This window comes from Mesorhizobium sp. M0663, assembly GCF_040320585.1.
GTDB lineage: Bacteria > Pseudomonadota > Alphaproteobacteria > Rhizobiales > Rhizobiaceae > Mesorhizobium.
In genome coordinates this window covers 1-53,853 of the sequence record NZ_JAMYPX010000009.1, presented here as the reverse complement: position 1 = coordinate 53,853, position 53,853 = coordinate 1, and the positions used below count along the sequence as shown (strand labels likewise).

The 53,853-nt window shown below is 63.1% G+C and carries 57 protein-coding genes and 2 pseudogenes; 33 read left to right on the top strand and 26 right to left on the bottom strand.

Annotated elements, in window-relative coordinates:
- Positions 1-120 precede the first annotated feature (120 nt).
- The 4 genes from NKI54_RS17845 to NKI54_RS17830 all read right to left on the bottom strand — a co-directional run bounded on the left by NKI54_RS17845 (position 121) and on the right by NKI54_RS17830 (position 4,339).
- The gene (locus tag NKI54_RS17845) at positions 121-1,089 is read right to left on the bottom strand and encodes a CPBP family intramembrane glutamic endopeptidase (protein ID WP_352636458.1); all 969 of its coding nucleotides are present in this window, start codon (positions 1,087-1,089) and stop codon (positions 121-123) included.
- Positions 1,090-1,240: 151 nt separating this feature from the next.
- Positions 1,241-1,843 (bottom strand): DUF1236 domain-containing protein, encoded by a 603-nt coding sequence (locus tag NKI54_RS17840; protein ID WP_352636457.1) that lies wholly within the window; start codon positions 1,841-1,843, stop codon positions 1,241-1,243.
- A 63-nt stretch (positions 1,844-1,906) separates the two neighbouring features.
- Positions 1,907-3,001, bottom strand: coding sequence for a zinc-binding metallopeptidase family protein (locus NKI54_RS17835; RefSeq protein WP_352624827.1), 1,095 nt, complete (start codon positions 2,999-3,001; stop codon positions 1,907-1,909).
- A gap of 90 nt (positions 3,002-3,091) precedes the next feature.
- Positions 3,092-4,339, bottom strand: coding sequence for a flavin monoamine oxidase family protein (locus NKI54_RS17830; protein WP_023680727.1), 1,248 nt, complete (start codon positions 4,337-4,339; stop codon positions 3,092-3,094).
- Between the two features lie 185 nt (positions 4,340-4,524).
- On the opposite strand from NKI54_RS17830, the gene NKI54_RS17825 reads away from it, so the two are divergent.
- The 3 genes and pseudogenes from NKI54_RS17825 to NKI54_RS17815 all read left to right on the top strand — a co-directional run.
- Complete coding sequence (locus NKI54_RS17825) at positions 4,525-5,325, top strand: lytic murein transglycosylase (RefSeq protein WP_352470839.1); 801 nt, start codon at positions 4,525-4,527, stop codon at positions 5,323-5,325.
- 113 nt (positions 5,326-5,438) lie between these two features.
- A complete protein-coding gene (locus NKI54_RS17820; protein ID WP_352636456.1) occupies positions 5,439-5,861 on the top strand; it encodes a DUF4279 domain-containing protein in 423 nt (140 codons plus the stop codon).
- A gap of 76 nt (positions 5,862-5,937) precedes the next feature.
- Positions 5,938-6,201, top strand: a pseudogene (locus NKI54_RS17815) (IS5 family transposase); the annotation flags it as partial.
- A gap of 85 nt (positions 6,202-6,286) precedes the next feature.
- Here the strand turns inward: NKI54_RS17815 and NKI54_RS17810 are convergent.
- On the bottom strand, positions 6,287-7,510 hold the full coding sequence (locus tag NKI54_RS17810) for an argininosuccinate synthase (protein WP_023679834.1): 1,224 nt from the start codon (positions 7,508-7,510) through the stop codon (positions 6,287-6,289).
- A 168-nt stretch (positions 7,511-7,678) separates the two neighbouring features.
- Between NKI54_RS17810 and NKI54_RS17805 the strand changes: the two genes are divergently transcribed.
- Complete coding sequence (locus NKI54_RS17805) at positions 7,679-8,320, top strand: LysE family translocator (RefSeq protein WP_023679833.1); 642 nt, start codon at positions 7,679-7,681, stop codon at positions 8,318-8,320.
- Here the strand turns inward: NKI54_RS17805 and NKI54_RS17800 are convergent.
- From NKI54_RS17800 to NKI54_RS17785, 4 genes are all read right to left on the bottom strand, one after another.
- Entirely contained in the window at positions 8,292-8,771 is a 480-nt protein-coding gene (locus NKI54_RS17800; protein ID WP_352624829.1) for a hypothetical protein, read from the bottom strand. The genes NKI54_RS17805 and NKI54_RS17800 overlap by 29 nt on opposite strands.
- On the bottom strand, positions 8,768-10,000 hold the full coding sequence (gene rlmN, locus NKI54_RS17795) for a dual-specificity RNA methyltransferase RlmN (RefSeq protein ID WP_352636455.1): 1,233 nt from the start codon (positions 9,998-10,000) through the stop codon (positions 8,768-8,770). The genes NKI54_RS17800 and rlmN overlap by 4 nt, the downstream gene beginning before the upstream one ends.
- Positions 10,001-10,312: 312 nt before the next feature.
- A complete protein-coding gene (locus NKI54_RS17790) occupies positions 10,313-10,819 on the bottom strand; it encodes an invasion associated locus B family protein (protein WP_352577264.1) in 507 nt (168 codons plus the stop codon).
- A gap of 115 nt (positions 10,820-10,934) precedes the next feature.
- On the bottom strand, positions 10,935-11,180 hold the full coding sequence (locus NKI54_RS17785) for a hypothetical protein (protein ID WP_352692089.1): 246 nt from the start codon (positions 11,178-11,180) through the stop codon (positions 10,935-10,937).
- Here NKI54_RS17785 and NKI54_RS17780 point away from each other — a divergent pair.
- Positions 11,179-11,787 carry a methyltransferase family protein gene (locus NKI54_RS17780; RefSeq protein WP_352636454.1) on the top strand — a complete coding sequence of 203 codons (609 nt, stop codon included), beginning with the start codon at positions 11,179-11,181 and terminating at the stop codon, positions 11,785-11,787. The two genes, NKI54_RS17785 and NKI54_RS17780, sit on opposite strands and share 2 nt — an antisense overlap.
- 45 nt (positions 11,788-11,832) lie before the next feature.
- Here NKI54_RS17780 and NKI54_RS17775 read toward each other — a convergent pair whose 3' ends face one another.
- From NKI54_RS17775 to NKI54_RS17760, 4 genes are all read right to left on the bottom strand, one after another.
- Complete coding sequence (locus NKI54_RS17775; protein WP_031212728.1) at positions 11,833-12,195, bottom strand: YkvA family protein; 363 nt, start codon at positions 12,193-12,195, stop codon at positions 11,833-11,835.
- Between the two features lie 92 nt (positions 12,196-12,287).
- Positions 12,288-12,584 (bottom strand): 4a-hydroxytetrahydrobiopterin dehydratase, encoded by a 297-nt coding sequence (locus NKI54_RS17770; protein WP_023679826.1) that lies wholly within the window; start codon positions 12,582-12,584, stop codon positions 12,288-12,290.
- A gap of 6 nt (positions 12,585-12,590) precedes the next feature.
- On the bottom strand, positions 12,591-13,187 hold the full coding sequence (gene thpR, locus NKI54_RS17765; RefSeq protein WP_352456356.1) for an RNA 2',3'-cyclic phosphodiesterase: 597 nt from the start codon (positions 13,185-13,187) through the stop codon (positions 12,591-12,593).
- A gap of 137 nt (positions 13,188-13,324) precedes the next feature.
- The gene (locus NKI54_RS17760) at positions 13,325-13,969 is read right to left on the bottom strand and encodes an arylesterase (RefSeq protein ID WP_352577260.1); all 645 of its coding nucleotides are present in this window, start codon (positions 13,967-13,969) and stop codon (positions 13,325-13,327) included.
- A 107-nt stretch (positions 13,970-14,076) separates the two neighbouring features.
- On the opposite strand from NKI54_RS17760, the gene NKI54_RS17755 reads away from it, so the two are divergent.
- The 4 genes from NKI54_RS17755 to NKI54_RS17740 all read left to right on the top strand — a co-directional run bounded on the left by NKI54_RS17755 (position 14,077) and on the right by NKI54_RS17740 (position 19,014).
- On the top strand, positions 14,077-14,787 hold the full coding sequence (locus tag NKI54_RS17755) for an ABC transporter ATP-binding protein (RefSeq protein ID WP_031212726.1): 711 nt from the start codon (positions 14,077-14,079) through the stop codon (positions 14,785-14,787).
- The gene (locus NKI54_RS17750; RefSeq protein WP_352636453.1) at positions 14,787-17,336 is read left to right on the top strand and encodes an ABC transporter permease; all 2,550 of its coding nucleotides are present in this window, start codon (positions 14,787-14,789) and stop codon (positions 17,334-17,336) included. The genes NKI54_RS17755 and NKI54_RS17750 overlap by 1 nt, the downstream gene beginning before the upstream one ends.
- Positions 17,337-17,554: 218 nt before the next feature.
- Entirely contained in the window at positions 17,555-18,334 is a 780-nt protein-coding gene (locus NKI54_RS17745) for a Bax inhibitor-1/YccA family protein (protein WP_254817871.1), read from the top strand.
- 110 nt (positions 18,335-18,444) lie between these two features.
- The gene (locus NKI54_RS17740) at positions 18,445-19,014 is read left to right on the top strand and encodes a GNAT family N-acetyltransferase (protein ID WP_352577256.1); all 570 of its coding nucleotides are present in this window, start codon (positions 18,445-18,447) and stop codon (positions 19,012-19,014) included.
- A 4-nt stretch (positions 19,015-19,018) separates the two neighbouring features.
- Here NKI54_RS17740 and NKI54_RS17735 read toward each other — a convergent pair whose 3' ends face one another.
- Both NKI54_RS17735 and NKI54_RS17730 read right to left on the bottom strand, forming a co-directional pair.
- Positions 19,019-19,405, bottom strand: coding sequence for a DUF2794 domain-containing protein (locus NKI54_RS17735; RefSeq protein WP_031212724.1), 387 nt, complete (start codon positions 19,403-19,405; stop codon positions 19,019-19,021).
- Positions 19,406-20,018: 613 nt separating this feature from the next.
- Positions 20,019-20,768: a DUF1223 domain-containing protein gene (locus tag NKI54_RS17730; RefSeq protein ID WP_352470828.1), complete on the bottom strand. Its 750-nt coding sequence runs from the start codon at positions 20,766-20,768 to the stop codon at positions 20,019-20,021.
- Positions 20,769-20,943: 175 nt separating this feature from the next.
- Between NKI54_RS17730 and NKI54_RS17725 the strand changes: the two genes are divergently transcribed.
- On the top strand, positions 20,944-21,624 hold the full coding sequence (locus tag NKI54_RS17725; RefSeq protein WP_023679817.1) for a ceramidase domain-containing protein: 681 nt from the start codon (positions 20,944-20,946) through the stop codon (positions 21,622-21,624).
- 77 nt (positions 21,625-21,701) lie between these two features.
- Here the strand turns inward: NKI54_RS17725 and acnA are convergent, their stop codons facing one another.
- Positions 21,702-24,392, bottom strand: a complete 2,691-nt coding sequence (gene acnA, locus NKI54_RS17720) for an aconitate hydratase AcnA (protein WP_023679816.1) — start codon at positions 24,390-24,392, stop codon at positions 21,702-21,704.
- Between the two features lie 282 nt (positions 24,393-24,674).
- Here acnA and ccmA point away from each other — a divergent pair, with 282 nt between their 5' ends.
- The 5 genes from ccmA (at position 24,675) to NKI54_RS17695 (ending at position 27,355) form a co-directional block, all read left to right on the top strand.
- A complete protein-coding gene (gene ccmA / locus NKI54_RS17715; protein WP_352623542.1) occupies positions 24,675-25,274 on the top strand; it encodes a heme ABC exporter ATP-binding protein CcmA in 600 nt (199 codons plus the stop codon).
- A 196-nt stretch (positions 25,275-25,470) separates the two neighbouring features.
- On the top strand, positions 25,471-26,136 hold the full coding sequence (gene ccmB, locus NKI54_RS17710; protein WP_352623547.1) for a heme exporter protein CcmB: 666 nt from the start codon (positions 25,471-25,473) through the stop codon (positions 26,134-26,136).
- Positions 26,136-26,513: an Imm50 family immunity protein gene (locus NKI54_RS17705; protein ID WP_352593773.1), complete on the top strand. Its 378-nt coding sequence runs from the start codon at positions 26,136-26,138 to the stop codon at positions 26,511-26,513. Before ccmB ends, NKI54_RS17705 begins: the two co-directional genes overlap by 1 nt.
- Positions 26,514-26,615: 102 nt before the next feature.
- On the top strand, positions 26,616-26,783 hold the full coding sequence (gene ccmD, locus NKI54_RS17700; RefSeq protein WP_352450189.1) for a heme exporter protein CcmD: 168 nt from the start codon (positions 26,616-26,618) through the stop codon (positions 26,781-26,783).
- Complete coding sequence (locus tag NKI54_RS17695; protein ID WP_352450188.1) at positions 26,780-27,355, top strand: DsbE family thiol:disulfide interchange protein; 576 nt, start codon at positions 26,780-26,782, stop codon at positions 27,353-27,355. Before ccmD ends, NKI54_RS17695 begins: the two co-directional genes overlap by 4 nt.
- An 88-nt stretch (positions 27,356-27,443) precedes the next feature.
- On the opposite strand, the gene NKI54_RS17690 is transcribed toward NKI54_RS17695, so the two are convergent.
- Positions 27,444-27,611: a hypothetical protein gene (locus NKI54_RS17690; RefSeq protein ID WP_023721879.1), complete on the bottom strand. Its 168-nt coding sequence runs from the start codon at positions 27,609-27,611 to the stop codon at positions 27,444-27,446.
- 263 nt (positions 27,612-27,874) lie between these two features.
- Between NKI54_RS17690 and NKI54_RS17685 the strand changes: the two genes are divergently transcribed.
- Positions 27,875-28,792, top strand: coding sequence for an SMP-30/gluconolactonase/LRE family protein (locus NKI54_RS17685; protein WP_352623541.1), 918 nt, complete (start codon positions 27,875-27,877; stop codon positions 28,790-28,792).
- Between the two features lie 64 nt (positions 28,793-28,856).
- On the top strand, positions 28,857-29,033 hold the full coding sequence (locus NKI54_RS17680) for a tautomerase family protein (RefSeq protein WP_352692088.1): 177 nt from the start codon (positions 28,857-28,859) through the stop codon (positions 29,031-29,033).
- A 106-nt stretch (positions 29,034-29,139) separates the two neighbouring features.
- On the opposite strand, the gene NKI54_RS17675 is transcribed toward NKI54_RS17680, so the two are convergent.
- The 7 genes from NKI54_RS17675 to NKI54_RS17645 form a co-directional block, all read right to left on the bottom strand.
- Positions 29,140-29,673 carry an NADPH-dependent FMN reductase gene (locus tag NKI54_RS17675; protein ID WP_352692123.1) on the bottom strand — a complete coding sequence of 178 codons (534 nt, stop codon included), beginning with the start codon at positions 29,671-29,673 and terminating at the stop codon, positions 29,140-29,142.
- 40 nt (positions 29,674-29,713) lie between these two features.
- Entirely contained in the window at positions 29,714-30,334 is a 621-nt protein-coding gene (locus NKI54_RS17670) for a pyridoxamine 5'-phosphate oxidase family protein (protein WP_352456344.1), read from the bottom strand.
- A 90-nt stretch (positions 30,335-30,424) separates the two neighbouring features.
- Positions 30,425-31,090 carry a septation protein A gene (locus tag NKI54_RS17665; RefSeq protein ID WP_023679806.1) on the bottom strand — a complete coding sequence of 222 codons (666 nt, stop codon included), beginning with the start codon at positions 31,088-31,090 and terminating at the stop codon, positions 30,425-30,427.
- Positions 31,091-31,150: 60 nt separating this feature from the next.
- A complete protein-coding gene (gene ftsY / locus NKI54_RS17660; protein ID WP_352692087.1) occupies positions 31,151-32,740 on the bottom strand; it encodes a signal recognition particle-docking protein FtsY in 1,590 nt (529 codons plus the stop codon).
- An 11-nt stretch (positions 32,741-32,751) separates the two neighbouring features.
- Entirely contained in the window at positions 32,752-34,053 is a 1,302-nt protein-coding gene (gene mtaB, locus NKI54_RS17655; protein WP_352692086.1) for a tRNA (N(6)-L-threonylcarbamoyladenosine(37)-C(2))-methylthiotransferase MtaB, read from the bottom strand.
- Positions 34,053-34,937, bottom strand: a complete 885-nt coding sequence (gene dapF / locus NKI54_RS17650; protein WP_352692085.1) for a diaminopimelate epimerase — start codon at positions 34,935-34,937, stop codon at positions 34,053-34,055. The genes mtaB and dapF overlap by 1 nt, the downstream gene beginning before the upstream one ends.
- 74 nt (positions 34,938-35,011) lie before the next feature.
- Complete coding sequence (locus NKI54_RS17645) at positions 35,012-35,173, bottom strand: DUF1328 family protein (RefSeq protein WP_031195454.1); 162 nt, start codon at positions 35,171-35,173, stop codon at positions 35,012-35,014.
- A gap of 238 nt (positions 35,174-35,411) precedes the next feature.
- Between NKI54_RS17645 and NKI54_RS17640 the strand changes: the two genes are divergently transcribed.
- Positions 35,412-36,671: a flavin-containing monooxygenase gene (locus tag NKI54_RS17640; protein WP_352692083.1), complete on the top strand. Its 1,260-nt coding sequence runs from the start codon at positions 35,412-35,414 to the stop codon at positions 36,669-36,671.
- Here the strand turns inward: NKI54_RS17640 and NKI54_RS17635 are convergent.
- On the bottom strand, positions 36,668-37,678 hold the full coding sequence (locus NKI54_RS17635; RefSeq protein WP_352593777.1) for an MBL fold metallo-hydrolase: 1,011 nt from the start codon (positions 37,676-37,678) through the stop codon (positions 36,668-36,670). The genes NKI54_RS17640 and NKI54_RS17635 overlap by 4 nt on opposite strands.
- Before the next feature lie 302 nt (positions 37,679-37,980).
- Here NKI54_RS17635 and NKI54_RS17630 point away from each other — a divergent pair, with 302 nt between their 5' ends.
- The 4 genes and pseudogenes from NKI54_RS17630 to NKI54_RS17610 all read left to right on the top strand — a co-directional run bounded on the left by NKI54_RS17630 (position 37,981) and on the right by NKI54_RS17610 (position 40,815).
- Positions 37,981-38,520 (top strand): protease inhibitor Inh/omp19 family protein, encoded by a 540-nt coding sequence (locus tag NKI54_RS17630; RefSeq protein ID WP_023679800.1) that lies wholly within the window; start codon positions 37,981-37,983, stop codon positions 38,518-38,520.
- A gap of 84 nt (positions 38,521-38,604) precedes the next feature.
- A complete protein-coding gene (gene zapE, locus NKI54_RS17625) occupies positions 38,605-39,819 on the top strand; it encodes a cell division protein ZapE (RefSeq protein WP_352636447.1) in 1,215 nt (404 codons plus the stop codon).
- Positions 39,819-40,669 (top strand): annotated as a pseudogene (locus tag NKI54_RS17615) (ADP-ribosylglycohydrolase family protein). Before zapE ends, NKI54_RS17615 begins: the two are co-directional and overlap by 1 nt.
- On the top strand, positions 40,642-40,815 hold the full coding sequence (locus tag NKI54_RS17610; RefSeq protein ID WP_352692124.1) for a hypothetical protein: 174 nt from the start codon (positions 40,642-40,644) through the stop codon (positions 40,813-40,815). The pseudogene NKI54_RS17615 and the gene NKI54_RS17610 overlap by 28 nt, the downstream one beginning before the upstream one ends.
- 224 nt (positions 40,816-41,039) lie before the next feature.
- On the opposite strand, the gene NKI54_RS17605 is transcribed toward NKI54_RS17610, so the two are convergent.
- Complete coding sequence (locus NKI54_RS17605) at positions 41,040-41,468, bottom strand: GNAT family N-acetyltransferase (RefSeq protein ID WP_352636444.1); 429 nt, start codon at positions 41,466-41,468, stop codon at positions 41,040-41,042.
- Positions 41,469-41,700: 232 nt separating this feature from the next.
- Here NKI54_RS17605 and mdh point away from each other — a divergent pair, with 232 nt between their 5' ends.
- From mdh to NKI54_RS17550, 11 genes are all read left to right on the top strand, one after another.
- Entirely contained in the window at positions 41,701-42,669 is a 969-nt protein-coding gene (gene mdh, locus NKI54_RS17600; protein WP_352636443.1) for a malate dehydrogenase, read from the top strand.
- A gap of 41 nt (positions 42,670-42,710) precedes the next feature.
- Positions 42,711-43,907, top strand: a complete 1,197-nt coding sequence (sucC, locus tag NKI54_RS17595; protein ID WP_352578097.1) for an ADP-forming succinate--CoA ligase subunit beta — start codon at positions 42,711-42,713, stop codon at positions 43,905-43,907.
- On the top strand, positions 43,907-44,398 hold the full coding sequence (locus tag NKI54_RS17590) for a hypothetical protein (RefSeq protein ID WP_352578098.1): 492 nt from the start codon (positions 43,907-43,909) through the stop codon (positions 44,396-44,398). Before sucC ends, NKI54_RS17590 begins: the two co-directional genes overlap by 1 nt.
- Positions 44,399-44,430: 32 nt before the next feature.
- Positions 44,431-44,802, top strand: coding sequence for a cupin domain-containing protein (locus NKI54_RS17585; protein ID WP_023679793.1), 372 nt, complete (start codon positions 44,431-44,433; stop codon positions 44,800-44,802).
- A 49-nt stretch (positions 44,803-44,851) separates the two neighbouring features.
- Positions 44,852-45,754, top strand: coding sequence for a succinate--CoA ligase subunit alpha (sucD, locus tag NKI54_RS17580; protein ID WP_352450172.1), 903 nt, complete (start codon positions 44,852-44,854; stop codon positions 45,752-45,754).
- A 126-nt stretch (positions 45,755-45,880) separates the two neighbouring features.
- Positions 45,881-48,868 carry a 2-oxoglutarate dehydrogenase E1 component gene (locus tag NKI54_RS17575; RefSeq protein ID WP_352692077.1) on the top strand — a complete coding sequence of 996 codons (2,988 nt, stop codon included), beginning with the start codon at positions 45,881-45,883 and terminating at the stop codon, positions 48,866-48,868.
- Positions 48,869-48,897: 29 nt separating this feature from the next.
- Positions 48,898-50,196 carry a 2-oxoglutarate dehydrogenase complex dihydrolipoyllysine-residue succinyltransferase gene (gene odhB, locus NKI54_RS17570; protein WP_352636441.1) on the top strand — a complete coding sequence of 433 codons (1,299 nt, stop codon included), beginning with the start codon at positions 48,898-48,900 and terminating at the stop codon, positions 50,194-50,196.
- An 11-nt stretch (positions 50,197-50,207) separates the two neighbouring features.
- Positions 50,208-50,747, top strand: a complete 540-nt coding sequence (locus tag NKI54_RS17565) for a hypothetical protein (RefSeq protein ID WP_502898228.1) — start codon at positions 50,208-50,210, stop codon at positions 50,745-50,747.
- The gene (locus tag NKI54_RS17560) at positions 50,744-51,499 is read left to right on the top strand and encodes an SDR family oxidoreductase (protein ID WP_352570008.1); all 756 of its coding nucleotides are present in this window, start codon (positions 50,744-50,746) and stop codon (positions 51,497-51,499) included. The genes NKI54_RS17565 and NKI54_RS17560 overlap by 4 nt, the downstream gene beginning before the upstream one ends.
- Before the next feature lie 18 nt (positions 51,500-51,517).
- Complete coding sequence (gene lpdA, locus NKI54_RS17555) at positions 51,518-52,924, top strand: dihydrolipoyl dehydrogenase (protein ID WP_352570007.1); 1,407 nt, start codon at positions 51,518-51,520, stop codon at positions 52,922-52,924.
- Positions 52,925-53,152: 228 nt separating this feature from the next.
- A partial coding sequence (locus NKI54_RS17550) for an IS256 family transposase (protein WP_352692074.1) occupies positions 53,153-53,853 on the top strand: 701 nt, incomplete at its 3' end.

Sequence of the window (53,853 nt, the reverse complement as noted above, 5' to 3'; positions counted from 1 at the left end):
TCGGTTTGCTCGGAGGAATACTCGTCGCGGAATTCGCGGCGTGTAGACAGGAAATCGGCCGCAGAGTCAAGCTTTGGTCAAGCTTTGCGCCAAATAGCAGGGACGACCAGGCAATGCACATCAGCGCACGCCGCCGGCGCGCGCCATATCCGGCTCAACCTTCAGCGGTGAGCGCGGATGTAAAAGCAGCAGAACGGTCAACAGGCTGCTGACGATGCCGATCGAAGCGATGAGGACGGCGTCTGAAGTCGTCCAGCCGGCGGCTTCGAGCGGCTTGGCGTTGAACAGGGCGAAGGAATTATAGCTTTGCTGGTGCGAAATCAGCAGGAAGCCCGTCAGATTGTTGCCGAGGTGGGCACCAAAGCCGGCACCGAGATTGCCGGTTGCATAGACCAGAAGCGTCAGCAGCAGCGCAAAGGCGGCGATCGAGGCCAGCACGCAGGCATTGATGGCAGCGCTCGAACCTGGGCTCCAGTGCAGGGAGGTGAACAGCAATCCCGGCAGCAGCGCCCAGATGAAAGGGTTCTGGAACCGGCTCGCCAGGCCCCTGAGCAGATAACCGCGAAACAGCATCTCCTCCGACGAGGTCTGCAGAAAGGTCAGGGCGGCGATCGGGATCAGGAACGAAAGCCACGCGGACAGGCCGATCGCGCCGCGCGCGATGTCGGGCTGCAAACCATAAAGCAGGATCTCCGAAAGCAGCGAGGTGATCAGCACCGCGGTCAGTCCTTTCAGGAACCCCGACCAAGAAATGCGCCGGCTGACGCCAATCAGGGCTGTCAGCTTCTCGCGATGGATCCAGCGCATGGCAGCCCAAAGGCCGAGCCAGATTCCGGCAAATGAAGCCAGCGCCGCGAGGATGCCCGCAGGAGAGGCCATGAAATCCTGCACCGCTCCTCCACCTGGCGGGGCGGTGCCAGACGATGCCTGCCAAACGGCAAAGGCATAGGTGCCGCCGAACAGCACGGCGGCAGTGGTTCCGAGCCAGAACAGTATGACGACCACCGCTCCAAGCAGAAGCCGCGGCAAAGTGGTCTTGTTGTTGGCGGTGTGCCGGTACTGTTGGAAGGCGGTGGGGTCGATCGTCACGCGGGCTCGCTGGCTGGTGCTTCGGCTCGCAAGATCTAGAACATCGGCCCCAATGTGGAAACCGGTATTGCATCGGCAATGCCGGCCTGTGGCGATATCGAGGTTTGTGAGCGGCCGCCGCTACTGCAGGGCGACCGCCCTGTTTGTATCGTCAGCGCACGACGTACATGATGCGCCTTGTGTCCGGATCGATCAGCGCCGGCTGACCGTTCACGTAGACGTAGCGGTAGTCATAGTCCGGAATCTCGCGCAGCTCGACGGTGTCAGGCAACGTCCCGCCCGTCACCACCTCGCCCTCGAGATAGACCGGATCGAGCCGATGCGTACGGACATAGGTACGGATCTCGGCCGGCGGTCTCCGGATAGGCTCGATCGCCTCGCCCGCAACGATCGCTCCGGTGTAGCTGTCGGAATATTCGGCGCTAGCGGCGGGCGGCGTCACGACGGCAATGTCGGCGCTGGCCGGACGCTGTGTCAGGACCACACGGCTGCCGCCGAAATCGGCCGTCACATAGTCGGAATAGACCCAGCCCTGGCCGTTAGCCTCGGCGATAGTGCACCATTTGCTGTTGGCGATGCAGCCGTCGAGCGTCGCCGACTGGCCGGCCGCGAGCACGCCGATCACCGGATATTGCGGGCCGGGGCCGGCGCGTACATTGAGATCAGTGATGGCCGAGACGGCGGTGTCGGCCAATGCAGAGCCCGACATCGCTATGAGCGCTCCGGCCACCGCCGGAAACAATATGCGTTTCATGGTCTTCTCTCCGTTTCACAGTCCCTTGGCACGGAAAACGAAGCAAAGCCGCATGCGTTCCGGCTAAAAGGCTTCGGCCGGCTCACGATTTGTTCCAGTCGTTTTCAGCAGGTCGGTCAAAAGCTCGTGAACAAAAGCAAGTTTTTGCGCCGCCACGTCCGAGATGACGAAGGGATAGAGATCGGGCAGGCCCATGCAGCGGTTGATCGAGTTGGACGCCTCCGACAGCACCAGCCAGCGGTCGAGAATCCTTTCGAAAGGCTCTGGCCTGGAGGCGGGTTCCGATGGTGCCGGCTGCAGCTTGCCGCCGGTATCGGCGCGCGGCAGCTCGTTGGCTTCAACGGTTTCCAGCCGGCCGAGCGGGAAATTCAGGGCATGCACCATCTCCAGCGTGTCGGTGATGTGCATGTGATGCGCCCATGTCTCGGCCCAGTCCTCCCATGGGTGCGACGTCGCATAGGCCGAGATATGGCGCTGCTGCCAGTCGGGCGGCGCGCCATCGGCATAATAGGTCTTCAGCGCCTGTTCGTAGCCGGCGCGCTCGTCGCCGAACAAAGCGCGAAAACCGGCAAGCTTTTGCGAATCGTCGCGGATCAGGCGGTCCCAGTAATAATGGCCGAGCTCATGGCGGAAATGGCCGAGCAGCGTGCGGTAGTTCTCGCCCATCTCGACGCGCCGCCGTTCGCGCTCTGCCGAATCCGCCTCGGCGACGTTGAGCGTGATCCGGCCGTTGTCATGACCGGTCAGGATACGTTCGCCGCCCGGACCGCCGCCGATCGGATCGGCAAGAAAATCGAAAGCGAGACCGATCTCGTCGCCAACTTCCTGCTTGGGTGCGACCGGCAGGCCGAAGGCGAGCAGCGAATAGACGGCACGCTTCTTTGCCGCCTCGACACGGATCCAGCGGCGGCGGTTGCCGTCGACCGACAGATCCGGGATCAGCTGGTTCAGCGCACAGGCGCGGCAGAAGGCGTGGCCGGGCTCCGCCATCCAGTTGCAGGCGCATTCGTCGGCATTGGTGCAATGGAAGACGTCGGCGCCGGACAGCGCGAAGCGCGCATGCTCGGGATCGTAGAGCACGAGGCTGGCGCAGTTCAGGCATTGCGCGTTCTCGAAATAGAGACGGTGGCCGCAATGCGGGCAGTCGAAAAGCTTCATTGGCGTCTCAAATCATTCGAAATGCGGAGGACGATACGAGCAGGAGAACGCCAAACGCCTGTCAGCTGCCCACGTTCCTGCCGGCCGATGCTATTTTGCCGCAAGCTGGGCGACGACCTCCTTGGCCACTGCCTCGCCTGACAATCTGGCGCCGCCGCAGGTCTGCATCAGCGGACCTGCCAAATGCTCGCCGGCGAAGAAGATCTTTTCCGCCACGGGCTGCATCAGCGTGGCGCGCGCTTGCGAGCGGCCGGGCCGCGCCGCCGCATAGGCGCCGCGCACGAACCGCTCAGCGCCCCAATTGGTCATCATTGCGCGTCCGACATGCTTTCGTATGTCGCCGCCAAAGATGCCGCAGAGCCGGTCGACGACGAAGTCGATGCCCGCCGCCTCGCCCGCCGCCGACATCTCCCAAGCGAAATCGCCGCCGACGAAACCGACCATCAAATCGAGGTCGAAGGGAAAGCAGAGGAAGTAGATGTCGTGCCGGGCCAACCGCTCGATCAGCAAATCGTCGAACGGCTCCAGGCCGAGTCTTGTACCGGATATTTCGACCGGCAGCTTGGTCAGCATGCCCATCGGCAGGTCGAAGAAGGCGGCGAAATGGGCATCGGGGAGTGCAGGCGAGAACGCAATCTCCTCGAAGGCGAGCACTGCCGGGGAGGCAGTGACGATGACCGCCTTGGCGCAGATGGTACCGCGATCGGTGACGCAGGCTACGCCCGGCCCATCCCAGACGATCTTGCGCACCGGCGTCGACAGTTCCACCGGCACATCGGCACCGAAGCGGGCAACCAGCGTACCGAAGCCTTCCCTGGTGAAATAATTCGGATCGAGATCGGCGGCGGCCTGAAAGTCGCGGATCGATATCTCGTCCTCGTCGGCGCCGAAATCCATCGGCCCGGCGAAGGTTGCGGCGGCGCGCGGCGCGTGTCCCTTGGCGAGCAATGCCGAAAGGCGGTCGTCGTCGCCTTCCCTCACCTGATGTGCCGCCACCAGTTCGAACAGCCTTGCGTCGGCCACCTTCATCGCCGCCTCCTCGGCTTCGCTTGCCTTTCGCTCACGGTAATAGAGATGATCGACATTCATGTCGTGGTGATGAAGCGTCCAGGCAGCGGCCTTCGCCTCGGGAAAGTAGGGATTGCGGTCCGCGGCATGCAGCCAGGCGCAGCCGATGTCGAACGGCACGCCGAAATGCTGGTCGCTGGTCCAGGCGCGGCCGCCAATGCGGTTCACCGCTTCCAACAATTTGAAGGAAAAACCGGCAGCGCGCAGGGTCTTGGAAGCCGAAAGCCCGGCTGAACCGGCGCCGATGATCACGACATCAACGTCTTCCATGCTTATTCTGTCCCCGCCACAATAATTACTTGATCGTAGGCAAATTCCCGGGCGTCCGCCAGTGTGGTGGATTTGAGGTTCCTGCTGTATTGAGTGCATCGGCGTGGCGCCGGGGCAGTGACAAGCAGGTGTTTCGCAGGCAAGTTCGCAATTGGGAACGTGATTCAGGCAACCAGGAGAGCAGCATGGCATTTCTTGCCAAGGGGAAGATGTTTGTAGTGGCCACGGTGGTGGCGGTGCTTGCGCTGGCGACGGGCGCGCAGGCGGCGGCCAGCTGTGGCAAGAGCGGCGCCGGCTTCGAGGCATGGAAACCGGAGTTCGCCGCGGAGGCGAAGGCCGACGGTGTCGGCTCGAAGGGTCTGGCCGCTCTGGCTCGCGCAACCTACGCGACAAAGACGATCTCCGTCGACCGCGCCATCCATAAGGCTTTCAGCGGCTCGGTGGAAGCTTTCATGAAGCGCCGTGGCGCGTCCGCGATCATTGCCAGGGGCCGTGCGCTGAAGAAGGCCAATGCTGCGCTGTTCGACAAGATCGAACGGAATTACGGCGTGTCGCCGGGCGTGTTGCTCGCCATCTGGGGCATGGAGACCGGCTTCGGTTCCGCCATGGGCAACCAGAATACGGTCTCCGCCATTTTAACGCTGGCCTATGACTGTCGCCGTCCGGAGTTCTTCTACCCGCATGCCATTGCGGCCCTGAAGCTGGTTGATCGCGGAGCGTTGAGCGCCTCGTCGGTCGGTGCCGCGCATGGCGAGATCGGCCACACGCAGTTCCTGCCCGGAAATGTTTTGACGTATGGTGTCGGAAACAAAAATCTGCGCGACAAGAGCACTGCGTTGGCTTCCACCGCCAACTTCCTCAAGAGTCATGGTTGGCGGGCCGGCGCGAGCGCGCAGGCGAATATGGGCGCAATCGCTGGCTGGAATTCCGCGAGCGTCTATCAACAGGCCATCGCCCGCATGGCCACGGCGATCGATGCCGACTGATAGGATATAAACGCAAAAATGACTGGGCTCGGTTGGAAGCGCGAGGCGAGCATGAAGAGTTTCGCAACAGCGCAGGGCTTGCCTTGCCCTTTGGAACCTAGCTAGGACAGGCGATGATCTCGCTCTCGATCGTTGATTTCGATGCGGACCCCGAGGGGGTGACTGCGATCCTAAGCCTCGAACCGACACGCATAGTCCGCAAGGGCGACCCGATGCGTAACGGTTCCCCGCGCAAGAAGAATGGATGGAGCCTCGATGGTCCGCGGCAAAGGCTCCGGAGTGGGGCCGAGCACGAGAATGCGGTCAACTACCTGATCGAGCAGATGCGAGGTCGGGAGGAGGCCTTCGCACGGCTGCGGCAGGAAGTGCGGCCAAAGCAGATAACTATCTACGGCGGGTTCTATCAGCCCTACGACGGACAGTGCGGCATTTGGCTTGAGCCGTCTGCGATGAGGGTGCTCGCGGATTGCGGTGTTGGCTGGAGCCTCGACCTTTTTGTTGAGGACGAAGCTCACCAACATGGAAATGAGGTGTGAGCAGGCGTCCTGTCCGCATTGGGTCGTTTGCCGACTGGCTGGTTCCAAATTTGAGCGGAGTCTGATTCATAAGGGCATGAGCCGATACGATCTGACCGACTTCGAATGGCGCGTCATCGAGCCGCTTTTGCCCAACAAGCCGCGAGGCGTGCCGCGTGTCGATGACCGTCGCGTGCTGAACGGCATCTTCTGGGTGCTGCGATCGGGTGCGCCATGGCGCGATCTGCCCGAGCGCTACGGCCCTCGCACCACTTGCTACAACCGCTTCGTTCGATGGCGGAAAGCAGGTGTCTGGGATCGGCTGATGGACGCCATTACCGAGGCCCATGACGGCACGGTGCAGGTAATGAGTCTACGTCCTAGTTTTCTCGGATCGTTTTCAGCTTTCACGAGATCGGTAGAGCGCCCAGCCCGCTGTTCGGATGTCAGCGCTGGCGGTTACGCGCCGCCAGTGTCCTCAGCCTGAGCGCGTTGAGGCGGATGAAGCCTTCGGCATCCTTCTGATCGTAGGCGCCGCGGTCGTCCTCGAAGGTGACCAGCGCATCGGAATAGAGCGTCTTCCTCGACTTGCGGCCGGTGACAATCACGTTGCCCTTGTAGAGCTTCAGCCGCACGGTGCCTTCGACGTCTTCCTGGCTCTTGTCGATCATTGCCTGCAGCATCAGCCGCTCGGGCGCGAACCAGAAGCCGTTGTAGATGAGCTCGGCGTAGCGCGGCATGAACTCGTCCTTGAGATGGGCGGCTCCGCGGTCGAGCGTGATCGATTCGATCGCCCGATGGGCGGCGATCAGGATGGTGCCGCCGGGGGTCTCGTAGACGCCGCGCGATTTCATGCCGACGAAACGGTTCTCGACCAGATCTAGCCTGCCGATGCCGTTGTCGCGACCGAGATCGTTGAGCGCTGCCAGCATCGTTGCCGGCGAGAGTTTCTTGCCGTCGAGCGCGATCGGATCGCCCTTGAGGAATTCGATCTCGATCTCGGTGACCTCATCGGGCGCGTCCATCGGCGAGATGGTGCGCTGGTGGACGAATTCCGGCGGTTCCGTCCACGGGTCCTCCAGCACCTTGCCCTCGGAGGAGGAGTGCAGAAGGTTGGCGTCGACGGAAAACGGCGCATCGCCCTTCTTGTCCTTCGGCACCGGGATCTGGTGCTGCTCGGCGAAGTTGATGAGATCGGTGCGCGACTTGAACGACCAATCGCGCCACGGCGCGATGACCTTGATGTCGGGGTTGAGCGCATAGGCCGACAGCTCGAAACGCACCTGGTCGTTGCCTTTGCCGGTGGCGCCATGGGCGATGGCATCGGCGCCGGTCTCTTTTGCGATCTCGACGAGATGTTTCGAAATCAGCGGCCGGGCGATCGAGGTGCCGAGCAGATAGGTGCCTTCATAGACGGCGTTGGCGCGGAACATCGGGAAGACGAAATCGGATACGAACTCCTCGCGGACATCGACGATGCGGATGTCCTTGATGCCCATCATCTCGGCCTTGCGCCTGGCCGGCTCCAGTTCGCCACCCTGGCCGAGATCGGCGGTGAAGGTGACGACCTCGGCGCCGAGCTCGGTCTGCAGCCATTTCAGGATGATCGAGGTATCAAGGCCGCCGGAATAGGCGAGCACGACTTTCTTGACGGCTTTTGCTTTCGACATGGTGGGCAGTTCCGCGACAGGGGTTCTTCGCGGGCGAGGTATCACGGCGTTTTAGGCCAGCGCAAGGGACGAACGATGCCTGGACCAGATGCTTCATCTCCAAGAGGCTGGCGAGGACACGGCTCTTGCGCTATGGCTGCGCCGTCTTTTGCCCCTACGAGACGAGCCATGTCCTTCATCCCCGACAGTACGACGCTTATCCAGTTCTCCATCGCCACCTTCATCCTGGCGATCACGCCCGGGCCTGACATGACGCTGTTCGTCTCGCGCACGCTGAGTCAGGGCCGTGCCACCGGCTTTGCCTCGATGGCCGGCGCCTTGTGCGGCACGCTGATTCACACCACGCTGGTGGTGGTCGGCGTCTCGGCGCTGATCGTCGCCTCGCCGATGGCGTTCTTCGTGCTGAAGATTTTTGGCGCCGGCTACCTGGTCTTCCTGGCATGGCAGGCGATCACAAAAGGGTCGGCGTTTTCACCGGAGAAGAAGAGCGGGCCGCAGATCTCGCTGTTCCGTAGCTGGGCGGCGGGGCTCGGGGTCAATCTGCTCAACCCGAAGATCATCCTGTTCTTCATGACCTTCCTGCCGCAATTCGTCTCCGCGCATGATCCCGACGCGCCGGGAAAGCTGTTCTTCCTCGGCGCGATGTTCGTCGTGCTGGCGATCCCAGTGACGGCGCCGATGGTGCTGGCGGCGGAAAAATTCTCGGCCGCGATGAAATCCAGCCCGCGCGTCACCCGCGTCGTCGACTATCTGTTTGCCGGAGTTTTTTCGGCCTTCGCGCTCAAGATCCTGACGGCCCAGGCGAAATAGGGCGTCCGATCTGACGCCAGCTTCCGGCCGAGCGCCCGGCGCTCAGCCAGTAGAAAATACCGCCGACCATACCGCAGCCGATCACCGCCAGCATGACGCTGGTATTGGTAACCTCGAAATTGGCATCGGCCGTCTGGTGGACGAAGCCAAGGAAGACCGCCGAGACCACAGCACCCGCCAGCGCATAGAACAGCCAGTCACGCCGGCCAAGGATCTCGGAGACGAGGATGGCGATGGCGGCCGGCATGAAGGCGAAATAGGCGACGAACAGCGCGACGAAGGGGATTGAAAACCACAGCGACGCCTGCGCCGCCGGTTGCGTCTCGTCCGTTATCAGCCCAAGAGACGCCAGGAACATGATGTTAAGGAAGGCGCTTGCCGCCAGCGAAGCCACGCCGTAGCCGACAAGGATGACGGCGAAGCGGATCAGATAGGCGACGACGCGATTCACGCCTCGCCATGCCCTGCGATCATCATCGCTTCCAGCGCCAGCCGGTCGACCTTGCGCATGCGCTCGGACTCCGACTTGAGCTGGCCGCAGGCGGCCAGGATGTCGCGGCCGCGCGGCGTGCGGATCGGCGAGGCATAGCCGGCATTGTTGATGTAGTCGGCGAATTTCTCGATCGTCTCCCAGTCCGAGCATTGATAGTTGGTACCAGGCCACGGATTGAACGGGATCAGATTGATCTTGGCCGGGATGCCTTTGAGCAGCCTGATCAGCGCCTTGGCGTCCTCGATCGAATCATTGACGTCCTTCAGCATCACATATTCGAAGGTGATCCGCTTGGCGTTGGACAGGCCGGGATAGGCACGGCAGGCAGCGATCAGTTCGTTGAGCGGATACTTCTTGTTGATCGGCACCAAAAGGTCGCGCAGATCGTCATTGGTGGCGTGCAGCGAGATCGCCAGCATGACGCCGATCTCCTCGCCGGTGCGGAAGATTTCGGGCACGACGCCGGAGGTCGACAGCGTGATGCGGCGCTTGGACAGGGAAAGCCCGTCGCCGTCGGATGCGATCAGCAGGGCCTTTTTCACCGCCTCGAAATTGTAGAGCGGCTCGCCCATGCCCATCATGACGACGTTGGACACTTTCCTGCCCTCGGCCGGCACGATGGCGCCGTCGGGCGTATCGCGGTCGGGGAAGTCGCCAAGCCGGTCGCGGGCGGTCAAGAGCTGGGCGAGGATTTCCTCCGCCGTCAGGTTGCGCACCAGCTTCTGCGTGCCGGTGTGGCAGAAGGAGCAGGTCAGGGTGCAGCCGACCTGCGAAGAGATGCAGAGCGTGCCGCGGCCTTCTTCGGGAATGTAGACGGTCTCGATCTCGACCGGCCGGCCAGCGCCGCGCGGCGGAAAGCGGAACAGCCATTTGCGCGTGCCGTCGGAGGAAATCTGCTCCTCGACGATCTCGGGCCTGGCGACGGTGAAATGCCTGTCGAGGGCGGCGCGCAGATCCTTGGAGATGTTGAACATGCCGGCAAAGTCGGAAACGCCGCGCACATAGATCCAATGCCAGAGCTGTTGGGCGCGCATTTTCGCCTGGCGCTCCGGCACGATGCCGGCAGCGACGAGGGCGGCCCCAAGTTCGGCTCGCGTCAAGCCGATCAGCGACGGTTTTTCAGGCGTCGTGCGGGTGCGCAACGCGTCACGCGCGCCTTCGGCGGTAAGATCGAATGAAAGGGTCATTGTTGCGCCAATATAAGCGATTTGCGGCCGATTACAGCATCGTGCCCGAAATGAAGCGCGGCGCATAGCACAGGTTAGCGGCGGAGTCATGCCGGGGTTCTTCCTTATCCCCTTGTGGGAGAAGGTGGCCGAGCGAAGCTCGGTCGGATGAGGGGTGTTCCAGCTTGGCATCACCTGCACTCCGTCCAGCACCCCTCAACCGTCTTGGCGTTGCGCGCCAATCCACTTTCTCCCACAAGGGGAGAAGGAGACCGCACGAACGCCGGTTCTTTACGTCGCTGTGTTAGGTGGTGAACGTCACGGACGAGGACTTTACTTGCACTTGGCGATCGAGGCCAGCGCCGCCGAGATGCCCTTCAGCGAGAAGACGTAGGTGGTAGTGTTGCCGCGGCCGGACTTGGCCGACACCTTCATGTCGGTGCCGGTCTTCATCGCGGCGATCAGCACCGGCTCCTCGGCGGCGTTCTCGACCCAGGCCGACTTGCCGCGCGTGAACATCGAAAACGACTTCTTGTCGATGGTGACGGTGGCCTTGGAACCTTCCTGGAAGGTATAGCCGGCGATGAATTGCGGCTCGTAGGACACTTGCTGCCCCGGCCGCTGGCTGACGAAGAAGAACATGTCGCCGTGATCGAGCGTCGGCGGCTGCTTGTCGGTTGGCACCGTCAGGACATAGCAGACCTTGCCGCCGCCCGACGCCTGATAACTGTAGGTGCCCCAGGCATTATGCTGGCCGATCTTGGTTGCCGACTGCGCCAGCGCGGGCGCCGTCAAGGCCATCAGGGCCAGGCTGGAGACTATAGCAATCAATCCGCGCATCGCTTTTCCCGTATTCCACTGGTGCGGCGGCAGGCCGGCTCGGCGTCCTGCCCGTCGCTTCATTTTGATTTAATCTGGGTTACCAAACGGTGAATTTCCCCTGAGAAAAGGATGTTCACGCCAGGAAACCGCCGCCGTCTTCGCGCTGCCGCTCGAAAAAGCGGCTGGCGCAATGTCCCTGCCGCGACTTGGAGGCCACGAAAACGGCAAGAGTTTGACTTTTCAAGCAGCTAGGTCTTGCGGCGATTCTCGCTTTTTGAGGTGCGTGACGAATTTCCCTGCAGGCGGTACTATGTCTGCGTTCGCCGCCACGGCGCTCGGCCAGGGTGCCCTTCCTGGCGGCTACGGGAGATTTGGCCATGGCCGTTTCCGAGACAGTCCTGATCCTCGCGGGCGGCACAGCCGTCCTGGCGATTGTGTTCGGCGTTCGTGTCGCCATGCGGCGGGCGGCCGGTGGCGCGGTGCGCCGGTCGGATGCCGGGGAGACGGCGGGCGGATCGGGCGCCCCCGACGTGGCCGGGGTCATTGCGCTGCCACCTTTGATCTTCCTCGGCTTCCTGGTGGCGGCAACCGTGCTTGAGGTGCTCGTGCCGCTCCCGGTCATGGCCGGGCAGGCGCTCGCCCGCTATCTGGCTGGCGCTGTGCTCGCGGTGTGCGGCTTCGTGTTCATCTTTATGGCGGCGGGCCGCTTTCAGGCCGCTGGCACCAACATACCACCGACCTTGCCGACGACGGCGCTGGTCGTCGACGGCATCTATCGGCGGACCAGGAATCCGTTCTATCTGGGAACGACCCTCGTTTATCTGGGCCTCGGCGTCGCGGCCGGAAGTCTTTGGGCTATTGCGCTCGTGGTCCCGCTGCTGTGGGTGATCAATACCGGCGTCATCGCGCCGGAAGAGCGCTATCTCGAGCGGAAGTTCGGAGATGCCTATCGCGCCTACAAGGCGCGGGTGCGGCGGTGGGCTTGACGGCCAGAAAGTCGGTTCTCACGCGATTTTTTGCGCCGCACCGGCTCAGCTCTTGTCGGCGATGGCCTGCCTGGCGGCGAGCCGGTGCGCCGGCGTGATGTGGGCGCTGACGGCGGTAATCGCGGCGGTCAGCACGGCGATGTCGTCGGTGAAGCCTAGCCCAAGGATGAAATCGGGGATGACGTCTGTCGGCAGCACGAAATAGCCGAGCGCAGCAAGCAAGGTGCCCTTGGCGCGAAGCGGCGTCTTCTTGTCCATGGCACAGTAATAGGCGGCGACCACCTCTTCCATGAACGGGATCTGCCGGGCGGCCTTCTTCGCCGTACGCCAGAACTTTTCGCGCACTTCGCTCTCGTTGCCCGGCTTGCTGCCGAGGCCGAAGAAATCAAAACCGGATTTTTGCGCCATCAACCTCTCCTTGCGGCCGTCGCGTGACTTTACGCGTGACCGCGAGGCAAAATGTGGTGAAAGCCGAACCTCGCTGCAAGGTGCAGATAGGCTCAGCCGCCGAAATAGCGGTTCATTTTCCTGGCCAGATCGAAATCCAGCGCGGTCAGGCCGCCGGCGTCGTGCGTGTTGAGGGTCACGTTTACCGTCTTGTAGACGTTCGACCAGTCGGGATGGTGGTCCATCTTCTCCGCGGCCAGGGCAACGCGGGTCATGAAGGCAAAGGCTTCGGAGAAATTCTTGAAGGTGAAGCTGCGGGTGATCGACCCACCATCCTTGGCCAGCGACCAGCCGTCGAGGCCGGCAAGTTCGGCGCGGATCGCCTCTTTTGCTAGTTTCTCCCTGGCCATGTCCGTCTACCGCATGATCCGCGAAGCGTCGGCGGCGCCGACCAAACGGCTGGCGACGCGGTTGTCAGCACCTGAAAGCGGCCAGGCCTCCTCGACGACGTAAGGCCCGCCGCCGACCGAATCGCGCGACGACATCAGCACGAAGCGGCCGATCCGGAACGGCAGCGTCGAAAAATTGCCGCGCGCCGACAGATACTGGGCGACATCGAGCGGGCTCGAATTGCGCAGGCGGGCCAGCGTCACATGCGGCATGAACTTGCGCGGGTCGGCCGGGATGCCGAGCCGCTGGCAGATGCGCTCGATCTCGGCCTGCAATGCGGAAAGATCGGGCGAAGCGGCGACCCCGGCCCACACCGCATGCGGCTTCTTCTGGCCGAAGGCGCCGACGCCGGACAGCGTCAGCGGGAAGGACGGGCGGTGAACACGGTCAAGCGCATTGGCGATTTCGTCGGCGACATGGCCCTCGACATCGCCGATGAAGCGCAGCGTCAGATGATAGTTCTCGACGTCGATCCAGCGGGCTCCGGGCAGGCCGCCCCTGAGCAGGGACAGCGAAAGAGCGGCATCACGCGGTATCTCGAGGGCGGTAAAAAGACGCGGCATGGGAAGCCTCCTGTCCTCGAATCGAACTCTTGCCCCTAGCGAATCATCGATATTCAAACGGGGCAAGGGGTTTGTTGGTCGCAGGCCTGCCTAAAAGCTTCCCCTGCGGAAGGTGTTGCGACGGCGAGCCCTCGCCTTCAGGAATTGCCCCGGACCGCTTCAATGGTCTTCTCCACACTGGGCAGGATACCCTCGACGATGCGGTCGACGCCTCGGGCGTTTGGATGAAGGCCGTCCTCGAGTTGCAGGACGGATTGACCGGCGATGCCCTTGAGAAAGAAAGGATAGAGCGGCACGCCATATTTTTCAGCCAGTCTCGGAAAGGTCGCGTCGAAGGCGTTCTGGTAGTCGGCGCCGAGATTGGGCGCCGCGCGCATTCCGGCCAGCAAAACGGCGATCTTGCGCTGCTTCAGTTTTGCCAGCATGGCATCCAGGTTCTTTTCCGCTATGGCGGGCGAAACGCCGCGCAGCATGTCGTTGGCGCCGAGCTCCAGGATGACGAGCTGCGTGCCGTCCGGCACCGACCAGTCGAGCCGCGACAGGCCGCCGCTCGTCGTATCGCCGGAGACGCCGGCATTGGCGACCGTGACATCGTAGCCCTTGGCGCGCAGCGCCGCCTGCAGCTTCTCGGTGAAGCCCTGACCTGGCCCGAGGCCATAACCCGCCATCAAGCTGTCGCCGAAACCGACAATGGTGAACGGTTCGGCGCGCGCCGACGAAATGGCGCCGCAAATGGCGAGGAAAAGGGCGAAGGCTGCGGCAAAGGTGTGTTTGAAAGCCATGCGGCAGGCCCCATATGACCAGGAACATCTGTTGGCGAAGGCAGGTTTTCGTCTTTGTCGAGCATCGGATGCACTAGCCTTCATCCCCCATATAGGACGATTTGATTTTGGAAGAAGCCGTCATTTCGCTGAAAGACGTATCGCTGACGCTCGGCGAAGGTGCATCCTCGGTCCATGTGCTGAAGGGCGTCAGCCTCGATGTGGCGGGCGGCGAAGCGACAGGCATCGTTGGACCTTCAGGTTCGGGAAAGTCGACATTGCTGATGGTTTTGGCCGGACTTGAAAGGGTCGATTCGGGCACGGTCCGAATTGCCGGCGAGCTGCTCAACGGCAAAAGCGAAGATCAGATCGCATCGTTTCGAGGGCGAAACATCGGCATCGTGTTCCAGTCGTTCCATCTCATCCCCAATATGACGGCGCTGGAAAACGTTGCGGTCCCGCTGGAGCTTGCCGGCCATGTCGATCCATTCGGCGTGGCGGCGCGCGAGCTGGCGGCGGTCGGTCTCAGCGATCGCGTCACCCATTACCCCGGCGAATTGTCTGGCGGCGAGCAGCAGCGCGTGGCCATCGCCCGGGCACTGGCGCCGTCGCCGCGCATCCTGATCGCCGACGAGCCGACCGGCAATCTCGACCAGGCAACGGGGCGGCACGTCGCCGACCTGCTGTTTGCCAAGGCGGCCGAACGCGGCATGACGCTGGTGCTGGTCACGCATGACCCGCTACTCGCGGCGCGCTGCTCGCGCCAGGTGTCGATGCGGTCGGGGCTGATCGAAGACGCGCCTAAGCCGGCCACCAGGGCTGGCAAGGTGACCGCGTGATGCCGCTGGCGCAAACGCTGAGGCTCGCCTTTCGGTTTTCGCTGCGCGAAATGCGTGGCGGGCTGTCCGGCTTCCTGATCTTCCTTGCCTGCATCGCGCTCGGCGTCGCTGCGATCGGCGGCGTCAATTCGGTGGCGCAGGCTATTTCCGCCGGTGTTGCCGACCAGGGCCAGACGCTGCTCGGCGGTGATCTCCGCTTCCAGCTCAACCAGCGCGATCCGACCAGAGCCGAACGCAGCTTCCTCGACCGGCTTGGCACGGTTTCGCACAGCGCCAATATGCGCTCGATGGCGAGGCTCGAGGACGGCTCCGACCAGGCGCTGGTCGAGGCCAAGGCGGTCGACGGCGCCTATCCGCTCTATGGTGCGCTGGAGACCGAGCCGGTGCTGTCGCGAGAGGATCTGTTCGGCGAAAAATCCGGCGTCTTCGGCGCCGCCGCCCCGGACCTCTTGTTCGAGCGGCTGAACCTTGGCATCGGTGACCGGCTAAAGCTCGGCAGCGCGACATTCGAGCTGCGCGCCAGGCTGGTCAACGAGCCGGATGCAGTGTCGGATGGCTTCGGTTTTGCGCCGCGGCTGATGGTGTCGACCGACGGGCTTGCCGCTTCCGGCCTGATCCAGCCGGGCAGCCTGGTCGAGAACGCCTATAAGGTCCGCCTGCCCGGCGGCACCACTGAGGCACAGATCAACGCGATCCAGGAGCAGGCGGCAAACCAGTTCCCGCAGGCCGGCTGGTCGATCCGCACCCGCAGCAACGCAGCGCCGGCGCTGTCCTCGAATATCGAGCGGTTTTCGCAATTCCTGACGCTGGTTGGGTTGACGGCGCTGGTGGTCGGCGGCGTCGGCGTGGCCAATGCCGTGCGTGCCTATCTCGACGGCAAGCGCGGCGTCATCGCCACCTTCAAGAGCCTGGGGGCTTCGGGCGGGTTCGTCTTTGCCGTCTATCTGGTGCAGATCCTGATGATCGCCGCCCTCGGCATCACGCTAGGCCTTGTGCTTGGCGCGCTGATGCCGTTCGCGGCCAGCGCGGCACTCCAATCGGTCATTCCAGTGCCGGCGGAAGGTGGGTTCTATCCCGGCGCCCTCGGCATGGCAGCGCTGTTCGGGCTGCTCGTGACGCTGGCTTTCGCCTTGCTGCCGCTCGGCCGCGCCCGCGACGTGCCGGCAACGGCGCTGTTTCGCGAAATGGGCTTCGAGGGCCGCGGTTTTCCCCGCCCGCTCTATATCGCCGCGGCATTGGGCATCGCGCTGCTGCTCGCGGTACTGGCGATCCTGTTTTCCGGCGACCGCCGTATTGCCTCGATCTTCGTCGGCGCCACGGTGTTGTCGTTCCTGGTGCTGCGTGTGGTCGGCTCGCTGGTGCAGTGGGCGGCGAAGAAAAGCCCGCGCGTGCGCTCGACCGCGCTCAGGCTCGCCATCGGCAACATCCATCGGCCTGGCGCCTTGACGCCGTCCGTGGTGCTGTCGTTGGGACTCGGGCTGACGCTGCTGGTGACGCTGGCGCTGATCGACGGCAATCTCAGGCGGCAGATCTCGGGCAGCCTGCCGGAAAGGGCACCGAACTTCTTCTACGTCGATATCCAGAGCGGTGACGTCGATGCCTTCTCCGCGCTGGTCGGCAAAGAGGCACCGCAAGGCAAGCTGATCAAGGTGCCGATGCTGCGCGGCCGGGTGATGGCGCTCAACGGCGTCGATGTCGACAAGGTCAAGGTTCCGGCCGAAGGCGCCTGGGTACTGCGCGGCGATCGCGGCCTGACCTATGACGCAAAGCTGCCGGAGAATGCGACGCTGACCGAGGGCAGCTGGTGGCCGGAGAACTATGCCGGCGAGCCGCTGGTCTCGTTTTCCGCCGAGGAAGGCAAAGAGATCGGGCTGAAGCTCGGCGATACCATCACCGTCAACGTGCTCGGCCGCAACATCACGGCCAAGATCGCCAATTTCCGCCAGGTCGAATGGGAAACCATGGGCATCAATTTCGTCATGGTGTTCTCGCCCAACACATTCGCCGGTGCGCCGCATGGCTGGTTGGCGACGCTGACCGAGACGAATGCGTCGGCAGCCGACGATGCGCATCTTCTCAACGCCGTCACGCGTGCCTTTCCCGCGGTGACGACGGTCAGGGTCAAGGACGCGCTCGAAATCGTCAACCGGCTGGTGGCGCAGCTCGGCACAGCAATCAGGGCAGCAGCGGGCGTGGCGTTGATCGCCTCGGTGCTGGTGCTGGCCGGGGCGCTCGCCGCCGGCAACCGGGCTCGCATTCACGACGCGGTGGTGCTGAAGACCCTGGGTGCGACCAGGAAAACGCTGATCGCCGCGTTTTCGCTGGAATACATGCTGATCGGCCTTGCTACCGCGATCTTCGCGCTGGCGGCGGGCGGTGTGGCGGCATGGTTCGTCGTCGCGCGCATCATGACGCTGCCATCGCACTTCATGCCCGAGGTGGCGGTGGCGACCATCGGCTTTTCGCTGGTGGTCACGGTCGGCATCGGCCTTGCCGGCACGTGGCGGGTGTTGGGCCACAAGGCGGCGCCGGTGCTGCGGAATCTTTGAGCCAGAGCCGTTTTTGATTAAATCTCGGTAATGTTCCGGGCGGGAAGGCCAATAAAACCGTATCTCCGGCACTTCACGGAGCATTACGCTTGGTTACGGTCTTGTCCTTTACGCCAAGAACCATCATATTTCGGCGCAGGCATGCTGGAGCCCCGCCAGCGGCGCCTGGGTTCAAAGGACCTGACACCGGACGGGGCAGAAGCAATATGAGGATTTCCATGGCTGATCCCGTTCGCAATTATCAGACGCGCGCCGTGCCCGGCGCCGGCGTCGATGCTGCCATCGACCAGGGCCTGCGGGCCTACATGATTAAGGTCTACAATCTGATGGGGCTTGGCCTCCTCATCACCGGCCTTGCCGCGGTCGGCACAATCATGCTGGCCACCACCAGCGATCCCGCCTCGGCCGTCGCGACGTTGCCAAGCGGCGAGATGCTGACCTCGTTCGGCTACGCGATCTTTGGTTCGCCGCTGAAATGGCTGGTGATCTTTGCCCCGCTGGCAGCGGTGATGTTCCTGTCGTTCCGCGTCCAGTCGATGAGCGTTTCGGCCGCGCAGACGACGTTCTGGGTCTACGCCGGCCTCGTCGGCCTGTCGCTGTCGTCGATCTTCCTGGTCTACACCACCGCCAGTATCTCGCAGACCTTCTTCGCCACCGCCGCCGCCTTTGGCGGGCTGTCGCTCTACGGCTACACGACCAAGCGCGATCTCTCGGCGTTCGGGTCGTTCCTGGTCATGGGCCTGGTCGGCCTGATCATCGCGATGGTGATCAACATCTTCCTGCAGTCGTCGGCGCTTTCCTTCGCCGTTTCGGCGATCGGCGTGCTGATCTTCGCGGGCCTCACCGCCTACGACACGCAGAACATCAAGGAGATGTACTTCGAGGGCGACGAGACTGATGTCGCCGGCCGCAAGGCGATTATGGGCGCATTGAGGCTCTATCTCGACTTCATCAACCTATTTATGTTTCTGCTGCAGTTCATGGGCGACCGTCGCTAAATACGGTTTTCCTGGACCAGCGAGTTTGGAAAGGGCGGCCCAATGGCCGCTCTTTTCTTTTGTGCCGGCTTTTGCTGTGATATAGGGCAGATGAACGACGTGCCTAAATTATGAGCAGCATCACCTTGCGGGCCGCGACGTCGGCCGATCTCGACCGGATCACGGAAATCTATGCCGACGCGGTGACGAATGGCACGGCGAGCTATGAACTCGAACCGCCAAGCCGTACCGAGATGGGCGCGCGCTTCGACAGCCTGATGGCGGGCGGCTTTCCCTATCTCGTTGCGGAAAAGGCCGGCGCCGTGCTCGGCTATGCCTATGCCGGGGCGTTCCGGCCGCGCCCGGCGTACCGCTTCGTCGTTGAGGATTCCGTCTATGTCGCGCCCGAGGCCAAAGGGCAAGGCGTCGGGCTGCTCCTGATGCAAGGGCTGATCGAGGCGGCCAAGGCGGCGGGTTTTCGCCAGATCATCGCGGTGATCGGCGACGGCCGGCCCGACAGCGCCTCGGTACGGCTGCACGAGAAGCTCGGCTTTCGTCATTCCGGCCGCCTGGAAGGCTCAGGCTACAAGCACGGACGCTGGCTGGACACGGTGTTCATGCAGCTGCCGATCAATGGCGGGGCGTCCATCCCGCCTGATCCGCAATCGCTGCCCGAGCGGAAGTTCCGCCAGCAAAAATAAAGGGTTACGCCTCGACCAGCTTCAGTGTTCGGTCGAACACGCCAAGCACCCGGCCGAGTTCCTGGCCGCGCTTGAGGATGCGCCCGCCGGCGGCGATGACGGCGAACGCGCCTTGCCGTCGCGCCAGCTTCGGATCCTTGACGATCTGGAAAAGCGGCACTTCGCTGGTGCGGCGGAAGACGGAAAAAACGGCGCGGTCGGCGAGATGGTCGATGGCATAGTCGCGCCACTCGTTGGCGGCAACCATACGGCCGTAGAGCCTGAGGATCTGGTCCAGTTCGCGCCGGTCGAACCGCACCGGCTGGTCGAGGCGTTCGCGTCTTGCCTCATGCAGCGGGATCAATATTGCGGATGCGTCCCCATCCTCCGTCCCGCTGCTGCGATCAGTCATGCCTGGATCCTCGCAATGAATCGTACGCCGACCAAAGTTGGCGCTTTCGTTGCCGAATTGCAAGGCCCGGCCGGGCAAGGCCAGCACCGCGCGGTTTCTCCAGCGTCCAGTCACGTTTGCGAAACGCCTGTTGGAATTGGTGATGCTTCGCCACAATCCTGCCTTTTTTTATCCGTGCTCATGCCCCAATGTCCGACGAATTTACCGGTGTTGCCTGAGACGGTTCGGTCCGGCACCGGCTCGTAAACCCCAAGCCCCCCGCCCACGGGTCTGCGTCGGATCGAACCAACCTCGGTTTTTCCTTGGAAAGATCGGGTGCGACGATCCCAAAACCTAAATGACCGGCGTCAGAAGCAAGCTGACGCCGGTTTTTTATTGGCCGGAGCCGTGGCGGTGCGATCCGTCCGGATTGGCTGCCATCAGAAGGTTGAGCGCGGTCCTCCCTTCTCCCCTTGTGGGAGAAGGTGTCGCCGAAGGGGACGGATGAGGGGTGTTCCAGCTTGGCAATTTCCTTGAAATCGCCGCCGCCTCAATTCTTCCAGCACCCCTCAACCGTCTCGGCGCTGCGCGCCGATCCACCTTCTCCCACAAGGGGAGAAGGAGAGGTCCCCGCTTAAGGCTTGCGGATAAAGGCTGCGCCCAGGATCGGCCCGGGCATGCCGTCCTTGCCGACCGACTGCAGCAGCACGGCGCAGCCGCCCTTCTTGGCGATCTCGCTCATCGGCAGTTCGTAGCGCTGCGCCTTGCCGTGCCACATGCCGGCGGTCTGGATGCTGGAGACGGCGTTCCAGTAGGTCATGCTGCGGCCGCTGTTTTCACCCTTGCCGATTTTTATCGTCTGTGGCGGGTTGAAATAGACGATGACGACATGCGCGTCGGTGGGGCCGGTCACGGCGTCGCCGGCATCGATCATGACGCGATCGCTGGTCCGGCTGACCTTGATGCCGACGCGCATGCCTTCGCCGACCCTCTCCATGCGGGCCAGCGCGCCGTCGACTTCCTTGCGGCTGGCGCCGTTGACATGGCTGCGGCCGTTTATGACGGCTTGCGGGGTGTAGACGGAACGACTGCCGAAGGCGCGCATATACTCGTATTGCCGCTCGGTATTTTCCTTGCGGCTCAGCGTGTCCTGCCAGCCGAGGTAATCCCAATAATCGACATGATAGGCGAGCGCGACGATGTCCTCCTTGGCGGCAAGCTCGGCGAAGAATTCGTCGGCCGGCGGACAGGAGTTGCATCCTTGGCTGGTGAAGAGCTCGACGACGCCTAATGGCTTGTCGGTTGGCTCGGCAAGGGCCCTGCCGGCAAACGCCGAGAGGGCCAGCGCAAGGGCCGCAAGCCGCAATGGTCTTCGAGATGGCATGGCCGTTCCGATCCCGCCGGTGACGCCGGCTTTGTTCTGGTTGTCGAAATATGTGGCAGAAGCGGCAGTCAACGGGAAGTCACGTTGCGGTGAAATTTTGCCGTTGCAACCGCTGGCAAGGGCGCAATAGGTGGACTTGCACTTCACGATGGAAGCGATTCGGGCGGCAATCAGCATGTGGCAATCTCTCCTGGCGCCGGTCGACCTTTATTGCGAACGGACGGGGCCGGAATTCTGGGCCGAACCGCTCAATGCGCTGAGCAATCTGGCTTTTTTTGCCGCCGGGCTATGGGGTGTCTGGCAGGTGCGAAAGCGCGGCACCGGCACCTTCGCCGAAGTGCTGGCCTGGTGGGTGGTGGCGATCGGCGTCGGCTCGTCGCTGTTCCACACCTTTGCCACAAGGGCAATGATCCTGGCCGACGTGCTGCCCATTGCAGGGTTCACGCTGGCCTACACGCTGTTCAACCTGCGACGTTTTCTCGGCATGAAATGGGGCAAGGCGATCGCCATTTTCGTCGCCTTTTACGCCGTTGCCGGGCTGGTGACCTTTGCCGTGCCGGACTGGCTGCGCCAGGCGTCGAACGGGACGACCGGCTATCTGCCGCCGTTTCTGGCGCTCGCCTTCTTCGGCGCCTGGGTGGCGGCCAGCGGCAATCGCGCCGGCTGGTACAATCTGGCGGGTTCGGCGATCTTCGTCGTGTCGGTCATCTGCAGGATGATCGATCCGCTGGTCTGCGGCGGCTTTCCGCTCGGCACGCATTTCTTGTGGCACATATTCAACGGGCTGATGCTCGGCGTGCTGCTGGCGGCGACAGCGCGGTTTGGCAAGCCGGGAATTGGGGGAATAGGGCAGTAGGGGAATAGGGCAGTAGGGGAATAAGTCGCTTCTCCTTGCTTCACCCTACTGCCCTATTTCCTTATTGCCCTACTCCCTTAAGCGGCCAGATCGCGCAGCACGTATTGCAGGATGCCGCCATTCTTGAAGTAGTCGAGCTCGTCCAGCGTATCGATGCGGCAGATGATCGGAACCTCTTTGACGCTGCCGTCGCCGTAGGTGATCCTGGCGATCATCTTCTGCCGCGGCTTGATGTTGCTCAGTCCGTCGATCTCGACCAGTTCGTCGCCCTTGAGGTTGAGCGAGGCCCATGAGGTGCCTTCCTCGAAGACGAAGGGGATCACGCCCATGCCGACCAAATTGGAGCGGTGGATGCGCTCGAAGGACTGGGCGATGACCGCGCGGACGCCCAGCAAATTGGTGCCCTTGGCCGCCCAGTCACGCGACGAGCCGTTGCCATATTCGACGCCGGCGAAAATGACCAGCGGCACGCCTTCCTTCTTGTAGCGCATCGCGGCGTCGTAGATCGATTCCTCTTCTTTCGAGGGGTAATGGATGGTGTAGCCGCCCTCGCGGCCGTTCTCGCCCAGCATATGGTTGCGGATGCGGATATTGGCGAAGGTGCCGCGCATCATTACCTCATGATTGCCGCGGCGTGTGCCGTACTGGTTGAAATCGGCGACGCCGACGCCGTGGTCGGTGAGATACTTGCCGGCCGGCGAGGCCGCCTTGATCGAACCGGCCGGCGAAATGTGGTCGGTGGTGATCTTGTCGCCGAACAGGCCGAGCACACGCGCGCCCTTGATATCGCCGATCTTGCCGAAGCCTGACTTCATGCCGGCGAAATAGGGTGGGTTCTGCACATAGGTCGAATTGTCGTCCCAGGCATAGGTCTGGCCTTCCGGCGCCTTGACATTCTGCCAGTACTCGTCGCCCTTGAAGACGTCGGCATACTTGCGGGCGAACAATTCGCGCGTGACGTTCTTCTCGATGAATTCCTGGATCTCGACCGAACTTGGCCAGATGTCTTTGAGATAGACCGGACTGCCGTTGCGATCGTCGCCGAGCGGCTCGGTGGTCAGATCTTTGGTCACGGTCCCGGCCAGCGCGTGGGCGACGACCAGCGGCGGCGAGGCGAGATAGTTCGCCTGCACGTCGGGCGAGACGCGGCCTTCGAAATTGCGGTTGCCGGACAAGACTGCCGCAGCAATCAAGCCCTTATCGTTGATGGTCTTGGAGATCGGCGCCGGCAACGGGCCGGAATTGCCGATGCAGGTGGTGCAGCCGAAGCCGACCAGGTTGAAGCCGATCTGGTCGAGCTCCTTCTGCAGGCCGGATTTCTCGAGATATTCGGCGACGACCTGGCTGCCCGGCGCCAATGAGGTCTTGACCCACGGCTTCTGCTTGAGGCCGAGCCGGTTGGCGTTGCGCGCCAACAGCCCGGCGCCGATCAGCACGCTCGGGTTCGAGGTGTTGGTGCAGGAGGTGATGGCGGCGATGACCACATCGCCATGGCCAAGATCGTAGTCCGTGCTCTCGACGGCATAGCGCTTGTCGATTTCGGCGGCCTTCCTGTATTCGGTCTCCATGGCCTTGGCGAAGCCGGCCGGAATGTCTTCAAGTGCGACCCGGCCTTCAGGCCGCTTCGGGCCGGCCATCGACGGGACGACACTGCCGAGATCGAGCTCCAGCAGGTCGGTGAAGACCGGATCGGCAGAGCCGGCATCGCGCCACAAGCCTTGCGCCTTCGAATAAGCCTCGACCAGGGCGATGCGGCTTTCGTCGCGACCGGACATTGTGAGATAGCGGATGGTTTCGCTGTCGACCGGGAAGAAGCCGCAGGTGGCGCCATATTCTGGCGCCATGTTGCCGATGGTGGCGCGATCGGCCAGCGTCATGTTGGACAGGCCCGGCCCGAAGAATTCGACGAACTTGCCGACGACGCCCTTCTTGCGCAGCATCTGCGTGACGGTGAGCACCAGGTCGGTGGCGGTCACGCCTTCCCTCAACCTGCCGGTGAGGTGAAAGCCGATGACTTCCGGCAGCAGCATGGAGACCGGCTGGCCGAGCATCGCGGCCTCCGCCTCGATACCGCCGACGCCCCAGCCGAGCACGCCAAGGCCGTTGATCATCGTGGTGTGCGAATCGGTGCCGACGCAGGTGTCGGGATAAGCGGTGGTCTCGCCATCTTCGCTGTTGGTCCACACGACCTGGCCGAGATACTCAAGATTGACCTGATGGCAGATGCCGGTGCCGGGCGGCACGACGCGGAAATTGCGGAACGCCTGCTGGCCCCATTTCAGGAATTTGTAGCGTTCCTCGTTGCGCTCATATTCAAGCTCGACATTGCGGGCGAAAGCCAGTGGCGTGCCGAATTCGTCGACGATGACCGAGTGGTCGATGACTAGATCGACCGGCACCAGCGGATTGATCTTTTGCGGGTCGCCGCCGAGCGAGGCCATGGCGTCGCGCATGGCGGCAAGGTCGACCACGGCTGGAACGCCGGTGAAATCCTGCATCAGCACGCGAGCCGGGCGATAGGCGATCTCGACGCCGGCGGTGCCCCGGTCAGTCAGCCAGCCGGCGACCGCCTGGATGCTCTCCTTGGTGACGGAACGGCCGTCCTCGTTGCGCAGCAGATTCTCCAGCAGCACCTTCATCGAATAGGGCAATTGGGCGATGCCGGTGAGGCCGTTCTTTTCGGCCTCGACAAGGTCATAGTAGATGTACTCGGCGCCGCCGGCGGTCAGCGTGCGGCGGCAATTGAAGCTGTCGAGTGATTTGGACACGTGCGATCCCTAACTGTCGGTTGCCGGAAGGGAACGGACGCCAGTGGGCATGCAAATCACGCGCAAAGGTGCGGGTACGGCCATTTCCGCTATCCGTTCCCAAGCGTCCGGGCCGTTCAAGGCGGCACGCGCGCTGGTTCGGCGCAAATTCGGTTCCCGTGCCGACCGCTGGCACGGATGATGCGGATATAGAGAATTTTCTGGAATAGTTCTAGACACGGATTCGCCATTTTTGCTGCGGCGCACCGAAGCCGCACCTGAACTTTCGGCGAAGGGGAACGGATGCGGCTGATCGCCGAAAATCTTGGCGGCGAACGCGGCGGCGAGACGGTATTTTCCGGCATCGAATTCGCGCTGGGGGATGGCCAGGCGCTGGTCGTCACCGGGCCGAACGGCGCCGGCAAATCGACGCTGCTCAGGATCGTCGCCGGACTGTTGCCGGTGGCGGCAGGCCGTGTGCGGTTCGAAGGTGGTGGCGAGGACTTTCCGTCGGCCGCCTCGGCCTGTCACTATCTCGGCCACCTCAACGCGATGAAGACGGCCCTGAGCGTTGCGGAAAACCTGTGCTTCTGGCGCGATTTTTCGGGCGCCGGTTCCGCGGGTGTTGAAGAGGCGCTGGAAACCGTCGGGCTGGGCGGTATCGGCCATCTGCCGTTCGGCTACCTCTCGACCGGGCAACGCCGCCGCGCGGCGATTGCAAAACTGCTGGTCAGCCACCGGCCATTGTGGCTGCTCGATGAGCCGACGGCAGGACTGGACAAGGCTTCGGAGGCGAGATTCGGCGAATTGATGGGGAAGCACCTCGAGAGTGGGGGGATCGTGGTTGCGGCGACGCATTTGCCGCTTGGGATCGAGGGAAAGGAATTGAGGATGACCGGCTGATGTTGGCGTTCCTTCACGCCCCCCTCTGTCCTGCCGGACATCTCCCCCTCAAAGGGGGAGATTGGCAGCTTCGTTGCTGCGCCCATCTTTCAACGATCGGGATTGGCGAAGGCAGTCATGACAGCCAATCTCCCCCCTTGAGGGGGAGATGTCCGGCAGGACAGAGGGGGGTGCCCAGGCGAAAGCATCTCACATCATGCTAGCCATCTTCCTACGCGACATCCGCCTGAGTATCCGCGCCGGCGGCGGGGCGCTTACCGGCGTGATTTTCTTTCTCGCCGTTATCGCGACCATCCCCTTCGGCGTCGGTCCCGAGCTGAAGCTGCTGGCCCGCATCGGCCCGGCGATCCTGTGGATCGCCGCCTTGCTGGCCTGCCTGCTCGGCCTCGACCGGCTGTTCCAGGCCGACCGCGAGGACGGCTCGCTCGATCTTCTGGTGCTTGGCAACGACCGGCACATGCTGGCCTTGACCGTTCTGACGAAATGCCTGGCGCATTGGGCGGGAAGCGTGCTGCCGCTGGTCATCGCCGCTCCCTTGCTCGGCCTGTTCATGAACATGGAGCCGGCCGGCATCGGCGCCACGGCGTTGACGCTTCTGGTAGGCACGCCGGCGATCACCTTCATCGGTGCTGCCGGTGCAGCGGTGGCAGTGGCGTTGCCGCGTGGCGGGCTGCTCATCTCGGTGCTCGTGCTGCCGCTGACCATTCCCGTGCTGATCTTCGGCGTATCGGCAAGCTATGGCGCGGTGGCGGACCCCGATCCATTCCTGCAGCCCTTCCTCATTCTTGCCGCGCTGACCTTGTTTCTTGCCGTGCTCGGCCCTGTGGCGGCGGCGCTGGCGCTGCGGCACGGAACGGATTGATGTGGCCGCTGCGCATAGAGAACCCGATCTTTCTCCAGACAATCTACGGCAACTATCCGGACCTGTCTTCCGTCGAGGTCACCAAGGCCGAAATCAATCGTGACGGGCCTAGCATGTACCTTTCCTTCATCTCGACCGTCCTCCCCTACCGGCCCCCCGCCAAATGGGCGGCGTTCAATGCCGTGTCTTTCGGGCTTGAGTTCATCGCGGTCGAATCGATTAGCCTTCGCAAGTTCCGGAGCCACGGCTGGAGTGCAATCAGGATGTGGGATGACGCCGGTAGAATCCTGCTTACCTGCGAAGGGGCTGTCAGGCTGTCTCTGACGTGCCAATACATGCGTATCAAAAACATATCAGGTGTTTTGCGTTCGCAGTGACCTTCGGCTTGCGATAACCGCAAATCTGCCGCAGACCCGTTCATTGCGACAAACAGCCGGTGAGGCTATGAATTCCGCCGTGAGAAGCCTTGGATCGGGAAAATGAGCGTTCACGCCCTTTATGTCACGGCCGCGTATGCGATCACGGCCGTGGTGCTGGCCGGGCTGATCGGCTGGATTCTGCTCGACCAGCGCGGCCGCAAGCGAGAGCTTGCCGAGCTGGAGGCATCCGGCGTGCGCCGGCGCTCCGATAAGGCAGTAAAATCATGAGCACGGAAACCCAAACACCGGCGCGCCGCCGCCTGATCGTGCTGCTGCCGCTGCTGGTCTTTCTCGGGCTGGCGGGATTGTTCCTGGCGCAGCTTTTGTCCGGGCGCGACGTGTCGGAAGTGCCGTCAGCGCTGATCGGCCTGCCGGCGCCGCAGACCAACCTGCCGGCGCTCGAAGGCACCAATTTGCCGGGCCTCGATTCAAAACAGTTCGCCGGCAAGGTGACGCTGGTCAACGTCTTCGCGTCCTGGTGCGCGCCGTGCCGCGAAGAGCATCCGGTGCTGCTGGCGCTGTCGCAGGACAGACGCTTCGTCATGGCGGCGCTGAACTACAAGGACCAGCCGGAAAACGCCCGTCGGTTCCTTGGCGATCTCGGCAACCCATTCCAGGCGATCGGCGTCGACCAGGCCGGACGCACGGCGATCGACTGGGGTGTCTACGGCGTGCCGGAGACCTTCGTCATCGGCAAGGATGGCAAGATCGCCTATAAGCATGTAGGGCCGCTGACGCCGGACTCGGCGCGGACGCTGCTGTTACCCGAAATCGAGAAGGCGCTGGCCATGCCGGGCTGATGGCCCGCCGTTTCGTCATGCTAGGGTCTTTGCTCCGCTTTGCGTCGCTACGCCCAAGGATGACGAACGTGGTAGGTCGACCGAAGACTCAGCCGTAGATCTGCTTGTGGACCTGGTAGAGCATTTCGCTGCGGTCGGCGCGCATGTCGGCGAGGTCACGGCTGCTGAAGCTGTCGATTTCGGCGACGAGGCGGTTATAATGCCGGCGCTTGGCGATGCTGGCGCGAGCGCGGCTCATGAGGCTGTCGATGATCATAGCGAGTTTCCTTTTGTGCCGCGTTTCGCGGCCAGTTGTTCCTCCCTTGATCGATACGGAGCATGACATAGTTATGGTGCATTGCAAAAATAAGATGTTGCAATGCACCATTGCGCTGGGCGCATAGCCGGTTAACGGGATGTGACCTGCCGTCCGGGCCAGCATTCGCTTCCATAATGCTTCTGACGCATCATCGATCTTGCCATATCGATCGTGGGCTGGCTTGATCGCGCCTTGCCAAGCGACTGCTACCGGGAGGAACCATGGCCAGCGAATTCTACGAAGTTCTCGATCCGCGCTTTTCGCGGCTATTCAACGGCAATGCACAGGTCGACAGGCTGTTTACCGGCTGCCGATGGGCGGAAGGACCGGCCTGGTTCGCGGCCGGGCGCTATGTGGTCTGGTCCGACATCCCGAACAATCGCATGCTGCGTTACGACGAGACCGACGGCAGCGTCAGCGTGTTCCGTCAGCCGTCCGGCAATTCCAACGGCAACACGGTCGACCGGCAAGGCCGGCTGGTTACTTGCGAGCATTCCGGCCGCCGCGTCAGCCGCACCGAGCATGACGGGTCGGTAGTCACCATCGCCGACAAATGGCGCGGCAAGCGGCTGAACTCGCCCAATGACGCGGTGGTCAAGTCCGACGGCTCGATCTGGTTCACCGACCCAAGCTACGGCATCGATACCGATTACGAGGGCGACAAGGCCGAAAGCGAGATCGGCGCCTGCCATGTCTACCGAGTCGATCCCGGCACCGGCGAGACTGAGGCCGTGATCACCGACATGGTCAGGCCCAACGGGCTCGCCTTCTCGGTTGACGAGAGCAAGCTCTATGTCGCCGACACCGGCCGCACGCATGGTGCGCAAAACCCGGCGCACATCCGGGTGTTCAATGTCGACCAGGGCGGCAAGACGGTCTCAGGCGAAAAGGTCTTTGCCGACTGCACCGCTGGCCTGTTCGACGGTTTCAGGCTGGATGCGGACGGCCGCATCTGGACCAGCGCCGCCGACGGCATCCACTGCTACGATCCGGACGGGACGCTGATCGGCAAGGTCAAGGTACCGGAAGTCGTCGCCAATTGCGTGTTCGGAGGCAACAAGCTGAACTGCCTCTATATCGCCGGCACGACCTCGCTCTACATGGTCCGGCTCATGGTCAACGGCGCCAAAACCTACTGAGCGGCCGCCAAGCATATGCAAGGGAGGGAACCATGCCATTCGTGAATATCCGCCTGGTCAGGAGGTGATTGCCGATGACCCGGCCGGCAAAAAGGCCGCGATCGCCGCCCAGGTGACGGCGGCCATCACCGGCGTCACCGGCCTGACCAACAACGACGTCTGGATAGTCTTCGAGGAGGTCGCTGCACGCGACTGGTTCGTCGGCGAGACCGACGTCGAGACGCGGAGGGGCAAGGGATAGTTCCCGGCACAGATTGGCCGCAGCTCCTAGCGTCGTCATCCCAGGGCGGAGCAGGAGCGAAACTCCGTCGCGGAGACCCTGGGATGGCGAAAGCACGGTCCGGCGTTCACCGCGAGCGGATGAACTCCGCGAAGGCGGATAGGGCATCGCGCATCGTCAGCCGGTTTTCCGGCTGCGATAAGATATCCTCCACCTCCGGCGGCCTCTTACCGAGCAGCGCGATTTCGAGCGCTGCTTCCTCATGGAGCGCGAAAGACATTGTCCGCATGACCTCGACCAGTGCGGCGCGGGCAAACAGCGAGCGCCGCGAGGCATGCACCAGCATGGCTGGCTTGCCAACGGCGGCATCGCGCGACACCAGCCAGTCAAGCGCGTTCTTCAGGCCGCCTGGCACACCGTGGGCATATTCCGGGCAGGAAACGATGACGCCGTCAGCGGCGGTGACCGCATCGATCAGCACTGCTGCTTGCGGCGGCGTCCGCTCGCCTTCGTCGTCGGGGTTGAAGATCGGCAGCCGCCCAAGCCCGTCAAAGACGCCGACATGGCAACCCGGCGGCGCGTTTCGCGCGAGCGCCGCGACCAGGGCCGAATTGGTCGAGGCGGCGCGCAGGCTGCCGGAGATGGCGAGGATGTTCAGCAAAGGAATGGAGACCGGCTTGGGCGATTCGTTGCCGATCACGCTACCACATGGTCTCCCTGTATTCCTCGTCCAGCCAGCGGTCGGTCGCCTCGGCCGAATCGGCGAGCGCCAGCTGGTCGCGCAGGATCTGGCCGAGCGTCGGCAGCGTCGCGCGGTCGTACCAGCTCTCCGGCTTCCACAGTTCGGAGCGCATGAAGGCCTTGGCGCAATGCATATAGGCGGCCTTGACCGTCACCACGACGACGCTTTGCGGTGCCTTGCCGTCGACCGCCAGCCGCTCACGCAATGCCGCATCGACGGTGATGCGGGCATCGCCATTGACACGCAGCGTTTCGTTCATGCCGGGAATGAGGAAGAGCAGCCCGATCGAGGGATTGAGAAGGATGTTCTCCAGCGTGTCGAGCCGGTTGTTGCCGGGACGGTCGGGGATGGCGATGGTCTTTTCGTCGAGCACTGTTACGAAGCCCGGCCTGTCGCCCTTGGGCGTCACATCGGCATTGCCGGCGCCGTCGGACGAGCCGATCAGCACGAAAGGGCTCTTGCCGATGAAGGAACGGCAGTGGCCGTCCAATGCCTTCAGTTCCTTGCGGATCGAGCCGTCAGTCGGCCGAGGCGTCTTGTAGATCGTCCTCAACTCGTCGCGTGTGGTGATGAATTCCATGCCCCTCTCCTCTTATTCTGACGCAATTCCCTAGGGAAAGCGCTACGCGCTTTTCCCGGGAAAACCGCTACACACTTTCCTGGAATTGCTCTATTTGCCGGCCTTCTCTTCCTTGCCGGTCTTGTCCTCGAGCGAATGGCGCAGGATCAACGGCATTTGGCTTAACGTGAAGACAAGGGTAATGGGAATCGTGCCCCAGACCTTGAAATAAAGCCAGGCTTCCTCAGAAAAGTTGCGCCACACGACCTCGTTCAGCGCAGCCAGAAAAAGGAAGAAGAGCCCCCATCGGAAAGTGAGCTTGCGCCAGCCTTCGGCGTCGAGATTGAAGGCGGAATCAAAGACATAGCCCAACAGCGATCTGCCAAACGCCAACCCGCCAAGCAACGTGATGCCGAACAGGCTGTTGATGATTGTCGGCTTCATGAAAGCGAAGGTCTTGTCCTGCAGCCACAGCGCCAGCGCGCCAAACACAAACACCACGATGGCCGAGACCAACGGCATGATCGGCCAGCTGCGCGTCAAAATCCACGAAACGCTGAGCGATAGCGCCGTCGCCACCATAAAGAACGCTGTGGCAATCAGGATAGGCTCGCCGATATGGCCGAGTATCGGAAACTTCCCGACAAGCCACGCACCGCGGATGGTGGTGAAAAAGAACACCAGGCCAGGCCCGAGTTCGAGCAGGAATTTCAGGCCGGGGTTCAATGCCTTGCGGCGCGGATCGGACAGGTCGCGTTCGAGGATGGGTGGGCTCATAGGGTCCTTCTTACGCATGATTCAATCCAAAAAGCCTGCAACTTTTTGGGATCATGCTCGTCAAGCCACGCCAGCGATCGCCCTGGCGAATTCGCTTGCGGAAAAGGGTTCGAGGTCGTCGACCTGTTCGCCGACGCCAATGAAATAGACCGGCAATTTATGCTTTGCCGCGATCGCCACCAGAATACCGCCGCGCGCCGTGCCGTCCAGCTTGGTCATCACCAGGCCGTTGACGCCGGCGACATTGCGGAAGATCTCGACCTGGTTGAGCGCATTCTGGCCGGTGGTGGCATCGACCGTCTGCAGCACGGTGTGCGGCGCTTCCGGATCGAGCTTGCCCAGCACCCGGACGATCTTTTCCAGTTCCGCCATTAGTTCGGTCTTGTTCTGCAGCCGCCCGGCGGTGTCGATGATCAGCACGTCGGAGCCGGCCTCCTTCGCGCGCTCGAATGCATCGTAGGCGAGGCCGGCGGCATCGGCGCCGAGCTTCGAGGCAATGACCGGCGAGTTGGTACGCTCGCCCCAGATCTTCAGCTGCTCGATCGCGGCTGCGCGAAAGGTGTCGCCGGCGGCGAGCATCACCGAGAGGCCGCCATCGGTGAGCTTTGCGGCGAGCTTGCCGATGGTCGTGGTCTTCCCGGTGCCGTTGACGCCGACCACCAGGATGACATGCGGCTTGTGGCTGAGGTCGAGCTCCAACGGCATGGCGACGTGGGTCAGCACCTTCTCAACCTCGGCCGCCATGATGGCCCGGACTTCGGTGTCGGAGACGTCCTTGCCGTAGCGGCTGGCGGAGAGCGCGTCGGTAACGCGCAAAGCCGTCTCCATGCCGAGATCGGCGCGGATCAGCACATCCTCCAGGTCCTGCAGCGTGTCCTCGTCAAGTTTCCGCTTGGTGAAGACGCCGGCGATGTTGCCCGACAACTCCTTGGAAGAGCGGGCAAGCCCGTCTCGCATGCGCTGGAACCAGGAGCGCCTCGGCGCCGGTTCGGGCGCCTTCTGCGGCTCGGCTTTCTGCTCGACCTTCTTGGTTACGCTGACTTTGCCGGGGGCGGGCTTTGGCTCCGGCGCTGGTTGCGGAACGGCTTCTGGCTCGGGCTTTACCTCCCCCTCGATGGGAGGGTGGGGCGCCGGCACGACCTCCGGTTCGGGCGCGATCTCGGTCAAGATCGGTTTCGTCTCGGCCGGCGCTGGCTGGCGGATCGGGGGCGGTATTTCGGCGGGCGGGACTTCGCGCGCTTGCGCCGCTGAGGGAGCCTCGGTGGGCACTACCGGCACTTCGACGGGTGCAGGTTCTGGCTGGGAGGGGACGATTTCTGGCTGCTGCGGCTCGGCCCGGATCTCCTCCGGTTCCTCAGCAGGCGTTTCCGGCTCGGGTGGAATGGTCGGCGGCGGCTCAGGCTTCTGCGATTCCGGCGCCGGTTGGGGTGCCGGAGGCAACTCTGGTTCGACTGGCGGTGGAGGTACGGCTTCGACTTCGGGTCGCGACACGTCGCGTTTCAAAAACTCCGGGACGGCCTGCTCGGCGGCCGGTTTCAGCGCCTCCAGTTCGTCCCATTTGATCGGCGGCAGCGGTGCGGTCTCGTCGGGCCGCTCCTCGACGACTTCCTTCTTGCCGAACGAAAATATCTTCTTGAAAAACCCAGCCATGTCTTGCGTTCTCAGGCGGCGCGGGCGGCAAGCGGCGCGGCGATCAGTCGGATACCGTCATGGCCGGCGATATCAGCCTCGACGATGTCGCCCGGAGCGCCGGCAGAGACCGCGGCCAGCGTAAACCCTTCGGTGCGGCCAAGGCCGTCACGCTCGACCAGGATCGACTGATGCGTTCCAGCGAGCGAGGCAAGATGGCGGCGATAGGCGGCCTCGCCGGCGGCGCGCAGGCGTGCCGCGCGTTGCTTGACGACGTCGCGGCGGAGCTGCGGCATGCGCGCGGCGGGCGTGCCCTGGCGCGGCGAAAACGGAAAGACGTGGAGATGCGTCAGGCCGCATTCCTCGACGATCTCCAGCGAGTTTTCGAACATGACGTCCGTCTCGGTCGGGAAGCCGGCGATGATGTCGGCGCCGAAAACAATGCCGGGGCGCAGTTTGCGCACATCCTCGCAAAAGCGGATCGACTGGTCGCGGCTGTGCCGGCGCTTCATCCGCTTCAGGATCATGTCGTCACCCGATTGCAGCGACAGATGCAGATGCGGCATCAGCCTCGGCTCGGTGGCGATGGCGTCCAGCAGATCGTCGTCGGCCTCGATCGAATCGATGGAGGAAAGCCGCAGGCGTTTCACGTCGGGCACCTGCTTCAGGATCGTCTTGACCAATTTGCCGAGCTTCGGCGCGCCCGGCAGATCGGCACCGAAACTGGTCATGTCGACGCCGGTCAGCACGATCTCGGCATAACCATTGCCGACGAGTCGCTTGACCTGCTCGACGACGGCGCCCATCGGCACCGAGCGCGAATTGCCGCGACCGTAAGGAATGATGCAGAAGGTACAGCGGTGGTCGCAGCCGTTCTGCACCTGGACAAAAGCGCGCGCCCGGCCCTCGATGGCGTCGACCATGTGGGCGGCCGTCTCGCGCACCGAAAAGATATTGTTGACGCGCGCCTTCTCAGTGTCGTTGACGCCGAAATCCGGCAGCGCGCGATAGGAATGCGCCTTCAGCTTTTCCTCATTGCCGAGGACGAGATCGACCTCGTCCATGGCGACGAAATCCTGCGGGCCGGTCTGCGCGGCGCAGCCGGTAACGATGATGCGGGCAGCCGGGTTCTCACGGCGGGCTTTTCTGATCGACTGCTTGGCCTGGCGTACAGCCTCGCCGGTGACGGCGCAGGTGTTGAAGATGATGGCACCGCCTTCGAGCCCGCCGAGGCCCGCACTTTCGGCTTCACGCCGCATCACCTCGGATTCATAGGTGTTCAGCCGGCAGCCGAAGGTGACGACCTCGATACCCTTGTTGCCAAGAGGAGCCATCAGGCGGCGCTTTCGGTGTCGCGCGCCCACGCCCCGGTCGACGGATCGAAGCTGCCGGAAAATTCCCATTCGGCGGCACCGGTCAGGATGACGTGGTCGTCGTCGCGCCACAAAACATGCAGCGAGCCGCCGCCGGGCGTCATCAGCGTGACGCCGCGGCCGGTACGCCGGGTGCGGGACGCGGCGACCACAGCGGCGCAAGCAGCCGTGCCGCAGGCCTTGGTCAGGCCGGCGCCGCGCTCCCAGGTGCGGATGGCCATGGTCTGCGGCGAGGTCACCTGCGCGATGGTGATGTTGGCGCGCTCGGGGAAGATCGGGTGGTTTTCGAGCAACGGGCCGAAGCGCTCGAGCTCGTACGACCAGACGTCGCTGTCGACCCAGAAGATGGCGTGCGGATTGCCCATCGAGACGACCGACGGCGAATGCAGCACCGGGGCATCGATCGGGCCGATCTGCAGCTCGATCATGCGGGTGTCGCGAAACTCCTCGGCCAGCGGGATGTCCTGCCAGCCGAAGCGCGGCCTGCCCATGTCGACCGAGATCAGCCCGTCGGCATGTTCCTCGGCATTGAGGATGCCGGCGACGGTCTCGAAGGCAAATGTCTTCTGGCCGGTCTCGGCGGCGAGCGCCTGGACGACACAACGCATGCCGTTGCCGCAGGCTTGCGCCCTGGTTCCGTCGGAATTCAAGATGTCGATGAAAAAGGCGGTGCCCGGCGTCTTGGGGTCGTGGATCGCCATGATCTGGTCGAACCTGGTCGCCGCATCGGCATTAAGCGCGACGGCTGCCGCAGGCGTCACGCGATCGGCACGGCCACGCATATCGGCAACGATGATTTCGTTGCCGATGCCGTTCATCTTGGCGAAAGGGGCCGCGCTTGCCATCGATCGAAAGGTCTCTTGCCGGTTTGGCGCCTATATGGCGGATAGCGGCAGAAATTACCAGCGCGGCGTGATTTTCAAGTCACCGCGAAGACGCCAAGCACGATCAGCAGGAAGATGATCAGCACGATGCCGATGAGGATGCGCGCGCCGGTGGCGGCGGCTCCGGCCAGTGCCGGCATGCCGAGCAGGCTCGCCGCGGCCGCGATAATCAAAAGAATGATGATCCACCTGATCATGAGATTACCTCGCAGCCGACAGGTTTGAACACGTACAAACGCTTCAGCGAGGCCTTGGGTTCCGCCGGCGGTGGCTGGGGCGGGTCGGAGAACCCGGCTGGGATATGCAGCTACGGATGCAATGTGTCATAGTATTGAATGATCCAAACGACGTGTTAGCTGGCACATGAGCTGCGGCCGGCGGATAGGAAAGTCGGGACTTGCATATTTGAGTGTCGACGGCTTGGTAAAATTTCCAATGACCGAGCGTTGGGACACAATCATTATTGGTGGCGGCCAGGCGGGGCTCGCCATGAGCTACTATCTTCAACAACATGAACGTGAGCATGTTGTGTTGGAACGCGCTCGTATTGCCGAACGCTGGCGGACGGAGCGTTGGGATTCGCTCCGATTTCAATTCATCAACCAGGCAATAGAGCTTCCTGGGCTTTCTTATCAGGGCCCCGAACCGGAGGGGTTCGCCCATCACACCGCTGTCACGCGATTCATCGAGCACTATGCGGCCAAAATTGCAGCTCCGGTTCGCCAGGGTGTCGAGGTCACGAGGCTCCGGCACAGGGATACCGGCGATTATGCATTGGAGACAAACACCGGCAGCATGAGAGCCCGCAATGTCGTAGTGGCGACGGGCCCGTTCCAGCGTTCGATGGTACCGGCGGCCGCCAGGGATTTGCCTCGATCCGTTTACCAGGTTCACGCTTCGAACTACCGCAGCCCCGACGAACTTCCCCCCGGAGCGGTGCTGGTGGTGGGCAGCGGCGCATCTGGAAGCCAGATAGCCGATGAGCTCCAGCAATCCGGGCGCAATGTCTATCTTTCGGTCAGCCCCCATCGTCGGGTGCCTCGGCGCTATCGCGGCAAGGATGTTTTGTGGTGGTTCGACAAAATGGGACGTTTCGAGATCACCATCGACAGTTTCCCGGTGCAGCGGTATCCCCCCTCGACGGTCGTAACCGGTGTCAATGGCGGTTACGATATGAACGTCCGCCGTTTTGCCCGCGATAGCGGAACGGTGCTGGGACGTGTGCTCGGATACGCCGATGGAAAACTGTTGGTGGCCGGGGATGCCTCGCAGATATTGGCTGAAGCCGATAGGTCCTATGACGATTTTGTCTCCGCTGCAGAGGCGTTGGCAGAGAAACCTGAAGTCGCGGACCACATCAGCGATGGCAATGAACGCTCAGCAACGCCAATCCTGGCGGAAGTCGGCGGCGCCCGGTCAGTGGATATCTCCGGCGAGAACGTCAGCTCGGTTATCTGGGGGACGGGATACCTCTTCGACTACAACTGGATAGATTTGCCAATTTTCGATTCGCGCGGTGCACCCGTTCAACAGCGTGGCGTGACGGCTTTTCCTGGCCTGTATTTTCTTGGCCTCCATTGGATGCATACCTTTGGCTCTGGCCTTCTCTCATATGTAGGCCGCGACGCCGCCCACATAGCCAGGTGTATGGAAGCCTTGGGTTCGCCTGCGCCGTCAGGCCGGTCGCCGGGCTAGACCGCCGGCACGTCCCAGACTTCGCCCGGCCGCAAGGCGCGAAAACGTTGCCGCGGCAGGCCGGCAGCATCGAGCGCTTCGCCGAGCTTTCTGGGCGGCTCGTCGATCGGCTCGTTGGTGAGCCGGAACGTGCCCCAGTGACAGCCGGCGGCATAGGCGGCGTTGCACAAAAGCATGCCTTGCACCGCCTCCTCCGGATCCTGGTGATGTGGCGCCATGAACCAGCGCGGCTCGTAGGCGCCGATCGGCAGGATGGCGAGGCGGAACCCGCCGTGCTTTTGCGCCATCAGCCGGTAATTGATGCCACCGTGGAAGCCGGTATCGCCGGCGAAATAGATCTTTGCGTCGGGTGTCTCGACGACGAAACCCGCCCACAGCGCCATGCGCCGGTCGCGAGTACCGCGGGCCGACCAGTGGTGCACCGGCTCGACATAGACGGCGACGCCATCGCCGATATCGACCCGGTCGCCCCAGTCATGCGCGGAAAGCCGCATACGGGGCACGGCAGCGCCGATGATCGTGTCGTTGCCGAGCGGCGTCAGCAGCAGCGGGTCGTGTCTTGTCTTCAGGCGCTTCAGCGTGGCGAGGTCGAGATGGTCGTAATGGTTGTGGCTGACCAGCACGAGGTCGATCGGCGGCAAATGCGAAAAGGCGATGCCCGGCGGATTGACGCGTTTCGGACCGGCGAAGGAGAGCGGCGAGACACGCCGCGACCAGACCGGGTCGGTCAGGATGTTCAGGCCGGCTGTCTGGACGAGCAGCGAGGAATGACCGACCATGGTGAGGCGGAGCGCTGCACCATCGATGCGCTCGACCGGTCTTGCCGGTGGAAACGGGCTCGGATCCGCCGCCGGCCATTTCGAGCGCTCGCGGCTCAATTGCCATTTCAACAGATCGGCAAAGCGACCCGGCGGCCGTCCGTTGGGATTGAAGAACAAGGTGCCGTCGAAATGATCGCTGGGCGGCCCGCTGTAATAGCGGTTGGCGGCTCTCTTTCTCGCGGCCAAGAAATCGGCTCCCTGCAGTTTGCTGATCCCAAGAGGTAATGCCGGAGCCGGCCCGCACAAGCATTTGAGGTGAACGCCAAGGATTTGGCGCCAGCGCGCCGTATCGCATCAACCGGAAGTGCCGGCCAAACGGCCAGGCGTAGCGCAATTCAGGCAATGTGCATTTTGCGACAAATTTGCAACATTAGCGGCGCAAACCGTATTTTAACCATATCGGGTTGAAATTTCGCCACCTTCTCCATCTTGGTGAGGGGGACATTGCGCGGACGGCATCCCCAGCCCGATCCGACGGAGGTTGAAGAATGAAATTTTCGAAAACCGGCCTGCTGGCCGTATCGTTGGCCGTGCTCGTTGCGAGCGGCTGTTCAACCTCACGGTTCTCATCGATGGACGAGCAGCAGCCGGCGCCGCTGGAAGCTGCGCCGGCCGGCAAGGTGACTGCAAACCAGCTGCCGCCACCGGCGACACCCGGCCCGGCCGACCCGTCGAAATTTCCGACCGCGCCGCAGAACACGCAGGTCGCCTCGCTGCCGCCCGACGGGACGGCGCCGGCCGGTGCGGCCGATCTGACCGCCTCCAGCGTCGCCGGTGTTTGGAAGGCAAGCGTGTCCGGCCAGAGCTGTCAGGTGGCGACGCCGCAGACCAAATTCGGTTCGGGCTACCGCGCCGGACCGCTGCATTGCCCGGCGCCGCTCGATGGCATCAAATCGTGGAACGTCGCCGGCAAACAGCTGACGCTCTTTGACGAGAATGGCGGCACGCTGGCACGGCTCTATTCTTCGGGCGGCGAGAAATTCGACGGCCAGACTTCCAACGGCCTGCCGATCTCGCTTACAAGGTAAGAGAACGGCCCCCCATTGTTACGCAATTCCGGACAGAAGACCGCTACACACTTTTCTTGGAATTGCTCCGGAACGACGTGACCAATGCATCTGCGTGACGGCCTCCAGACCCATGCGACCGTCAAGCAGCGCTATGACCATCTGGTCGAGACCGGCGCCATCGGGCGCGATCCGGCGCAGGAGCGGATCGCCGCTGCGCTCGACCGGCTGATCGAAGAGATATCGGCAAAGCGGCTGGCGCAGAAATCAAGCGCGCTGGGGTGGTTGTTCGCCCGCAAGCGCGAGGTGCACGAGGCGGTCAAGGGCCTTTATATCCATGGCGGCGTCGGCCGCGGCAAGACCATGCTGATGGACATGTTTTTCGAGCTGCTGCCGGTGCGGCGCAAGCGCCGGGTGCATTTCAACGACTTCATGGCCGACGTGCAGGACCGCATCCAGAAGCACCGGCAGGCTCGCAAGAACGGCACGGCCAAGGAGGACGACCCGATCCCGCCGGTGGCGCGCGCGCTGGCCGAGGAAGCCTGGGTGCTATGCTTCGACGAGTTCTCCGTCACCGACATCGCCGATGCGATGATCCTGTCAAGGTTGTTTTCGGCGTTGTTTGCCAATGGCGTGGTGCTGGTTGCCACTTCCAATGTCGCGCCGCAGGATCTCTACCGCGACGGCCTGAACCGTCAGTTGTTTTTGCCGTTTGTCGCTATCCTGGAGCGCCACGCGCAGGTGCTGGCGCTTGACGCCGACAAGGATTACCGCCTCGACAAGCTCAGCCGCATGCCGGTCTACGTCACCCCGGCCGATGCCGCCGCCGACCATGCGCTCGACGACGCGTGGGCGGTGATGACACATGGCAGGCCGACGGTCGAGACGATGCTGACGGTGAAGGGCCGGCACGTCATGGTGCCGCGGGCTGCAGGGGAGGCTGCGCGGTTTTCCTTCGCCGATCTCTGCGAGAGGCCGCTCGGCGCCCGCGACTATCTTGCCATTGCCGCCCGCTTCTCGACCATCTTCATCGACCATGTGCCGGTGCTCGGCGAAGGCAAGCGCAACGAAGCCAAGCGCTTCATCCTGCTGGTCGATACGCTCTACGATCATCATGTACGGCTGGTGATGAGCGCCGCGGCACCGCCGGCGCAGCTCTATACGGCCAAGCGCGGCAACGAAGTCTTCGAGTTCGAGCGCACCGCATCGCGGCTGATCGAGATGCAGAGCCACGACTGGCTGGAGGACTGGGCGGAGAGGCACAAGGAAAAGCGCTTGCAAAACGAGGCCGAGCAACGCCCGACCAGCCAGGTTCCGTGATGGCTCATGAGGCCAATAGAGACCGCGCCTTAGGTGCTCTAGTCGGGCTGGCTGTGGGAGATGCCGTCGGCACCACATTGGAGTTCGCCGAACGCGACAGCAGGCCGCCCCTTACCGACATGGTGGGCGGTGGGCCTTTCGGCCTCGAACCCGGAGAATGGACGGACGACACTTCGATGGCGCTTTGCCTCGCCGATTCTCTTATCGCCAGCAAAGGCGAAGTCGTACCTCGCCATCTGCTTGCGAACTTCGGTTCGGCGTGAATTCCGTGACCGGCGAATGTTTCGACATTGGCGGCGCGACGAGAGCTGCGCTGCGGGCGTTCGAGTTGTACGGTACGGTCGAGAACAATGAGGCAGAGCATCTCCAGGCCAACGGCTCGATCATGCGGCTTTCACCAGTCGTGCTGTGCGCCACAAGCCGCGATCAGGCATGTGCTCTGGCTCTCGCACAGGGCAGGACCACTCATGCTGCGCCGGTTCCTCAAAAATGCTGCGAACTTCTAGCGGGATTTCTCTGGGATATTGTCGAAACTGGCGTTCTTCCCCAAAGCGTAAAGGCAAAGGACGATCGCGCTCGTAGCGATGTGGTCAGCACCGGCCATGCTCCCGCTACGATCGACGCCGCCTGCTGGAGCGTTGCAACGACGACGGACTTCAAATCTGCGGTGCTGGCCGCGGCCAATCTCGGCGACGACGCCGATACCGTCGGTGCCGTGACCGGCCAGTTGGCCGGTGCGCTTTACGGGCTCTCGAGAATTCCCCCCGACTGGCTCGAAAAGCTTGCTTGGCTGGACGACATCCAGCGGCGGGGCGAGGATTTGTGGCGGCTTCGCGGGCTGGCGGCCTGATCTCCACACGGCCAAGCGCGGCAACAAGCTCTCCGCGCACCGCCTCGCGGCTGATCGAGATGCAGAGCCGCGACTGGCTGGAGGATTGGGCGGAAAGGCACAAGGGGAAGGGATCGTCGCTGGAGGCGCGTCAGGCGAAGGGTTAGAGCGTTATTTCAAAAACCGAAAGGCAGTGTTCCGTCACACCCCCTCTGTCCTACCGGACATCTCCCCCTCAAGGGACCCTCACGGGGGAGATCGGACGTCACGCCGGTCTTCGCCAATCTCCGTTGATACAAAAGGGCGAAGCGCCGAAGCTGCCAATCTCCCCCCTTGAGGGGGAGATGTCCGGTAGGACAGAGGGGGGTACTGGCCCGCCGACACCAAAAATCTAAAGTCGGTACACATACATCACAAAATCCTCCGCCGGCCCATGCGGCTCTTTTCGCGACTCGTAAAGTGCGCGAGCAGCAACATTGTCCGGCTCGGTGCCGACCCACGCCTCCTCACAGCCATGCTCGCGACCGAGTGCGAACATGGCGCCGAGCATCCTCGTCGCAATGCCCTGGCGTTGAAAGGCCGGCGCCACGCCGACCTCGTCTATGTAGAGTTCGCTCACCTTGTCCGGGTGGCGGTGGATGACGGCTGCGCATTGGCCAACGACGATGCCGTCGGCGAGGGCCACGACCATGAAATGACAGGGCTCCGCGAGATAGGCGGAGAGCCGATCCGGCCTGACCGGCTCGTCGAAGACTTCATCGGCAACCCGCATCACAAGGGCGTCATCGTCAGGAAACAGCCTTCTGATTTCCAGTGCCATTGTGTAGAATTCCTCTAGCCGGCTTCAGAATTTTGACGTTTACGTAACTCCCATTGTTTCTAACCGATTGAAATTACTCACTCCAAAATAATCGTTTGAATTTTTGTGCGGCCGGGGCTATTGCGTGCGGCGAATTTCGCGGTTCCGCAGCATTCCGGCCTCTTCCTCCGACGCCGTCATCAAATCGTCAAGGATTTGGGCGCCGTCATAGTCAAAGGGAAAATATCCTGACATGGCACGCAACAAGATAGCGCTCATCGGCTCGGGCATGATCGGCGGCACCCTCGCCCACATGGTCGGCCTCAAGGATCTCGGCGACGTCGTGCTGTTCGATATCGCCGAAGGCATCCCGCAAGGCAAGGGACTGGACATCGCGCAGTCGTCGCCGGTCGATGGGTTCGACTCGAGGCTGACCGGCGTCAACGACTATGCCGGCGTCGAGGGCGCGGATGTCTGCATCGTCACCGCCGGCGTGCCGCGCAAGCCCGGCATGAGCCGCGACGATCTTCTAGGCATCAATCTGAAGGTGATGGAGCAGGTCGGCGCCGGCCTCAAGAAATACGCGCCGAAAGCCTTCGTCATCTGCATCACCAATCCGCTCGACGCCATGGTCTGGGCGCTGCAGAAGTTTTCCGGCCTGCCCAAGAGCCATGTCGTCGGCATGGCCGGCGTGCTCGACAGTTCGCGCTTTCGTTATTTCCTGGCCGAGGAATTCAAGGTCTCGGTCGAGGACGTCACTGCCTTCGTGCTCGGCGGCCATGGCGATTCCATGGTGCCGATGATCCGCTATTCGACGGTTGCCGGCATCCCGCTGCCCGACCTCGTCAAGATGGGCTGGACCTCGAAAGAGCGGCTCGACCAGATCGTGCAGCGCACCCGCGACGGCGGCGCCGAGATCGTCGGCCTGCTCAAGACCGGTTCTGCCTTTTATGCGCCGGCCGCCTCGGCCATCGCCATGGCCGAAGCCTATCTCAAGGACAAGAAGCGGGTGCTGCCCTGTGCGGCGTACCTCTCCGGCCAATATGGCGTCAAGAACACCTATGTCGGCGTTCCCGTGGTGATCGGCGCCGGCGGCGTCGAGCGGATCATCGAGATCGAACTCGCGAAGAACGAGCAGAAGATGTTCGACAGTTCGGTCGCAGCGGTGCAGGGCCTGTGCGATGCCTGCGTCAAGATCGCTCCGCATCTCGCGGCCAAATAAGCCGGCAACCAAGCCCGCCAAGCAAGCTGGAGACATAGCGCATGAACATCCATGAATATCAGGGCAAGGCGCTGCTGAAGGGCTTTGGCGCACCGGTGGCCGAGGGCGTGCCGGTGTTCAAGGCGAGCGAGGCGGAGGCCGCCGCCAAGGCGCTGCCCGGCCCGCTCTATGTGGTCAAGAGCCAGATCCATGCCGGCGGCCGCGGCAAGGGCAAATTCAGGGAGCTCGGCGCCGATGCCAAGGGCGGTGTCAGGCTGGCAAAGTCGGTAGCCGAGGTCGTCGCCAATGCCAAGGAGATGCTCGGCCACACGCTGGTCACCAAGCAGACCGGCCCGGCCGGCAAGCAGGTCAACCGGCTCTATATCGAGGACGGCGCCGACATCGAGCGCGAGCTCTATCTGTCGATCCTGGTCGACCGCTCGGTCGGGCGCGTCGCCTTCGTCGTCTCGACCGAGGGCGGCATGGACATCGAGGCGGTCGCCCACGACACGCCGGAAAAGATCATTACCGTCGCCATCGACCCGGAAAAAGGCGTGACGGCCGACGATGTGAAGAAGCTCAACGCCGCGCTGAGACTCGACGGCGACGCCGCCAAGGATGGCGCCACGCTGTTCCCCATCCTCTACAAGGCCTTTGTCGAGAAGGACATGAGCCTGCTCGAGGTCAACCCGCTGATCGTCATGAGGAGCGGCCGGCTGCGCGTTCTCGACGCCAAAGTGTCGTTCGACAACAATGCGCTGTTTCGCCACCCCGACGTGCTCGAATTGCGCGACACCACCGAAGAGGACGAGAAGGAGATCGAGGCGTCGAAATACGACCTCGCCTATGTCGCGCTCGACGGCAATATCGGCTGCATGGTCAACGGCGCCGGCCTTGCCATGGCAACGATGGACATCATCAAGCTTTACGGCGCCGAGCCGGCCAACTTCCTCGATGTCGGCGGCGGCGCGTCGAAAGAAAAGGTGACGGCGGCGTTCAAGATCATCACCAAGGATCCGGCGGTCAAAGGCATTCTGATCAACATCTTCGGCGGCATCATGAAATGCGACATCATCGCCGAGGGCGTGATCGCCGCGGTCAAGGAGGTCGGCCTGCAAGTGCCGCTAGTGGTGCGGCTGGAAGGCACCAATGCCGAGCTCGGCAAGAAGATCATCAACGACAGCGGGCTGAACGTGGTGTCGGCAGACGATCTCGACGATGCAGCCAAGAAGATCGTCGCGGCGGTGAAGGGCGTCTGATGCAGCGGATGCTGGCCCTAGCGCTGACCGGCATGGCCCTTTGGGCCAGCGCTGCTGCGGCCGCGGATAGTTCGAAGTCGCCCGCGTGGATCGGCAAGAGGGTCAATCTCTTCATGAACTTATGTCCGGCAACGGCGCCCAGCTTCGGCCGGTTCAACGCGGTTGCCCGGCAAAGCGGGTTCAAGGCCGGATCCGACGGGCTGCAAGTCTACAAGGCTACGGAGATCGTTGCCTCAATCAAGAGTTCGAACGGTCGCTGCGACTGCCTGGTCTCCTTCGGCACCAACGATCCGAAGCTGGCCGCCAACATGATCCTGAAAAGGCTTCTGACCAAATATGGCAGCAGTTTCCAAGCCGATGATGACCCCAGGTCCCTTGGTGAATTGAGAACGTCTGGCGGCAATTTATCGGTGCAGATCGTGACGATCCGGCGCGCCGGGGGCCGATGGATCGGTGCTGTCGTTCACGGAAACCAAAAATGCCCAGCTTGAAAACAGAACTTCAGGGTCAAGGTCGATAGGCGATGCCTCCGCACAAGATAAACCTCGTCGAGGCGGCGGATCAGAAGATCAAGAAGGTCTTCGATCCGCATATCGCCGGCGACGTGAACGACAGCCAGGTCAAGATCGCCAAGTTCGGCGACGTCTTCGACTGGCACGCGCATGACAATGAGGACGAGGCGTTCCTGGTGCTGCGCGGGCGCATCGCCATCGATTTCCGCGACGGCACGGTGGAGCTTTCCAGCGGCGAGTTCATTGTCGTGCCGCGCGCCGTCGAGCACCGGCCGCGCTCGCTAAGCGAGGAGCCGGTGGTGCTGATGTTCGAGCCGGCAACGACGCTCAACACCGGCAATGCCAAAAGCGACCTTACCGTCGCCGAGCTGAAGCGGTTGTGACCATGAGCGCGCGGCCTTCCCCGATCAACGGTTTTTGAAAAGGACCACCATGTCCATTCTCGTCGACAAGAACACCAAGGTGCTGGTGCAGGGCCTGACCGGCAAGACCGGCACGTTCCACACCGAACAGGCGCTGGCCTATCACGGCACAAAGATGGTCGGCGGCATCCACCCCAAGAAGGGCGGCGAAACCTGGACCGGCGCCAAGGGCGAAGCGCTTCCGATCTTCGCCACCGTAGCCGAAGGCAAGGCCAGGACCGGCGCCAACGCTTCGGTCGTCTACGTGCCGCCGGCGGGTGCTGCGGAAGCGATCCTGGAAGCGATCGAGGCCGAGATCCCGCTGATCGTCTGCATCACCGAGGGCATACCGGTGATGGACATGATCAAGGTCAAGGCGAGGCTCGACCGCTCGACGTCGCGGTTGATCGGCCCCAACTGTCCAGGCGTCCTGACCCCGGACGAATGCAAGATCGGCATCATGCCCGGCAACATCTTCCGCAAGGGCTCGGTCGGCGTTGTTTCGCGCTCGGGAACGCTTACCTATGAGGCGGTGTTCCAGACCACCAATGTCGGCCTCGGCCAGACCACCGCCGTCGGCATCGGCGGCGATCCGGTCAAAGGCACGGAGTTCATCGACGTGCTGGAGATGTTCCTCGCCGACGACGAGACCAAGTCGATCATCATGATCGGCGAGATCGGCGGATCGGCCGAGGAAGACGCCGCGCAGTTCCTCAAGGACGAGGCAAAGCGCGGCCGCAGCAAGCCGATGGCCGGCTTCATCGCCGGGCGCACCGCACCGGCGGGCCGCACTATGGGCCATGCGGGCGCGGTCATCTCCGGCGGCAAGGGCGGCGCGGAAGACAAGATCGCGGCGATGGAATCGGCCGGCATCAAGGTTTCGCCATCGCCGGCCCGGCTCGGCACGACGCTGGTCGAGGCGATCAAGGGTTAGGGGAGTATGGGAGTACGGGAATAGGGGAGTAGGGAACAACACGAGGGCATTTGCCCTACTCCCTTACTCCCCTATTCCCTTACTCCCCTCCAACAAAGGAGACGAAGCAAAGGCTTCGACAGTGACATGGCAAGACAAGATCAGGCCAACGACCAGTTTTCGCTTACCTCTTTCCTCTATGGCGGCAATGCCGATTATATCGACGCGCTCTATGCCGCTTACGAGGACGATCCCGCTTCAGTCGATCCCGAATGGCAGGACTTCTTCGCGGCGCTGAAGGATGACGCCGGCGACGTGCGCAGGAACGCCAAGGGCGCCTCTTGGGCCAAGCCCTCCTGGCCGATGCAGGCCAATGGCGAGCTGGTCTCGGCGCTGGACGGCAATTGGGGCCTGGTCGAAAAGCACATCGAAAAGAAGGTCAAGGACAGGGCGGTCGGCAACGGCGCAGCGCTTTCCGACGCCGACGTGCATCAGGCGACGCGCGATTCCGTCCGCGCCATCATGATGATCCGCGCCTTCCGCATGCGCGGCCACCTGCACGCCAATCTCGATCCGCTGGGCATTGCCAAGCCGCTGGAGGATTACAACGAGCTGTCGCCGGAGAATTACGGCTTCACCGAAGCCGACTACGACCGGCCGATCTTCCTCGACAATGTGCTCGGGCTGGAATTCGGCACCATCCGGCAGATGCTCGATATCCTGACCCGGACCTATTGCTCGACGCTCGGCGTCGAATTCATGCATATTTCCGATCCCGAGGAGAAGGCCTGGATCCAGGCGCGCATCGAGGGCACCGACAAGGAGATCTCCTTCACCGCAGCCGGCAAGAAGGCGATCCTGCAGAAGCTGGTCGAGGCGGAAGGCTTCGAGCAGTTCATCGACGTCAAGTACAAGGGCACCAAGCGCTTCGGCCTCGATGGCGGCGAGTCGCTGATCCCGGCGCTGGAGCAGATCATCAAGCGCGGCGGCCAGCTCGGCATGAAGGAGATCGTGCTCGGCATGGCGCATCGCGGCCGGCTGAACGTGCTGTCGCAGGTGATGGCCAAGCCGCACCGCGCCATTTTCCATGAGTTCAAGGGCGGCTCCGCCGCGCCCGACGAGGTCGAGGGCTCGGGCGACGTGAAGTACCATCTCGGCGCCTCGTCGGACCGCGAGTTCGACGGCAACAAGGTGCATCTGTCGCTGACCGCAAATCCTTCGCATCTGGAAATCGTCGACCCGGTGGTGATGGGCAAGGCGCGCGCCAAGCAGGACTATCTGTTCGGCCGCAGCCGCGAGGAGATCGTGCCGCTGGAAGAGCGCGCCAAGGTGCTGCCGCTGCTGTTGCATGGCGACGCGGCCTTTGCCGGCCAGGGCGTGATTGCCGAAATCCTCGGCCTGTCGGGCCTGCGCGGCCACCGCGTCGCCGGCACGCTGCATTTCATCATCAACAACCAGATCGGCTTCACCACCAACCCGCGCTTCTCGCGCTCGTCGCCCTATCCGTCCGACGTGGCCAAGATGATCGAAGCGCCGATCTTCCACGTCAATGGCGACGATCCGGAAGCCGTGGTCCATGCCACCAAGGTGGCGATCGAATTCCGCATGAAGTTCCACAAGCCTGTCGTGGTGGACATGTTCTGCTATCGCCGGTTCGGCCATAATGAGGGCGACGAGCCGGCCTTCACCCAGCCGATCATGTATCGCAAGATCCGCAACCAGAAGACGACCATGCAGATCTATGCCGACCGGCTGATCGCGGAAGGCCACATCACCCAGGCCGAGCTCGAAAAGGTGAAGGCCGATTGGCGGGCGCATCTCGAGCAGGAATTCGAGGTCGGCCAGCACTATAAGCCGAACAAGGCGGATTGGCTGGACGGCGCCTGGTCCGGCCTGCGCTCGGCCGACAACCAGGACGAACAGCGGCGCGGCAAGACCGCCGTGCCGGTCAAGACGCTGAAGGAGATCGGCAAGAAGCTGACCGAGGTGCCGAAGGATTTCGAGGCGCACAAGACGATCATCCGCTTCCTCGACAACCGCCGCCAGGCGATCGAGTCGGGCGAAGGCATCGACTGGTCTACGGCCGAGGCGCTGGCCTTCGGCGCCATCCTGCTCGACGGCAATCCGATCCGGCTGTCCGGCCAGGATTCGGAGCGCGGCACCTTCTCGCAGCGCCATTCCGTGCTCTACGACCAGCGCGACGAGACACGCTACATCCCGCTCAACAATCTGTCGGCGGCGCAGGCCGGCTTCGAGGTCATCAACTCGATGCTGTCGGAAGAGGCCGTGCTCGGCTTCGAATATGGCTACTCGCTGGCCGAGCCGAAGGCGCTGACGCTGTGGGAAGCGCAGTTCGGCGACTTCGCCAACGGCGCCCAGGTGGTCTTCGACCAGTTCATCTCGTCGGGCGAGCGCAAATGGCTCAGAATGTCGGGCCTCGTCTGCCTGCTGCCGCATGGCTACGAAGGCCAGGGCCCCGAGCATTCGTCGGCCCGGCTCGAGCGCTTCCTTCAGCTTTGCGCCGAAGACAATATGCAGGTCGCCAACGTCACGACGCCAGCCAACTATTTCCACATACTGCGCCGGCAGTTGAAGCGGGACTTCCGCAAGCCGCTGATCCTGATGACGCCGAAGTCGCTGCTGCGCCACAAGCGGGCGGTATCGACGCTGCCGGAGATGTCGGGCGAAAGCGCCTTTCACCGGCTGCTGTGGGACGATGCCCAGCTGCTGTCGGGCCAGGCCATCAAGCTCACCAAGGATTCGAAGATCCGCCGTGTCGTGCTCTGTTCGGGCAAGGTCTATTACGACCTCTACGAGGAGCGCGAGAAGCGCGGCATCAACGACATCTATTTGCTGCGCGTCGAGCAGCTCTATCCGTTCCCGGCCAAGGCGCTGATCACCGAACTGTCGCGCTTCCGCAATGCCGAGATGGTGTGGTGCCAGGAGGAGCCCAAGAACATGGGCGCCTGGTCGTTCATCGATCCGTATCTCGAATGGGTGCTGGCGCATATCGACGCCAAGCATCAGCGGGTGCGCTATACCGGCCGGCCTGCCGCCGCCTCGCCGGCGACCGGATTGATGTCGAAGCATCTCGCCCAGCTTGCCGCCTTGCTCGACGACGCGCTTGGTGAATAGAACAGAACCGAAAGAAACGGACAGGCACAATGGCAACCGAAATCCGCGTCCCGACACTTGGTGAATCCGTCACCGAGGCGACCATCGGCAAATGGTTCAAGAAGGTCGGCGACGCGATCGCCGCCGATGAGCCGCTGGTCGAGCTCGAAACCGACAAGGTGACGGTGGAAGTGCCGGCCGCCACCGCGGGCACGCTCAGCGAGATCGCCGTCAAGGAAGGCGAGACGGTCGGCGTCGGCGCACTGCTCGGCACGATTTCGGCAGGCGCCGGCGCGGCAGCCAATTCCGCCGCTCCGGCAACGAAGCAGGAGGCGGTGTCGCAGGCTTCGGCTCCGACTGCGGCCTCGAGCGTCAAGCAGGCCGCTGCCGAGACGGCCAAGATCGCCGGCGACGCCGGCGCGATCGAGACGCGCACCATGCCGCCGGCACCGTCGGCAGCAAAGCTGCTGGCCGAGCACAATCTCGCAGTCGACCAGGTGTCGGGCTCGGGCAAGCGCGGCCAGGTGCTGAAAGGCGACGTGCTCGACCTGATCGCCAGGGGCGCACCGTCGCAGCCGGCAGAAATGCCGAAGGCCGCGCCTGTACCGGCACCCGTTGCCGCGCGCGCGCCATCCTCGGCCGACGATGCCTCGCGCGAGGAGCGCGTGCGCATGACCAAGCTGCGCCAGACCATCGCGCGCCGCCTCAAGGAAGCGCAATCGACCGCCGCCATGCTGACCACCTTCAACGAGGTCGACATGAGCGCGGTGATGGCGCTGAGGAGCAAATACAAGGACGTGTTCGAGAAGAAGCACGGCGTGAAGCTCGGGTTCATGGGCTTCTTCACCAAGGCCGTCACCCATGCGCTGAAGGAGATCCCGTCGGTCAATGCCGAGATCGACGGCACCGACATCATCTTCAAGAACTACGCGCATATCGGCGTTGCCGTCGGTACAGAGAAAGGCCTTGTCGTGCCGGTTGTGCGCAATGCCGACCAGATGTCCATCGCCGAAATCGAGAAGGACATCGGCAGGCTGGGGCTTGCGGCGCGCGACGGCAAGCTCTCCGTCGCCGATATGCAAGGCGGCACGTTCACGATTTCCAACGGTGGCGTTTACGGGTCGCTGATGTCGACGCCGATCCTCAATGCGCCGCAGTCCGGCATTCTGGGTATGCACAAGATCCAGGAGCGGCCGGTGGTGGTCGGCGGCCAGATCGTCATCCGGCCGATGATGTATCTGGCGCTATCCTACGACCACCGCATCGTCGACGGCAAGGAAGCGGTGACCTTCCTGGTGCGGGTCAAGGAAAGCCTGGAGGATCCTGAGCGGCTGGTGCTCGACCTCTAGGGGCGGCCGACGTGAGCCGGAGCATCGATCTGCGCCGCCGGATGAGTTCGTCTCGTTTCCGGTCCGGTTTGTTTGTCACAATCTGCGCACTCGGCGTGCAGACGGTCTCCGCGGCCCTCGCCGCCTGCCCGCTCGAGCTCGCCGTCTATGGCGATCCTGAAAACGCCGCCGAGATCGATTTCAGGCCGACCGGCGAGTCGGCCGCCGTCACCAACAGCTTCAAGATGGTGCTCGACAAGGGCGTCGTGCTCGACGGCATCGTCATGTGGACCGAGGGCGCGGCGCAGCCGCATGGCTCGCTGATGTACAAATGCCCGGCCGGCGACGTCACCGGCGACGAGCTCGCCGCCTGCACCGTGTGGGAGGGCGTCATCTACACTGCCGACGACCAGGGCAATATCGCGTTGCTGCCGGGCGAAGGAAAGGATGCGCCGAAGAAGCTGATCTTGCCTGACTTGGGAGCGTCGTTGCAGATGTCGGCGGCCTATGGCGCCAACGGCTTTTCCAAGGTGCCCTGGGACGTCTTTGCCCTGAAGGGATGTCAGGAATGAGCGCGAGCGGAAAGATCCTGCTGGTGACCGGCGGCAGCCGCGGCATTGGTGCCGCTACATGCAGGCTTGCCGCCAAGGCCGGCTATCGCATTGCGGTCAATTACGCGTCGAATGCAAAAGCCGCCGAAGCGGTGGTCGCCGACATCGAGGCCGCTGGCGGAGAAGCCTTCACAGTCAAGGCCGATGTCGGCAGCGAGACGGACGTATTGGCCATGTTCGAGGCTGTCGATGGCCGTTTCGGTCGGCTCGACGCGCTCGTCAACAATGCCGGCGTGGTCGACCAGAGCGCGTGCGTCGACGAGCTTAGCGCTGCAAGGCTGGAGCGCATGATGCGCATCAATGTGATCGCGCCGATGCTTTGCGCCCGCGAGGCGGTGAAGCGGATGTCGACCAGGCATGGCGGCAAGGGCGGCGCCATCGTCAATGTTTCTTCGATCGCGGCAAGGCTTGGCGGGCCGGGTCAATATGTCGACTACGCCGCCTCCAAGGGCGCGGTCGATTCCTTCACCATCGGGCTTGCCCGCGAAGTGGCCGGCGAAGGCATTCGTGTCAACGCGGTCAGCCCGGGCATCATCGACACCGAAATTCATGCCTCCGGCGGGCAGCCGGATCGCGTCGAGAGAATGCGCAAGGTGGTGCCCATGCAGCGCGTCGGCACCGCCGAGGAAGTCGCGGCCGCAATTCTCTGGCTGCTGTCGGACGAGGCGTCCTACACAACAGGCGCCAATCTGGAAATCGGCGGCGGCCGCTAAAGCAAAAGGGACAGTATCATGGCCTATGACGTCGTTATCATCGGATCGGGACCAGGCGGCTACGTCTGCGCCATCAAGGCGGCGCAGCTCGGTCTGAAGACGGCGGTAGTCGAAAAGAACCCGACCTTCGGCGGTACCTGCCTCAACATCGGCTGCATCCCGTCAAAGGCGCTGCTGCACGCGTCCGAGATGTTTGCCGAGGCCGGCCATTCCTTCGAGGCGCTCGGCGTCGAGATCGGCGCGCCCAAGCTCAATCTTGGGAAGATGATGGCACACAAGGATGCGACGGTGACGGCCAATGTCAATGGCGTCGCCTTCCTGTTCAAGAAGAACAAGATCGACAGTTTTCGTGGCACCGGCAAGGTAGTTGCGGCCGGCAAGGTGTCGGTGACCTCCGATGACGGCAAGGTCGAGGAGATCGAGACCAAGAACATCGTCATCGCCACCGGCTCCGACGTCGCCGGCATTCCCGGCGTCAAGGTCGATTTCGACGAGAAGGTGATCATATCGTCGACCGGCGCGCTGTCGCTGGACAAGGTGCCGGGCCATCTGGTGGTGGTCGGCGGCGGTGTCATCGGTCTGGAACTCGGCTCGGTATGGGCGCGGCTCGGCGCCAAAGTCACCGTGGTCGAGTTCCTTGACACCATCCTGGGCGGCATGGATGGCGAGGTCTCCAAGCAATTCCAGCGCCTGCTGTCGAAGCAGGGCTTTGAATTCAGGCTGGGCGCCAAGGTGACCGGCGTCGCCAAGGCCAAGAAGGGGGCGACGGTCACCTTCGAGCCGGTCAAAGGCGGTGCGGCCGAGACGATCGAGGCGGACGCGGTGCTGATTTCGACGGGACGACGGGCCTATTCGGACGCTCTCGGGCTGAAGGAGACCGGCGTCGACGTCGATGAGCGCGGCCGGGTCAAGACCGACGGCCATCTCAGGACCAACGTGCCTGGCATCTATGCCATCGGCGATGTCATCGCCGGGCCGATGCTTGCACACAAGGCTGAGGACGAGGGCGTGGCGGTGGCCGAAACCATCGCCGGCCAGGCCGGTCATGTGAACTATGACGTGATTCCGAGCGTCGTCTACACCACGCCGGAAATCGCCTCGATCGGCAAGACCGAAGAAGAATTGAAAAAGGCCGGCGTCGACTACAAGGCCGGAAAATTCCCGTTCAGCGCCAATGGCCGCGCGCGCGCCATGCTGCACACCGACGGCTTTGTGAAAATCCTGGCCGACAAGGCCAGCGACCGTGTGCTCGGCGTCCACATCGTCGGCTTCGGCGCCGGCGAGATGATCCACGAGGCGGCCGTGCTGATGGAATTTGGCGGCTCGTCGGAAGACCTAGCCCGCACCTGTCACGCCCATCCGACAATGTCGGAAGCGGTGAAGGAGGCGGCACTGGCGACGTTCTTCAAGCCGATCCATATCTGAGCGGTTGAATCGCAGGCGACGGTGGCGATTGGCGAAAGCGGGGCTGATAGCCAATCTCCCCCCAAGTGGGGGAGATGTCCGGCAGGACAGAGAGGGGCGCGAAGGAGATAGTGTGCTGGAGGTTCTGCAAAAAGTTTTGGAGAGAGAACGGCGCCTGCTCTGAGGGGCGAGCGGCCATGGCACGGTGGTGACATTGCGATCACCGATTCCCGTGGAAGGGGAAGTGCCATGACCAATCGAGACGTTAGACTGAGCAGAGGCGAGTTGAAAGCGTTGCTGTTGTCGGATGAGGACGGCTTTCGCCAGGCATTGCAGAGTGTCGTGCAGGAGGTTCTTGAAGCCGAGATGACGGAGGCGATCGGGGCCGAGAAAGGGGAGCGGACGGCGGGGCGGACGAGTTACCGGTCCGGCTATTACGAGCGCAAGCTGGTGACGCGGGTCGGGGTGCTGGAGCTTCGCGTTCCGCAGGATCGGGCTGGCCGGTTCTCGACGGAGTTGTTTGAGCGCTACCAGCGTTCGGAGAAGGCATTGGTGTCGGCGCTGGTCGAGATGTACGTGCAGGGCGTCTCGACCCGCAAGGTGAAGGCGGTGACGGAGGAATTGTGCGGCCACTCTTTCTCGGCCTCGACGGTGAGCGAGGCGACGATGCGGCTGGATGAGGCGCTCAAGGCGTTCTTCACGCAGCGGCTCGAGGAAAGCTATCCGTATCTCATTTTGGACGCGCGCTACGAGCGGGCTCGCGAGGCGGGCGTGATCGCCAGCCAGGCGGTGCTGGTGGCGATCGGCGTGGATTGGGAGGGCCGGCGCCAGGTTCTGGGCGTGGAGCTGGCCAACCGGGAGAGCCATTCGAGCTGGCGCGAGTTCGTGACGGGGCTCAAGAATCGCGGGCTCGCCGGCGTCGAGTTCGTCGTCTCCGACGACCATCCGGG

What these genes read in the sequence shown, in the direction of transcription:
- NKI54_RS17840 (WP_352636457.1), bottom strand. Translation starts at nt 1,843, where the DNA reads ATGAAACGCATATTGTTTCCGGCGGTGGCCGGAGCGCTCATAGCGATG.
- NKI54_RS17835 (WP_352624827.1), bottom strand. Translation starts at nt 3,001, where the DNA reads ATGAAGCTTTTCGACTGCCCGCATTGCGGCCACCGTCTCTATTTCGAG.
- NKI54_RS17830 (WP_023680727.1), bottom strand. Translation starts at nt 4,339, where the DNA reads ATGGAAGACGTTGATGTCGTGATCATCGGCGCCGGTTCAGCCGGGCTT.
- NKI54_RS17825 (WP_352470839.1), top strand. Translation starts at nt 4,525, where the DNA reads ATGGCATTTCTTGCCAAGGGGAAGATGTTTGTAGTGGCCACGGTGGTG.
- NKI54_RS17820 (WP_352636456.1), top strand. Translation starts at nt 5,439, where the DNA reads ATGATCTCGCTCTCGATCGTTGATTTCGATGCGGACCCCGAGGGGGTG.
- NKI54_RS17810 (WP_023679834.1), bottom strand. Translation starts at nt 7,510, where the DNA reads ATGTCGAAAGCAAAAGCCGTCAAGAAAGTCGTGCTCGCCTATTCCGGC.
- NKI54_RS17805 (WP_023679833.1), top strand. Translation starts at nt 7,679, where the DNA reads ATGTCCTTCATCCCCGACAGTACGACGCTTATCCAGTTCTCCATCGCC.
- rlmN (WP_352636455.1), bottom strand. Translation starts at nt 10,000, where the DNA reads ATGACCCTTTCATTCGATCTTACCGCCGAAGGCGCGCGTGACGCGTTG.
- NKI54_RS17790 (WP_352577264.1), bottom strand. Translation starts at nt 10,819, where the DNA reads ATGCGCGGATTGATTGCTATAGTCTCCAGCCTGGCCCTGATGGCCTTG.
- NKI54_RS17780 (WP_352636454.1), top strand. Translation starts at nt 11,179, where the DNA reads ATGGCCGTTTCCGAGACAGTCCTGATCCTCGCGGGCGGCACAGCCGTC.
- NKI54_RS17785 (WP_352692089.1), bottom strand. Translation starts at nt 11,180, where the DNA reads ATGGCCAAATCTCCCGTAGCCGCCAGGAAGGGCACCCTGGCCGAGCGC.
- NKI54_RS17775 (WP_031212728.1), bottom strand. Translation starts at nt 12,195, where the DNA reads ATGGCGCAAAAATCCGGTTTTGATTTCTTCGGCCTCGGCAGCAAGCCG.
- NKI54_RS17770 (WP_023679826.1), bottom strand. Translation starts at nt 12,584, where the DNA reads ATGGCCAGGGAGAAACTAGCAAAAGAGGCGATCCGCGCCGAACTTGCC.
- thpR (WP_352456356.1), bottom strand. Translation starts at nt 13,187, where the DNA reads ATGCCGCGTCTTTTTACCGCCCTCGAGATACCGCGTGATGCCGCTCTT.
- NKI54_RS17760 (WP_352577260.1), bottom strand. Translation starts at nt 13,969, where the DNA reads ATGGCTTTCAAACACACCTTTGCCGCAGCCTTCGCCCTTTTCCTCGCC.
- NKI54_RS17750 (WP_352636453.1), top strand. Translation starts at nt 14,787, where the DNA reads ATGCCGCTGGCGCAAACGCTGAGGCTCGCCTTTCGGTTTTCGCTGCGC.
- NKI54_RS17745 (WP_254817871.1), top strand. Translation starts at nt 17,555, where the DNA reads ATGGCTGATCCCGTTCGCAATTATCAGACGCGCGCCGTGCCCGGCGCC.
- NKI54_RS17740 (WP_352577256.1), top strand. Translation starts at nt 18,445, where the DNA reads ATGAGCAGCATCACCTTGCGGGCCGCGACGTCGGCCGATCTCGACCGG.
- NKI54_RS17735 (WP_031212724.1), bottom strand. Translation starts at nt 19,405, where the DNA reads ATGACTGATCGCAGCAGCGGGACGGAGGATGGGGACGCATCCGCAATA.
- NKI54_RS17730 (WP_352470828.1), bottom strand. Translation starts at nt 20,768, where the DNA reads ATGCCATCTCGAAGACCATTGCGGCTTGCGGCCCTTGCGCTGGCCCTC.
- NKI54_RS17725 (WP_023679817.1), top strand. Translation starts at nt 20,944, where the DNA reads ATGTGGCAATCTCTCCTGGCGCCGGTCGACCTTTATTGCGAACGGACG.
- ccmA (WP_352623542.1), top strand. Translation starts at nt 24,675, where the DNA reads ATGCGGCTGATCGCCGAAAATCTTGGCGGCGAACGCGGCGGCGAGACG.
- ccmB (WP_352623547.1), top strand. Translation starts at nt 25,471, where the DNA reads ATGCTAGCCATCTTCCTACGCGACATCCGCCTGAGTATCCGCGCCGGC.
- NKI54_RS17705 (WP_352593773.1), top strand. Translation starts at nt 26,136, where the DNA reads ATGTGGCCGCTGCGCATAGAGAACCCGATCTTTCTCCAGACAATCTAC.
- ccmD (WP_352450189.1), top strand. Translation starts at nt 26,616, where the DNA reads ATGAGCGTTCACGCCCTTTATGTCACGGCCGCGTATGCGATCACGGCC.
- NKI54_RS17695 (WP_352450188.1), top strand. Translation starts at nt 26,780, where the DNA reads ATGAGCACGGAAACCCAAACACCGGCGCGCCGCCGCCTGATCGTGCTG.
- NKI54_RS17690 (WP_023721879.1), bottom strand. Translation starts at nt 27,611, where the DNA reads ATGATCATCGACAGCCTCATGAGCCGCGCTCGCGCCAGCATCGCCAAG.
- NKI54_RS17685 (WP_352623541.1), top strand. Translation starts at nt 27,875, where the DNA reads ATGGCCAGCGAATTCTACGAAGTTCTCGATCCGCGCTTTTCGCGGCTA.
- NKI54_RS17670 (WP_352456344.1), bottom strand. Translation starts at nt 30,334, where the DNA reads ATGGAATTCATCACCACACGCGACGAGTTGAGGACGATCTACAAGACG.
- NKI54_RS17665 (WP_023679806.1), bottom strand. Translation starts at nt 31,090, where the DNA reads ATGAGCCCACCCATCCTCGAACGCGACCTGTCCGATCCGCGCCGCAAG.
- ftsY (WP_352692087.1), bottom strand. Translation starts at nt 32,740, where the DNA reads ATGGCTGGGTTTTTCAAGAAGATATTTTCGTTCGGCAAGAAGGAAGTC.
- mtaB (WP_352692086.1), bottom strand. Translation starts at nt 34,053, where the DNA reads ATGGCTCCTCTTGGCAACAAGGGTATCGAGGTCGTCACCTTCGGCTGC.
- dapF (WP_352692085.1), bottom strand. Translation starts at nt 34,937, where the DNA reads ATGGCAAGCGCGGCCCCTTTCGCCAAGATGAACGGCATCGGCAACGAA.
- NKI54_RS17645 (WP_031195454.1), bottom strand. Translation starts at nt 35,173, where the DNA reads ATGATCAGGTGGATCATCATTCTTTTGATTATCGCGGCCGCGGCGAGC.
- NKI54_RS17640 (WP_352692083.1), top strand. Translation starts at nt 35,412, where the DNA reads ATGACCGAGCGTTGGGACACAATCATTATTGGTGGCGGCCAGGCGGGG.
- NKI54_RS17630 (WP_023679800.1), top strand. Translation starts at nt 37,981, where the DNA reads ATGAAATTTTCGAAAACCGGCCTGCTGGCCGTATCGTTGGCCGTGCTC.
- zapE (WP_352636447.1), top strand. Translation starts at nt 38,605, where the DNA reads ATGCATCTGCGTGACGGCCTCCAGACCCATGCGACCGTCAAGCAGCGC.
- NKI54_RS17605 (WP_352636444.1), bottom strand. Translation starts at nt 41,468, where the DNA reads ATGGCACTGGAAATCAGAAGGCTGTTTCCTGACGATGACGCCCTTGTG.
- mdh (WP_352636443.1), top strand. Translation starts at nt 41,701, where the DNA reads ATGGCACGCAACAAGATAGCGCTCATCGGCTCGGGCATGATCGGCGGC.
- sucC (WP_352578097.1), top strand. Translation starts at nt 42,711, where the DNA reads ATGAACATCCATGAATATCAGGGCAAGGCGCTGCTGAAGGGCTTTGGC.
- NKI54_RS17590 (WP_352578098.1), top strand. Translation starts at nt 43,907, where the DNA reads ATGCAGCGGATGCTGGCCCTAGCGCTGACCGGCATGGCCCTTTGGGCC.
- NKI54_RS17585 (WP_023679793.1), top strand. Translation starts at nt 44,431, where the DNA reads ATGCCTCCGCACAAGATAAACCTCGTCGAGGCGGCGGATCAGAAGATC.
- sucD (WP_352450172.1), top strand. Translation starts at nt 44,852, where the DNA reads ATGTCCATTCTCGTCGACAAGAACACCAAGGTGCTGGTGCAGGGCCTG.
- NKI54_RS17575 (WP_352692077.1), top strand. Translation starts at nt 45,881, where the DNA reads ATGGCAAGACAAGATCAGGCCAACGACCAGTTTTCGCTTACCTCTTTC.
- odhB (WP_352636441.1), top strand. Translation starts at nt 48,898, where the DNA reads ATGGCAACCGAAATCCGCGTCCCGACACTTGGTGAATCCGTCACCGAG.
- NKI54_RS17560 (WP_352570008.1), top strand. Translation starts at nt 50,744, where the DNA reads ATGAGCGCGAGCGGAAAGATCCTGCTGGTGACCGGCGGCAGCCGCGGC.
- lpdA (WP_352570007.1), top strand. Translation starts at nt 51,518, where the DNA reads ATGGCCTATGACGTCGTTATCATCGGATCGGGACCAGGCGGCTACGTC.